Consider the following 57,671-nt stretch of genomic DNA (forward strand, 5'->3'; position numbering starts at 1 on the left):
TCATTGCCGTTGCCGGATACGTAATACGTAGTACCCATCTCTTTTGTGCCATACGATACGGAGTTGATTCCGTATATTTCGCATGAAAGAGATGAAGGAATTGTATTTTGCTCAGAAAAATTGCGTAAAGATCATGGGTTTATCGCTACCTCTGCCGTACTTATACTGAAAACGTAGAATCCCGTCCTGAGACTTCATGGTTCCGTTACTCAGTTAGTTTCGTTGGGGGGTACCGGGGGCTACAAACTACTTGCTAATCCAGCGATCGCTCCACCACCCCAAGACCTCGGAGGTTTTGAAAAATCTCCCAGGTCTGAAGCCCGCTCGATCGCCCTTTATTGTCCCAGACGCGATCGCCCCTTAAAGTTCTAGCTTTATCCTTCTGAAGGGTTTTCGGGATGTAGCTGGTCTTGTTGCCACGACAGCGGATTCTGATGGATATATTGGCGAATCCGATGCAAGGATTCCTCGCTGCGGATGATGTGTTCGTAATAGTTGCGCTGCCATATTGAAACCCCTGGCGATCGTTTGATCCGATTGCACGATCGGGTTGTTACCGATTTAAAATTTAGAACAATTGCCCCCACAGATCCCGCAACCAAACGTGGCAGTGGGGGCGCGGCATTCGGCAGACCTTCTGTGATGGAATCCGATCGATCTTGCCCGAATGCCACGCCCGGTTCGGATAATCGATCGGAATGGAACGGTAGGGGCGCGGCATTCGGCAGACCTTCTGTGATGGAATCCGATCGGTTTTGCCCGAATGCCACGCCCGGTTCGGGTTCGGATGAACACAGGGATTCATCCCTGGATGCCACCTCCGGTTCAGACGAACCCAATGATTCGTCCCCAAATGCCACGCCCGGTTCGGATGATCGACCGGGGTTGGGCGTGGCATTGGAATGGGGGTTTCCGGTGGGTTTCTCTGAATCTTGATCCAATGCCGCGCCCCTACCGTCGGGGTTGGGCGTGGCATTGGAATAGGGGTTTCCGGCGGGTTTTTCTGGATCTTGATCCAATGCCGCGCCCCTATCGTCGGGGTTGGGCGTGGCATTGGAATAGGGGTTTCCGGTAGGTTTCTCTGAATCTTGATCCAATGCCGCGCCCCTACCGGGTGGGTCGGTCAACCCCAAAATACCGTGAATATGATTGGGCATTACCACAAACGCATCTAATTGAAGGTTGGGAAAATGAAATAGTAATCGTTGCCAACTGGCATGAACCAGTTGTCCCAATTCACTCAATCGCATTTTACCCTCTACAACATCGCCAAACAGACAGGCTCTCTGGTGTGTACAAATGGTAATGAAATACATCCCTGCCGATGTGTAATCGTATCCTGGTAACCGAATCGTGCGTCTGTGATGTTTTTGAGGGTTGTATTTCATGAAATTCTATCAATGCACCTGATAGGTAGAATTCCCAGACAATAAAGGGCGATCGCTCTTTAATCTCATCAGTGAAAGGAAAGGGCGATCGCATCACAACGCTCCTGTAGAGCATCAACCCTTCGTTAAAATAAGGCAAGACTGGCTTCTCCCTGACAAAATCCTTAGTATCACTCACGATTAACGTAGGCAGAACATATGGCAGCGCCCACCGTTGATATTGGCACTCTTATTACTTGTACGCCAGGACTTCACGGCGGTGCCCCCCATATCTTGGGCAAAGGTGTGACTGTGCGGCGCATTGTCTTTTGGTACAAACGAGGGCTAACACCAGAAGAAATTGGCGATCGGATTGGGCATATTACCCTCGCCGAAGTCTATGCTGCTCTTGCTTACTACCATGCCAATATGGCTGAAGTAGAAGCCGACATTGCCCATCAATCTGCTGAAGCCAAACGTCTTGAAGCGCTGCATCAACCAGTGTCAGGAACGATGGCATGAGCACTATTCGGCTTTACCTTGATGAAGATGCTCAAGATCAAGCATTGCTGAGAGCACTTCGTGCGCGAAATGTCGATGTCATCACCGTGAAAGAAACTCAAACTGAAGGGTTGATCGATACCGATCAACTATAGTTAGCCACTGCACAGAAAAGAGTTCTTTACAGCCATAATATTGGTGATTTCTGCCAACTTCATGCTGAATGGGTTGCCAAGGGAGATATGCACTCAGGAATTGCTCTCCTTGCTCAAGACTATTCAGTGGGCGAACAAACGCGAGCTATTTTAGAATTCATTGCCAGCAAAACTGCTGAAGAGATGGAGGGTCAATTGGATTTTCTTAGCAAGTACCCGCGAACGAACCAATAAAACGAACCAATAAGAAGAGGGCGAGATCGCTCGCCCTCATAGAGTGGTAGATGCAAAATTTAAAATCTTTTACTGAGCCGGTGTGAGTACCTTCTCTTCTACCCCATCCAGGCTGGCTTCGGGGCTATCTGCCTCCGATGGTGGCACCAATTGCCAGAACTTGGGCAGAAATTCTGACCAGTTCTCTAAAATTTGCTGGGCTTTTGGGCTACCTGTGCGATCGCCATGGGCTTTAATCAACGCCTGAAGTTGTTGCTCTCCGGCAGGGGTGATTACCCGTTGCATTTTGACAATTTCGGGATTGACCTTGGTTGGGAATGTGCCATCTTCATCCAGGAAGTAAGCCAGTCCGCCTGTCATGCCAGCGGCAACGTTGCGACCTGCTTTACCCAACACCACCACAATACCACCTGTCATATATTCACAACAGTGGTCTCCAGCACCTTCGATCACCGCCTGGGCTTTAGAGTTACGCACAGCAAAGCGTTCACCAGCTTGACCATTAGCAAATAAAGTGCCGCCGGTGGCTCCATAGAGGCAGGTGTTGCCAACAATTACATTGTCAGCAGGATTGTACGTTGCATCGGCAGGGGGCTGGATAATGATTTCACCACCGCACATGCCTTTTCCGACATAGTCGTTGGCTTCGCCTTCCAGCTTCAACCGCATTCCAGCCAGATTAAATGCCCCAAAGCTCTGACCAGCGCTCCCGGTGAAATTGAGGGTAATCTGTCCGACAAAGCCTGTGTCCCCATATTGTTTGGCGATCGCCCCTGCTAAGCGAGCGCCAACGGTGCGATCGGTGTTGACCAATGCCACGGCATGAGTCGCATGAGTCTGGGTTTGCAGAGCCGCTTGAATGGCTGGATCATTGAGCAATTCATCATCCAAAACTGGCCCGTTGCTATGAACGGGGGCATGGTTGAGCCAGCTACGGTTCTCTCGGGTATCGGGCAGATTGAGTAAGCAATCGAGATTCAAGGTTTGGGTTTTGTGCAGGCTGAGGTTATTACGTCGGGTGAGCAAATCTGCCCGCCCAATCACCTCATGCAACGACCGATAGCCCAGTTTGGCTAAGAGCGATCGCACTTCTTCGGCAACAAAGTAAAAGAAATTAACCACGTGGGCTGGGGTGCCGGTAAATCGCTGACGCAGCTTTTCTTGCTGGGTTGCCACCCCTACCGGGCAGTTATTGGTATGGCAGATGCGTGCCATGATGCAACCTTCGGCAATCATCGAGACGGAACCAAAGCCATATTCTTCGGCTCCCATCAATGCCGCAATCATCACATCCCACCCTGTCTTAAAGCCACCGTCGGCTCTCAGCAAGACGCGATCGCGCAGTTGGTTTTCGATTAGCACCCGATGCACTTCGGTTAATCCCAGTTCCCAGGGGACGCCTGCGTGTTTGATCGAACTCAGGGGCGAAGCACCTGTGCCGCCATCATGTCCCGAAATTTGGATAATGTCGGCGTTGGCTTTAGCCACGCCAGCGGCGATCGTACCGATGCCGACTTCCGCTACCAGTTTCACCGAGACTTGCGCCAGCGGATTGATCTGATGCAGATCAAAGATCAGTTGCGCCAAATCTTCAATTGAGTAAATGTCGTGGTGAGGCGGCGGCGAAATCAGTGATACGCCGGGTTTAGAGCGGCGCAGCATGGCAATGTAGGGACTGACCTTTTTACCGGGCAGTTGTCCGCCTTCACCGGGCTTGGCACCCTGCGCCATTTTGATTTCGATCTGTCTGCCACTCATCAAATACTCAGGGGTGACGCCAAACCGACCCGACGCTACTTGTTTAATGGCAGAACTGGCAGTGTCGCCATTGCGTAAGCCTTTGAGATGAGGGAAGAGGGGGGAATGTCCGGTTTCATCGACGTCATCCAAAATCTGGAAGCGAGTTGGATCTTCGCCACCTTCGCCACAGTTAGATTTGCCGCCCAACCGATTCATGGCGATCGCCAATGTTTCATGGGCTTCTCGGGATAACGACCCTAAGGACATTGCCCCGGTGCAGAAGCGTTTGACAATATCTTCCACAGGTTCAACGTCGTCCAGAGGAATAGCAGGGCGATCGCTGTTGAAGTCGAGTAAATCGCGCAATGCCGTTGCCGTCCGCCCCTCCAGATAGCTCATGTAGGTCTGGTAGTGGTCGTAATTTTTATCCGCAACCGCTTTATGCAGTGCTTTCGCCATTTCGGGGCTGTTCATGTGATATTCGCCCCCCGGCTTGTAGTTAAACAACCCGTAGTTCTCTAGCTTTTTGCCTGAGAGTTCAGGGAATGCCCGCTGATGGAATGCCAGCACTTCTTGCGCCAGGTCAGCCACACTTAAGCCGCCAACCCGTGATGCCGTTCCTCGAAATCCCAGGTCTAGCAGTTCGCCGCCAATCCCGATCGCTTCAAAAATCTGCGCCCCGTGATAGCTCGACAGTAGCGAAATTCCCATTTTCGAGAGAATTTTTAGTAGACCTGCTTCTAAGGCTTTGCGGTAGTTGTGTTGGGCTCCGGTAATCGTGGTAGTCGGCAGTTTGCCCCGTTCCATAAAGCTTTGAGTTTTAGAACTCGACCACCAATGGCGTACGGTTTCCCAGGTAAGATACGGACAAATCGCACTGGCACCATAACCAATCAAACATGCCGCATGGTGAGTACTCCAGCATTGCGCTGTGTCAATTACGATCGAGGTCTTCATCCGCAATCCCTGACGGATCAGGTGATGATGCACGGCACCGACAGCCAGTAGAGGGGGAATATAGCTGGTGGTCGCATTCAAACCCGCTGGCTGACTGGCAGCATTGGGGCGATCGCTTAAGACTAAAATTTCTGATCCGGCTCGAACGGCAGCGGTGGCCTGATCGCACAGGTTGCTAACCGCTTGCCGCAGAGCATCGTTCCCAGTGGTGATATCAAACAGCGTAGACAGTGCCGTGGTCGAAAAATTGGACTGCTGGATCGCGTCCAGATCCGCATCACTGAGAATTGGGGATTCTAGCTTGATCAACCGGGCATACTCGGGCTTCTCTTCTAGCAAGTTGCCGCGTGCGCCCAACTGGATTTTTAAAGACATCACCAGACTTTCCCGCAGTGGATCGATCGGCGGGTTGGTCACCTGGGCAAACCGTTGCTTGAAGTAGTCGTAGAGCAATCGGGGTTTGTTAGACAGCACCGCTAATGGGATGTCATCGCCCATGCAAAAGGTCGGCTCTTTGCCCTGCGCTGCCATCTCTTCGATGATCATCTCCATGTCTTCGGAGGTGTAACCAAAGGCAACCTGATGTCTGAGTAACGTCTCACCCTCTAACCAGGTGATTTCACCAAACGGTTGCGGATCGAGATCAACGCGATTGCTCTGTAACCACTGACCATAAGGCTGAGCATGGGCAACCCGTTGCTTGATCTCCCAGTTTTTGAGAATTTCATGGTTTTCCAGGTCAACGGCAATCATCTGTCCGGGTCCCAGCCGACCTTTTTCGACAATCTCCGATTCGGGTAAATCTACCACCCCCGCTTCAGACGAAACGACGATATGACCGTTGCGGGTAATGCTGTAGCGAGCCGGACGCAGTCCGTTGCGGTCTAGGGCAGCTCCGACCCGTTTGCCATCGCTAAACACCAGCAAGGCAGGACCATCCCAGGGTTCTTGGATGCCACTGTAATAGTCGTAGAACTCCACAATTTCGGGATGGCTATCTAAATCGGGCTGATTTTGGTATGCCTCTGGCACCATGATCATCAGCGCTTCCATCGGACTGCGTCCCGATCGCACCAATAATTCAAACACGTTGTCGAGGTTGGCAGAGTCGCTATTGTTTGCATTGACGGTCGGCAGCAATTGAGCCAGGCGATCGCCCCATTCTGAATGCACTAGATCGGCTTCTCGCGCCATCATCCAGTTGATATTGCCTAACAGGGTATTAATTTCGCCATTGTGCCCCAACAGTCGCATTGGTTGCGCCAAATGCCAGCGGGGCATCGTGTTGGTGCTAAAGCGACGATGGTAGACCGCAAACGCACTGGTATAAGCCTCGTGTTTGAGATCGGCATAAAACTCACCCAACACTGCCGATCGCACCATGCCCTTGTAAACCAGGGTACGGGACGAAAACGAGCACATGTATAACTCTTGCAGCTGAGCGGCTTCGTCTGGGGATAGCGTTTGCGATGCCGTGGCGATCGCCTGAATCGCTTGCTTGCGAATGAGATAGAGCTGTTGGTCTAGCTCATCCCCATGTGTATCAGCGGAGTAGACAAAGAGCTGTTCAATTTGGGGCTGGTTTTCTCTGGCTTGAATGCCTAACAATTCAGGATGGACAGGCACCTGCCGCCAGCCCAAAATTCGCAATCCGGCAGTGGTTAAAAGCTGGTCTAAAATCTGTCGTGCTGTTGCGGCGATCGCTGGAGATTGGGGCAAAAACACCATGCCAACCCCCATCTGCGATCGCGATAAATCGCCTGCGCCCTGCTCTGCCAACCAGGGTGAAAATAAGTCCCAGGGAATCGCCGTCATCAACCCAGCACCATCACCAGAGTCTTGATCAGCACTGCATCCTCCCCGATGCTCCAGACAGGTCAACGCGGCGATCGCCTCTGCGACTAATGTGTGGCTGGCTCGCCCATATTGATCAGCAATAAAACCGACACCACACGCATCTCGCTCTTCGACCAACCATCGTTGCCCTGCGTATCCTGACTCTGAACTCTGACTCTCTGGCCTGTGTTGATTCACGCTTATACCACCCATATAAATAACTGCGTTGGGAACTTATTGAAACGGTTGCTAAGTACTGCTTTTGCTGAAGTGGAGATGACAAAATTAAATAAAACTCGAACGTTAATGGATGCGATCGCAGCGACGCTGCGATCACATCCACTAACCAGATTGGAGGTCGAGTTTTTTGCCTCCGTCAACACTCTTTAGGTTTGGCAAGCCTGTACTGAGCTTTTTAATCATCAATTCACACAGAAGAAACTTAACTAATCGCTATGAAATCACGATCGCTTGACCGATTTCAGTAGTCACTATGCCTGTAACGATCTGTTCCGAAATATCAGTTGCTGTCTTCAATCCGATAGGTCGGCAGCTTTATTTCAATTGCACCTAACAGCCAGTGGTCTGATGACTCCCGACTTACCCAAACGGTCAACATCGGGCAAGGCTCATACAAGTGGGAAACCCTGCGGCAGTTAATCAACCGCAGAGGCAACACCGATAAGACGCCACATAGATTGTGCAAGCCCTGCATAGACGGACAGATTAAGAAGCTATTAAGAGTACTGGCGTCATCTCATCAAAGGAAGAGATTAAGGATCTTATAAAAAGTTAACGCGCTTTGCAATCCCTAATGACGAACCCAGGGTTTGACTGGCAAGAAGAAGGCTATACCCCCATTATGAAATGGGCATACGCGAGTTGTGGGCAGCACCCACTACAAACTTAAATTTTGTGAACCAAAAGACGGAAACAAAAGAGATCTGATGAATTCTTAAAAACAGATACAGATATATAGCAATCCTGAATGGGTTATGAGCGGCGCACCCCTGCGGGGTGCGCCGCTCATAACCCGCTTACCTTACAACTCAAAAAGAATTACAGATTAATTAACCTGTAATTCTTTTTGAGAGAGCGGCGGCTTCGCCGCCGCTCTCTCAAAAAGAATCGGGTTTTAATTAATTTGTAATCCTTAGGACTGCTATAGCCTAATTGCCAATGCTCTTTAAGGTCGAGGAGCGTAGATTGGATACAGCCCAATTCTCTAAAAGCGCGACGGCAATGCTGTCGCGCTCTGACAAAGAGTTACAGGTTTATCCATCTATGATCCTGAACGAATGGAGAGATTCTGTCAGACCCCTCTCCACCTGCCCAGCATAAGAGGTGGCTTATTTCCAGGCTTATGTCATTCGAGGCACATGGTTAAAAAGCGTCGTCTCCCCACACCGTCTCAGACTCATCTATCTAAATCTGCGTTCTGGCAGGGATGGAACTCCCTGTTTGGCATACAGCCCCCCAACCCTCGAGGTCTAAAATCTAGGGCTGATAAAACGCGTCCTGTTGGTTTCTTCCCATCGTTGCGAGTTCGTCGCTCTCTGTTTTGGGTGCTGGCGATCGCTATATCGTTTTACTTGGGTATTTCGAAAGTCAGCCAGGCGATTTCGATTACCCGTCCTGCGACTCCATTACAGTTAAATTTATCCTGGCAACCAACTCTGGCACAGGCTCCGGCAGTGCAAGTGATTCGCCAAGGCAATCAGGTGATTTTAAATGGCAAAGCGCTGAACGTACTCTGGAGTCAACGACAACAGGCGATCGGCATTGTCGATTCAAGTTTATTGCAGAGCTTTGGAGTTGAACTGTTAGATTCCAGAAATGCAGCTCAGCAACCTGTGCAATGGTTCTCGCAACCCACGGTCGAACCCATCGTGTTGCCCACCTGGTACACCAGTCAATATCGCTATCTTGATATCACTCCACTGGCACAACAGGCTGGCTGGCGAGTTCAAGTAGATGGTTCGGTTTTAAGAATTTCTACGCCCGCTTCACGCGTCCTGGGCTTACGGCAGGGCAGACAAGACTGGGGCGATCGCATTGTGGTCGATTTAGATCAACCGGCTCGTTGGCAAGTTTCAGAGCAAGATCGCGAGGTTATCGTAACGCTTGATGCTCAGATTGACCCTGCCACTGTGCAATCGTTTAGATTTAGCCCCGCCAACCGCATCACCTCTGTGAGAGTGGCATCCAGTAACGGTCAAACGAATGTTCACATTGGCATTCCCAGTGGGTTACGGCCTCGATTGTGGACATTACCAGATCCCAACCGAGTGGTAATCGATATTCGTTCAGACTCTCTGGTGGCGCGAGACATTCTGTGGGCACCCGGCATCCGCTGGCAACAACGCTACGTGGCATTAGGCTCTGCCCAGTTCCCGGTGATTTCATTGGAGGTCAATCCACGTCAACCGGGGGTCAGCCTTAAACCCATTACCAGTAGTCCTTCTACGACCATTGGGACGACACCTCTGGTCACTATGGCTCAGCTTTGGCAAACTGCGGCTGCTATCAATGGTGGTTTTTTTAATCGCGATACTCAAATGCCACTCGGAGCCATCCGCCAGGATGGACGCTGGGTTTCGGGTCCCATTCTCGGTCGAGGGGCGATCGCCTGGGATAACGCCGGGGGCGTTTATATCAACCGCCTGAGTTTGCAAGACTCCATCACAACCTCGACCGGACAACGATTCCCTATCCTCTCTCTCAACAGCGGTCTTGTCGGAGCCGGAGTCTCTCTCTACAGTCCAGACTGGGGATCAACTTACACGTCCATAACGGACAGTGAAGTATTAGTCACCATCCGCAATAACCAGGTGGTCAGCCAACAATCTGCTTCAACGGCTGGACAAGTTTCTGTCCCGGTTCCCAGAGATGGCTATCTTTTGGTGATGCGCTCTTACGATGAGGCTGCCCGAGCTATGCCTGTTGGCACAACGCTTCAGCGAGAAACCCAAACTTTACCCGTTGAATTCGGGCAATTCTCTCAAATTATGGGAGGGGGTCCTCTTCTTTTAAAGAATCGTCAAGTGGCTTTAAATGCCGGAGCTGAGAACTTTTCAGATGCCTTTAGTCGCCAAGCTGCCCCCCGCAGTGTCATTGGGCTAAATGCGGAGGGTAATCTAGTAGTAGCTGCCATTCACAATCGCCCCAATGGCTTTGGTCCAACGTTGTCAGAAACCGCACAGCTGATGCAACGTCTGGGGTTGGTTGATGCAGTCAACTTAGATGGGGGCAGTTCAACAAGTCTCTATTTAAGCGGACAACTGATCAACCGTTCACCTCGAACGGCAGCTAGAGTCCATAACGGCATCGGCATATTCTTGCAACCCAATTTTTAATAGTCCCTTCTAATAGTCTCTTCTTCCCATCCCATCACGGTTTGGATCTACTTAAACAAGTCTTGCTGGTTTTATCGCAGCCGCAGGGCTGGGTAGGACAGGGGTTCTACCGCTGCACTCCGTCCTAAATTAACCCTTCAGTTGCTATAGGAACGACTTTGAATGTGAAACCTTCAGTTTCACATTCAAAGTCATTCCAGAATTCAGCAATACCACTCAAAAAACTTTGAGAGTCTACGCAAACCGTTTATGTTTTGTGCCCAAAGGGCACAAAACATAAACGGTAGAGCGATAAGGATGAAGACTCTGTATAGATCGGTTGATTGGGGCTTGGTTTGAGTGCGGTACCCCAGCATATTTTGCTATCTTTAATGACGGTTCGGGTAGAAACTCCGTCTTTCATCCTTGGCAATTCTCCTACCCAATTGAAAGAGCAAAGGTTAAAACTGGGGAATGTTAGGATACTGACCTCGGTCTGAGGTGTACCTCCACATCGGCTCTAGATGACTTAAGTTCTATTTAATTCGGTAGTCATTATGCATCAGGTCAGTTTTCTGTTAACGGACTCTGTAAAAAATCAATTGTGAGTGTTTTCTGTTCAGCTGGTTAGGGTCAGCCATGTAAGTGTTTGGAATCTGTACCCTATGCAGAGCCTCTAGCTCTGCCCCCCTTGAATCACAATCTATTTCCGATGACGTGTACTCAGACGTTAGAGAACAGAAACCTAAATCAACTTAGGAGAAGATATCATGGCTCAACCTCAAGAAGTCGCTCAATCCAATGTTTCATCCTTACCTGTGGTGACAACACCAAAGGGCGTTGCTGCAACCGAACTGAGACCATGGGGCTCGTTTACTATTCTGGAAGAAGGACGAGGCTACAAGATCAAGCGAATTGAAGTAAAATCTGGGCACCGCCTCAGTCTCCAGATGCATCATCATCGCAGTGAACACTGGATCGTGGTATCGGGTACGGCAAGGGTGATTTGCGGCGACAACGAGATTTTGCTATCCAGCAACCAATCCACTTACGTTCCTTCTTGTACAAATCATCGTTTAGAAAATCCTGGGGTCATTCCCTTGGTGTTGATCGAGGTTCAAAACGGTGAGTATTTAGGGGAAGATGACATTATTCGGTTTCAAGATGACTACTCTCGCAGCGATCGCTAGTTTGACGGTGAGCTGAGACGTAAATATCTAATACACCAAATTAAAAGGGTGGAGGAGATTGGGGGCGTCGCCCCCAATCTCCTCCACCCTTTAGTGTTTACGCGACTAGACTCACCCGCTTGCATATAGATAGCTGGACGTAACCCTGTGTCATACTAGATCTGCGCTCTACTCAAAATTTTTGTAGTCCGTATCTTGCATGATTCATCTCACTCCGTCAGCGATCGCTGAAATTAAACGCCTCATGGCAACACATCCCAACTCAGCGCAAGCCGTTTGCCGTTTGCGTATCCAATCAGGGGGCTGTGCCGATTTTTATTATTCACTGGGGTTGGATCTGGCGATCGCCACAGATGAAATCGTTGTAGAACGAAATAATATTCAAATTGTCTTGGATTCTCAAACTCAGAGTTACATCAACGATTTAACAATTGACTACTCAGAAGACTTGATGGGGGGTGGATTTCGCTTTCATAACCCCGATGCAATCAAAACGTGCGGGTGTGGCAATTCCTTTTCCTTAGCCTAAGCTCGTTAAGAAGTCTCCACAAAATCCTAAAGATAAAAAGATAAATTGACAGCAATTCGCTAAAGTTGATAAAGTAAGAGACTGTTGAAAGTCAAGATCCCACTCAAAAAAGCATTCCTACTTATAGACCATGCCCACTATCCAGCAACTCATTCGTGATGAACGCCAGAAAATGCAGAGACGGACAAAGTCTCCTGCTCTCAAAAGCTGTCCTCAGCGTCGAGGTGTCTGCACGAGAGTTTATACAGCGACTCCTAAGAAACCAAACTCAGCACTTCGTAAAGTAGCCAGGGTTCGCCTCACATCTGGCTTCGAAGTCACAGCATATATTCCTGGTATCGGTCATAACCTGCAAGAGCACTCAGTGGTCATGATCAGAGGTGGGCGGGTTAAAGATCTTCCTGGTGTTCGATATCACATCATTCGTGGCACACTGGATGCTGCTGGAGTTAAAGATCGCAAGCAAGGGCGCTCCAAATATGGTGCAAAGCGTCCAAAAGCAAAGTAAATTAGCCTTTTTAGACTGAATAGAGACGAATTCCAATAGGATGAGTCTTTATCTCCTCTAATTTTCTGAGCGCGCACGATTTGTTCGTCGGTAGCGTATCATGGTCGCCCGGTTTCAATCTTTTCAGCAGTCCACCAGCTATTGAAGTTTAGATAATTTATGTCTCGTCGCACAGTTATTCAAAAGCGTTCCGTTCCGCCAGATCCGGTTCACAATAGTCGGCTTGTCAGTATGATGGCTCGGCGCTTGATGAGATCTGGCAAAAAATCGCTTGCTCATGGCATTATCTACGATGCCTTTCAAATCATTCAAGAGCGGACTGGCTCAGATCCATTAGAAACATTCGAAAAGGCAGTGCGGAACGTCACTCCTTTAGTCGAAGTCAAGGCTCGTCGAGTCGGCGGTGCGACTTACCAAGTTCCCATGGAAGTCCGTTCCGATCGGGGTATTGCTCTTGCACTCCGTTGGTTGACCCAATTTTCTCGGCAACGATCAGGTCGAACAATGGCAAGTCGTTTAGCCAACGAACTGATGGATGCAGCAAACGAAACAGGTAGTGCTATCCGGAAAAGAGAAGAAACCCATCGTATGGCGGAAGCAAACAAAGCCTTCGCACACTATCGTTATTAATTCTTCTGAGCCTTAATACTCGTCACGGTTTGTTTCAGCAAGATGTTTAGGCATTTTTATGTCTCTTTTTGATGCACATCTCGTTGCAATTCCGAGCGAGTTATGGGTTTGCGGCGAAAAGTATAAAATCTTAATAAAGTCGCTAGTATAAGTATCGACGGTAGATACTTGAGGAGATAGCTGTGGCACGCACCGTCCCACTTGAGAAAGTAAGAAATATCGGCATTGCCGCGCATATTGATGCGGGCAAGACGACGACGACTGAGCGAATTCTATTTTACTCTGGTGTCGTCCATAAGATTGGGGAAGTTCATGATGGGAACACCGTAACTGATTGGATGGATCAGGAACGGGAGCGTGGAATCACGATCACGGCTGCTGCCATAACCTCTAGCTGGAAAGATCATCAGATCAACATTATCGATACGCCGGGGCACGTTGATTTTACAATCGAGGTCGAGCGTTCTATGCGCGTCCTGGATGGTGTAATCGCAGTTTTTTGTTCCGTAGGTGGAGTTCAGCCGCAATCCGAAACCGTTTGGCGTCAGGCAGATCGCTATAAAGTTCCTCGAATTGCTTTCATCAATAAGATGGATCGAACCGGGGCAAACTTTTACAAGGTCTATAATCAGATTCGCGATCGCCTTCGAGCAAACGCAGTCCCTATCCAATTGCCGATTGGTAGTGAAGATGTGTTTGAGGGCATTGTTGATCTCGTTGAGATGAAAGCCTTCATCTATACAAACGATCTCGGTACAGATATTAAGGAAATAGAAATTCCTGACGATATTCGAGGGTTGGCTGACGAGTATCACAATAAACTGATCGAGTCGATTGCAGATACAGATGACAGCTTGACAGAAAAATATCTGGAGGGGTTAGAGTTTACCTCAGAAGAGATTAAGATTGGTATTCGCAAGGCAACCGTTGCAGGAACCGTTGTTCCTTTGCTATGTGGGTCTGCCTTTAAAAATAAAGGAGTTCAGCTCCTCTTAGATGCCGTCGTTGACTATCTTCCCTCACCTCTTGAAGTTGCAGCCGTACAGGGAACTCTGCCCGATGGTTCAGCCGTTGAACGGGTCGCAAGTGACTCAGAACCTTTATCGGCATTAGCGTTCAAGGTGATGTCTGATAAATTTGTGGGTCGTTTAACCTTTATCCGGGTTTATTCGGGCGTCTTAAAGAAAGGGAGTTATGTTCTCAATTCTTCTAAAGATAAAAAAGAGCGAATCTCGCGGCTGATTGTTTTAAAAGCTGACGAACGAATTGACGTGGATGAATTACGCGCAGGAGATTTGGGTGCTGTTCCGGGTCTATCATATACTTTGACTGGGGACACACTCTGTGATGAATCTTCTCCCGTTATTCTTGAGTCTCTCTATGTCCCCGAACCTGTGATTTCGGTTGCGGTCGAGCCGAAGACTAAGCAGGATATGGAGAAAATGTCTAAGGCTCTAAAGGCGCTTTCTGAAGAAGATCCTACGTTCCGGGTGAGTATCGATCCTGAAACGAACCAGACCGTCATCGCTGGTATGGGTGAGCTTCACCTTGAAATTCTAGTTGACCGAATGCTACGTGAATTTAAGGTTGAGGCAAATGTGGGAGCTCCTCAGGTAGCGTATAGAGAGACTATCCGTAAATCTGTAAGACAAGAAGGTAAATTTGTTCGTCAGAGTGGCGGGAAAGGTCAATATGGTCATGTCGTGATAGAGGTGGAGCCAGGTGAACCGGGGAGCGGCTTCGAGTTTGTCTCGAAGATTGTGGGCGGCATTGTTCCTAAAGAATATGTGCCTCCCGCAGAGCAGGGTATGAAAGAAGCCTGTGAATCTGGTATCTTGGCTGGTTATCCAGTCATCGATATCAGAGCCATTCTGGTAGATGGTTCTTATCACGATGTGGACTCTTCTGAAATGGCTTTTAAGATCGCTGGTTCAATGGCGATTAAGGAAGCTGTAATGAAGGCTTCTCCTGTTCTTCTTGAGCCTATGATGAAAGTTGAAGTAGAGGTTCCAGAAGATTTCCTAGGAGATGTGATGGGTGATCTGAACTCGCGTAGAGGACAGATCGAAGGTATGGGTTCCACAGACGGCATCGCTAAGGTATCTGCAAAAGTACCGTTAGCAGAAATGTTTGGATATGCCACCGATATTCGGTCTAAGACTCAAGGTCGGGGTATATTCTCAATGGAGTTCAGTCACTATGAAGAGGTGCCTCGGAATGTGGCTGAGACAATTATTGCTAAAAGCAAAGGGAACGCATAGTCAGTAAAGAAGGACAGATAGATTCATGGCACGCCAAAAATTTGAACGAACTAAGCCTCACGTCAATATCGGTACTATTGGTCACGTCGATCATGGTAAAACAACGCTGACAGCAGCGATCACAACGACTCTGGCTGCTATGGGGCAAGCCCAAGCGAAGAAGTACGACGAGATTGATGCTGCTCCTGAGGAAAAGGCTAGAGGAATCACCATCAACACAGCTCACGTTGAGTATGAGACGGGTGAACGCCACTACGCGCATGTAGACTGCCCCGGTCACGCTGACTATGTTAAAAACATGATCACCGGAGCAGCTCAAATGGATGGTGCCATTTTAGTTGTAGCGGCAACAGATGGTGCGATGCCTCAAACCAAAGAACATATTCTTTTGGCTAGACAGGTCGGCGTTCCTAGCATTGTTGTCTTCATGAACAAGGTCGATCAAGTCGATGATGAGGAATTGTTGGAACTGGTTGAACTAGAGCTGCGTGAGTTGCTCAGTTCGTATGAATTCCCCGGTGACGATATTCCTATCATCAAAGGTTCTGGCTTGATGGCTCTGGAAGCAATGCAAGCTAATCCAAAGACGTCTCGCGGAGACAATGATTGGGTAGACAAGATCTACGAATTGATGGATGCCGTAGATGCTTACATTCCTACTCCTCAGCGGGATATTGACAAGCCCTTCTTGATGGCAGTTGAAGACGTGTTCTCAATCACGGGACGTGGTACCGTTGCTACGGGTCGGATTGAACGGGGTAAGGTCAAAGTCGGTGAGACGGTTGAGCTTGTGGGTATCAGAGATACTCGAACCACTACTGTGACGGGGATTGAAATGTTCCGTCGTAGCCTCGAAGAAGGTATGGCTGGTGATAACGCCGGTATTCTGCTTCGGGGTATTCAGAAAGCTGACATTGAGCGGGGAATGGTTATCGCTAAACCCGGTTCAATCACACCTCATACTGAGTTTGAAGGTGAGGTTTACGTTCTAACTGAGAAAGAGGGTGGTCGTAAAACGCCGTTCTTCTCCGGTTATCGTCCTCAGTTTTACGTTCGGACTACGGATGTGACGGGTACTATCAAGGCATTTACTGCGGATGACGGTACGAATTCTGAGATGGTGATGCCCGGCGATCGCATCAAAATGAACGTTGAGCTGATCAACGCGATTGCTATTGAGCAGGGTATGCGATTTGCAATTCGTGAAGGTGGTCGCACCATTGGAGCAGGCGTCGTCTCCAAGATCCTGAAGTAACGCAACTCTCTAGATCTTATTAACCAGCAGCCAATAAAATTGACTGCTGGCTTATAGGTCTGTTTCGGATCAAAAAATTAAGTAAAGCCTAAATGTTATTTTTGGAAGCGCGGCGTCGCCACGCTTCCAAAAATAAGTCCTTGGTTTTATTAAATCTATGATTCCCAGAGAAGCACCGGGTGGGATACCTCTGTGGTTTTCTGACTGATTTCAGACTATCGAATCCGATTTTGGCGAGATTTGAGATACAGGTACTAGGTTAGAGCTTTTGCATTCTCAGACAATCGCTAGGTTGATCAACTGAGTGTCCCGACAAAAGCGTTGTCATCTCCTGTACTCGCTTTAAATTTGGTATGAGTTTTAGAGTTTGATTGAGCAATTCGATCGATTGTTTACACACCTTGATAATTCAAGAGTAACGTTTTTGACCTATGGCAACTATTCAACAGCAAAAGATTCGTATTCGCCTCAAAGCTTTTGATCGACGTCTTTTGGACACTTCATGCGAAAAGATTGTTGATACTGCAAATCGGACGAATGCAACTGCAATTGGACCTATTCCTTTGCCCACTAAGCGTCGTATTTATTGTGTTTTGCGTTCGCCTCACGTAGATAAAGACTCCCGCGAACATTTTGAAACTCGTACTCACCGTCGGATTATCGATATTTATCAACCGTCTTCTAAGACGATTGATGCACTGATGAAGCTTGATTTGCCTGCTGGTGTAGATATTGAAGTTAAACTGTAATTATTAGACTGGTTGTCTTAGCCGTTAGCGCTTGGGCACATGCGATACACTAAGTGCAGTGGTTGTACAGAAGACCTAAAGCTGATTTGCTGAAGAAGTTTAACACCCTGGGTCTTCAGTCTAGTGAGTTTTACACGGGAATGAGCCTATAATGACACCCTCTTCATCGGTTGCTGTTCGAGAGCTTCCTCTTTTTCCCCTTCCTGAAGTTGTTTTGTTCCCCGGTAGAAAGCTGCCACTGCACGTCTTTGAATTTCGCTATCGCATTATGATGAACACAATTCTCCAAAGCGATCGCCGCTTTGGGGTCTTGATGGTTAATCCATTGGATGGCAAGGTTGCTAATGTTGGGTGTTGTGCCGAAATTATTCATCATCAACGATTGCCAGATGATCGGATGAAGGTGATGACGCTAGGGCAACAACGTTTCCGAGTGCTAGATTACGTTCGTGAGCGTCCCTATTATGTTGGCTTAGTCGAGTGGATCGAAGATCATCCGAGCGATCGCGATTTACATCCTCTTGCGATCGAGGTTGATCAATTGCTTCGGGATGTGGTGCGGTTGTCTGCTAAGCTTACGGGTCAAGGGATTGAGTTGCCAGATGATATCCCCGATCTACCCACTGAGTTATCGTATTGGGTTGCGGGGAATTTGTATGGTGTGTCTCAAGAACAACAATCCTTATTAGAGATGCAAAATACGGAAGATCGGTTGACCCGAGAGTCGGAAATTTTGACATCAACTCGGAATCATTTAGCAGCTCGAACGGCTCTTAAAGACGCATTTCAACCGTAACCTGCGTCAGTTGGTTATAGGAAAAAACTGTGGAGAGCATCGCTTCGCGATGCTCTCCACTAGTGCTTTGTCAAGTATTTTCTGACGGGTGATGTGCCGCGCTTCGTACGGCACATCACCCGTTTTAAGCGTCAATTTTTAATGGACAGATCACTAGTAGTACACCAACTTAAAAGTTTTAGAGGGGGTGGAGGGGGTAAAACCCCCTCTTGGGGGCGCAGCCCCCAAACCCCCATGTTGCAAAATTCGTGTTTGCAACACTAGTTTGTCTTTAAATCGATAGTGGAACCCTATGCTGCTTGCTGCGCGAATGGCATAGGGTTTTGTAGCATGATTCCCAACAGATTGTGGTTATCTAGAGGCTGGTTCAACCGTTTAAAATGCTGTAGCTGCCCAGTATTTTAAGCGTTTCTGTAAACGTTTCTAATTCTCTAATGGCAAGTTGAACAGATTCATCAAAAATATTGGCTTCGATATCAATAAAGAAGAGATAGTCTCCTAGCGATCGTTTCGTCGGACGGGATTCGACCCGGCTAAGATTAATGTTCCGTTCTGCAAAAATCTGTAGGGCTTTTGCCAGAGAACCGGGGCGATTGGCTGGGAAACTGAAGGCTAAGGATGCATGACTGCCAACCGATGAAGGTTCCTGGCTCACTGCCCAAAATCGGGTGCAATTGTCGGCATAATCGTTAATTGGGTATGCCATCACAGGAGCGTCATACAGCTTGGCTGCTCGTTGTGAGGCGATCGCTGCAAAATCGGGTGTCTCTTTAAGCCGTTGAACGGCTTCACTCGTAGAACTAATAGCAACAACCTGAGCATTGGGCAAATAGGTTTCAAGCCATATCTGACATTGCGCCAGCGCTTGAGGATGAGAATAAACCGTCTGAATCAGATCGAGTGTTGTTGAATATGACAGTAATGCATGGGCGATAGGGAGGACAACCGCTTGCTGCACTTGTAAGTGATCCAGTTGCCAGAGCGTATCCAGGGTAACGGTGACACTCCCTTCAATTGAGTTTTCAACGGGAACTACACCAAAATCAGCTTGCCCATTAGCAACTGCTCGAAGCGTTTGAGCAATCGTGGGATACGGGTGTAACTCATAATGTTTATCTGGATTTACAGTGCGTAGAGTATCAGCGTAGGTGAGGGCTGCAACCTCTGTGTACGTTCCAGAGGGACCTAAGTGAGCAATAGAATAAATCTTCATAAGGAATGATAGGCTGGCAGCCATGAAAAACGGGGAATTTGCAACATTCAGTTAAGTTATCTCAGTAATTGACTGCTTTGATCGATATACTTCATGAAGTCAACCTAGATTTCTTGGAAAAATTGTAAAATTTAGTTACGGCTATTCATTTTGAGATAGACGTACTGTCTCTATCTTCACCATCATGCAAGTTTTATTCACCGCTTCTCAATCCGTCGAGTTAGTTGTTGCAGATCAGCCCATTCCAATTCACCACTATCTACGGCAGCCACAACGATTGATCAGGGCGTTGGTTGACCCTAGCCGTGTCGAGCAGATTGGTTCAGATTGTTTTCGACTCAAGATGCGTCCCTTGAGTTTTATGATGCTCAGCATCCAACCTACCGTCGATATTGAAGTGGTTGCAGAATCAAACGGCAGGATTGATTTGAAATCTGTAGCATGCGAAATTCGTGGGGTTGAATATATCAACCGTCGGTTTCATCTCGATTTAGTGGGCTGTTTGATACCCGTTAAGCAGGGAGAATTAACCTTTTTGGTAGGGAAAGCAGATTTAAATGTGCAGGTAGAGCTACCTCCGGCGTTGTGGATGACACCCAAGCCTATTTTAGAAGCGACTGGCAATGGGTTGTTGCGCAGTGTTTTGTTAACCATTAAGCAACGACTGATGCACCAATTATTGTCTGATTATCGGCAGTGGGCGATCGCCCAGACCGAGGTTGCAGGTGATTTGGGCATCGATCAGTGTTCTTCCGTATTGTCATCAACATTATCGGCAAACAGCTCGATCGGATAGCTGTATTGAATGATGGGTATCTGACATGGTTTAAAGGATTTTCGGTGGTGTCGGGAAGCTCCTAAGGTCAACAGACCCGATTGATGTTTGGCAGTGCCGTACCCTTTATTCGTTGCCAGGTCGTATCCAGGATATTTAATAGCCAAACGCTCAATTAACTGATCTCGCCACACCTTAGCAATAATGCTAGCTGACGCGATCGCAATAGAATGTTGATCGCCTTTAATCATCGTTTCCTGAGCCATTGGCAAGTCGGGCACCTTTTGATTGCCATCGATTAAGCATAGCTGTGGTTGCGGCTGCAAACGTAAAATTGCTCGCCTCATGGCTATGAGAGACGCCCGTAAGATATTCAGCCGATCAATTTCTTGGGCGGACGCCAGACCGATTTGACAGGCGATCGCTCGGGTACGAATGTCACAATATAGCTGTTTCCGTTTTGCTGGAGACAGTTTTTTGCTATCTGTGACCCCTAGATCCGCTAGCTCACTCAGTTCTTTCTCCGATACGATGACGGCGGCAGCAACAACGGGACCAAATAGAGCGCCTCGACCGACTTCATCAACCCCAGCAATCCATAGGAAACGGTCTGTCATTGGTAAGCAACAGAGATTAATTTAACAAGAGCCATGAAGGGCTTGCTTCTCAAGGCTCTCATCGGTCAGTCATGGTCTATATCTATACTTTATGGCGGTGTGCCAATGGTTAAGGATCACCAACTAATTAACCTGTAAATCTGTTTGAGAAAGCGACGGCTCCGCCGTTGCTCTCTCAAACAGATTTACGTTTTATTCAATCCACGATCCTACAGCGATTTTCAATCGCTTAAAACCAGGTTATTTTTGTGAGAGCCGCGCTCCGCGCGGCTCTCACAAAAATAACTATGGCTTACTCAAGCGCAAAGCGCTGTAAGTACAGAAGCGGTGTTGTGGGGCGCTCTGCGCCCCACAACACTGTACTGAATCAACCTGCACAGCGCCATATAGAAAGCCCGCTAGATGCGATTTTAACTGTCACTATCAGATGGGGAGTCTGCATTAACAGATGAGCGGCGGCGACGGCGGCGACGCACGGATGAGCTATTGTCGTCCCCATAACCCTCTGGCTCTGGTGTTGCAGGTGTTTCAAGCACAGCCGGTTCTACCTCATCAAACTGGGTTTGGATGGGTTCGGGTTCGATGTCAATTGGCTCAAAGCGTTCTGGGATGACGGGTTCTGCGATCGCAATTGCCGGTGGACGCTCAGGCATCTGGAACGTCGCAGGCGTAGCTCCGTTGGGAGGGCTTTGGCGTTGACCCGGTAGTGCGACCGAAATAATCACTGACTTCGGATCTTTGATCGGTTCGGATGCCAAAACCAGAGGAGAAATTCCCATCAATGCATAGATATCTTGCTCCTCGGGCGTCATTTCTACAGAGATGAATTGAGGCGGCTCAGGTGGCTGCTTTTCTCGACGATTTGGCGATCGCCCAGCCCGCTCTTGTTTTTCGGGTCGTCCTTCTTTGACGGGCAATGCCAATGACGGTTCTCTCGAAAACGGAACATCAGCAATGCCGTTTGTTTCTGTCTCATCGTCTAACTCAAGTCGATTAGACGATCCCTTGACAACCGTTTCGCCCACTCGTAAGCGGCTCCGACGACGACGGCGATCGCCTTTGCCCCGTTCTTGATAACTGGGATGGTTGAGTAAATCTAAATCTTGCGTATCCGCCAGGGCATCCAGATCGGACTCCTCACCCACTTCATCCCACATCGGCTGGGGAGGTGCAACCCGCGTTTGGGGAACGGATGATGCCGCCCGCAACATATCAATCGGTTCGGCGATCGATTTTTCAGCTTCTCCAGGTAAATGCACAAGATGCCCTAACCCACCGCAGGTTGGACAGGTCTGTCCAAACAATTCGTAAATGTTTTGCCCCTGACGTTTACGAGTCAGTTCCACCAGTCCTAATTCAGTCAGCTGGGCAATTTGAGGTCTGGACTTATCGGAGCGGATCGCTTTATTAAAGTTCTCTAAAACTTGGAGCTGATCGCGGCGAGAGTCCATGTCAATAAAGTCAACAACAATCACTCCTGCAATATTGCGCAGGCGTAACTGTCGAGCAATTTCGGTAGCCGCTTCACAATTGGTCCATAGTACGGTTTCACGCGCCGTTGCCGAGCGGGTAAAGGAACCCGAGTTGACATCAATCACCGTCAACGCTTCAGTACGCTCGATGATGATATATCCACCTGAAGGCAGATCTACTCGTGGTTTCAGGGCTTCGCGGATGGCTGCATTGACCCGGAAATATTCCAGGATGGAAATGCGATCGTTATGATGATCGATCAAAACACCTTGCGGCGATCGCCCCCCACTCCAGTTCATCAAGTGTTGTTTGACCCGTTTGACCCCGGTATGAGAATCCACCACAATGCGATTAACATCGGCACTGTAAACATCTCTTAAGACTCTTTGAATGAAGTCATCATCGCGGTTTAGTAAGCGGGGCGGACGGGTAGAAAGCGCCTGTTGTTGGATACTTTCCCACTGTTTTTGCAGCAATTCTAAATCTTCTAAAATCGCTTCTTCAGCAACCCCTTCGGCTTCCGTGCGCACCAACAAACCCATACCCGCCGGTTTGATTAAAATCGCTAATGCCCGGAGACGGTTGCGCTCATTTTCATTTCGAATTCGACGGGATAGGTTGACCCCACGTCCGAACGGCATGAGGACAAGGTAACGACCTGGCAAACTGACATTCCCGGTCAGTCGAGGTCCTTTATTGCCCGTGGGCTCCTTCATAATCTGGACTAACACCTTTTGTTGAGGTGCCAGTAGCTCTGTGATAGAGCCAGCCGTACGTCTCAACCGCAGAGGTCCCAAATCACTGACATGGATAAACCCATTTCGTTCGGTGTCGCCGATGTTAACAAAGGCAGCGTCAATCCCTGGAAGAACATTTTCAACGACCCCTAGATAGATATCGCCAACTTGATGGCTACCCGTAGCGACGATAATCTCTTGGATTTGGTCTTCCGAAAATACAGCAGCAATTCGATGCTGCTCAGCAATAATTATTTGCTTCGGCATTCAATTTCCTCAAAAACTTGCAATGTGGCTGCATCAATCTCATAAATGCCAGCCTGCGATTTCTAAAGCTTGTTGGAACCCAAAATTCTTGCACCATAAAGCGGCGACGAAGCTCTCTTGGAAAAACTAAGAGCTATCCAACCTTTTGAAATTGGTTTGGATAGGGTGACGAGAAATTTAATCAACGCTCAACAGAGGACTCTTTGAGGAATACCTTACCCCTGAGGAATGAGGTACCCGAATTGATTAAAAATAAATCAAAGCCTCTTAGAAGCGATGTGTGCTCGGTAACCGCTGTCGATTAAACCACTGACAACCTACGAGTCACTAACCCACAACAACTTCTTTTAGAGAAGCATTATAGCGTGGAGCAACAATTGTGCTATGCAGAATGACTTAATTTGTGAGAAATTCCGAATGGAAAGCTTTGACAAGGCTAAAAATGAGGCGATGCGACCTTATTAAGCACCCGGTTCATCAGTTATTCCAACTGTAAATTTTACCGAGTAAGCCTTGTTTTCGACAATCCACTCTAATTATCTATTATTCTGTTCTGCTTGCCCAGTCCTGAAAGCATAGTACTGGGCAAATGAGAACGATTTGGATGCCATTTTGATCGTTTAAATGTTTGAGGCTTCTGCTGATTTAATTAAACTTCAGTTGAATTCCAACCAATAGTTCTTAAATTGAAGTGCAAATTTCTATTCATCAAGTGCGAGCTTTGCTCAAAACCTGATCAGGACGCTGACTTTTTGTACTCAAGGAACCTAAAAAATCAGCTCCTCTCATCACTTTTGGAAGAGGTTCTTAATACGGAAGTGTGTTTGAAACCTGGAAAGAAAGAACTATTTGGGGCAACATCTTGCAACTCAAATTAATCATTGACACGGTTTTGGGTTTGCAGGTGAATCCTGCGGATTCACCTGCAAACCTATTTTGAAATGGCATAGTACGCCATGCTCAGACAGCTAACAGGAGTTTTTGCCGATGCACATGCAAGAGTTGGAGTGGTTGTTGAGCAACCTGTTCAAGCATGGTTAGCACCTGGGTTGGACGCAAAAGATTGCCATCGTTTTGGCAACTACCAATGTAGTGAATGATGAAGGCATCGGGGGTCAATTTTGTCGTAGGAATGTAGGTCTTCAGGTCAACGAGGTGAGGGTCGAGTAATGCCAGGTGGAATAAGCGATCGCGAAGATTGACCTGCCGAGCTTTGCCTGATTTACTAATGTGCTCTGCGTAGATTTCTGAGGCAGCATTGATAGTTTCAATCCAGGTTTGCCAGTGTTCTACGGTTGGTAGTGTTTCGGGCAAGGTAGAGGAATCACTCTCAGTTTCAGCCAGACCCATCACCAGATAATATTCTGCTTTTTCCAACAGCCGAGTGGCAGCGGGTGTATCCAGTGCGATCGCTTCTACTTGATAAATCGGAATATTTTCAGGTAACTGGGCTGCTAGACGCTGACGAAAATCATCTAAATCCACCACTTCGGTTAGCTCGAAGTCTACAATTTCACTGGCACTGGTGGCACCTAGCGGCAGTGCATTCGCCGGTGAGATACGAGGTCCTGGATGAAATCCACCTGTGAAGGTAATGGGGATAGATGCCCGTCGAATGGCGCGATCGAAGAGACGGATTAAGTCTAAATGGCTTAACAATGCCATGTCTGCCTGTTTACCAAACCAGACTCGGATGCGTTGGGCACGATGCTGATTGGGCACAAAATGCCCTTTAAATTCTGGAATAGCAGGGGCTGCAACGACAACGTTATGCCCGAAATCAGTGCCACAGATCCCACAATGAGAACAGCCATCAAAGGAACAGTCTGGCACTGTTGCCGCCGCCAGTGCTCGTTGCAAGTCAGCTTGTAACCAGGCTTTGTCAATTCCTGTGTCGATATGATCCCATGGTAAAGGGGCATCTAGAGATGGTTGCAACTCGGTGGCTAACGGTTCAGAGGATGCGGAGATAGCTGTCGGCTCTGTGTCATCAGGCTTGAAAACGTTCCATTCGCCGCTTTCCACTTGGCGATATTTCCAGGTCAAACCGGATTCGTCAATCGCTTGTGTCCAGGCTGCAAACGCTCGTTCGAGACTTTCCCACCAGGCATCCATCCCTGCCCCCAGTTGCCATGCTCGATGGATGACAGAACAGAGACGGCGATCGCCCCGACCAACAAAATCCTCCATGGCAGAAATGCGGATATCCGTAAAGTTAGCCTTTAGCCCTCGAATTGACCGAAACGCTTGACGCAACAATTGTTGTTTCCGCTCAAACTCAGCCGTCGAGACAGAATGCCATTGAAAGGGCGTATGGGGCTTGGGTGTGAAGTTAGAAATGGTGACATTGAAGCTCAACGGTTTACGTTTTTGCAACCGGCATTCTTGTTGGAGCCAGTGCATGGTTTCGGCAATTCCCAACACATCGGCATCCGTTTCACCCGGCAACCCAATCATAAAATACAGCTTGACTCTATCCCAACCCTGTTCGTAGGCAGTTTTGACGCCTCGAAGCAATTCTTCGTTAGTCAATCCTTTATTAACAATGTCGCGCATGCGTTGCGTTCCGGCTTCCGGCGCAAAGGTCAACCCACTCTGTCGCGTGCCGCCAATAATATGCGCAATATTTTCATCAAACCGATCAACCCGTTGGCTGGGCAACGAAAGGGAGATATTTTCGTTATGCAGTCGATTTTTAATTTCGACCCCAACGGCTGGAAGTGCCAAATAATCAGAACAACTTAAAGAAAGTAACGAAAATTCGTTATATCCGGTTGCTTGCATTCCTTTTTCGACGGCATTGACTACCTGGACGGGGTCAACATCGCGTGCCGGACGGGTCAGCATACCAGGTTGGCAAAACCGGCAGCCACGGGTGCAGCCTCGACGAATTTCAATCGTCAAGCGATCGTGAACTGTTTCGATATAGGGAACCAGACCGATAGAGTAGGCTGGAATTGGCGTAGCAACTCGTCGGAGGATGCGATGGGGCACGTCTGGACGATTGGGCGTAACCGAACCATCGGCTGCCATATCGTAAAACTGAGGGACGTAAACTCCCGGTACCTGAGCCAGGTCTAGTAAAATCTCCGTTCGACTCAGTCCGGCAGCTTTGCCTTCTTCTAGAACTAAGCCAATTTCAGGCAATAATTCTTCTCCATCCCCTAGCGCCATGAAATCAAAAAAATCGGCATAGGGTTCCGGGTTAGACGTTGCCGTTTGTCCACCGGCAAAGATGAGAGGATAGCTGCCTTGTTCTACATTCCAGACGCCTGCCTCGGTTCTCTCTCGCCAGGTGAGGGGGATATTGGCTAGATCTAACATTTCTAAAATGTTAGTGGCACCAAGTTCATAACTCAGGCTGAAGCCTAAAATATCAAATTCATGCAGCGATCGCTTAGATTCCACTGCAAATAGAGGCGTTTGACTTGCCCGCAGTTTTGCCGACAAATCAGCAGCAGGCAGATAAGTGCGATCGCAGAGTTGTCGAGGCTGCGCATTTAAAATGCTGTACAGAATGATATGACCGAGATTAGAAGCACCTACCTCGTAGACCTCTGGATATGTCAATACCCATCGGATTGCTGCCGAATTCCAAGGTTTATGAACCGCTCCTAACTCATTGCCTAAATAACGAGCAGGTCGAGTTATTTCCGGACTGAGAAGTGCTTCAACAGCTAAAGTCACTATTACTTGCCTTTGTAAATGAAACAATACGGGATTGATCTCAATATTACAGACAGGCTTCGTCTTGTGTCGCAAGCTTTTCTTAAAGGAATCAGGCTAGGGTAAAACGTTAGACCTCCGAGGTTTTAAAAACCTCGGAGGTCTTGGAGAGTGCAACCACAGACGGGTACGCTAGAGTTTAATGCTGGCATAGCCCTAGAGTCGTCTGCTGAATGCTATACCCGTAGAAGCCTGACGCTGTTGGTTTTATAGCACTTCACCCTCAGCTGTAACCAAGTTATTTGTTTGAAAGTCATACTTTGCGTTGCTTTCAAACAATAATCTGTACCCTGCGTAAGTTTCTTGGATAAAATGTTGATAGCTCTGGACGATAGGCTTTTGGTGCAGCCTGCCCCCAGAGCTATGGTCAAGATTTATTAAGATCCATCGAAGCACTAAGGTGATCCAGGTCTGTTAATCCATCCCTCTAAGGATCATAAGTCGTGCGCGAAACTGCCTTTTTTTGCTCTATTTATGCCCTAACTCAAGCAATAGATGCTTCAAATGCAGAGCTATCTTCGTGAATTTCAAATACTCGGTCTAGTTGGGTCAGTTCAAAGATAATTCGGATAGACGGTGAAATATGACATAATCCAAACGGTCTATCTAACTGTTGTGCCAGGCTCAACGTCGAGACTAGTGCCATCAAACCAGCGCTATCAAGAGACTCAACCTGGCTTAAATCAACTAACAAAGCTACGCAGTCTTGAGCAGAAACAGCCGAAACCAAGTCTTCTTGAAAACGGGCTGCGGTAGCAGCATTAATGTGCCCAGAAGGTTGAGCAACGGAGATACGAGGCTGAACGAGAACGCTTTGCATTATTTCAGTCCTGTTTCCAACAATTTCAACGTCTGTTACGATGTCCCGAAGATAACTGTAGATCTCTGGGTAAACCAGTAAATTAACTAGGTTTGTTGAACCCTTAACAGTTAAACCCTGTTATTTAAAGTTTTAGGTAAGTGTTTCTACGGAAAGGTGCTCAGGAATACGAATTCGCAACTTTTTGTGAACCATCTTTACAGAAAATCGATTGGGCTTCTTAAAGATTAATATTAGCGATCGCAGAAATTCAGTTCACCTATCCTGAGGCTGAGTTTTCCAGAGGCTGCTTCGCTAGTCTGCGCAAGCTTTTTGAGGTGTGATGAAAATCACACTATTGCACCTTATAGATCACTTTCATCCCTAAGAATGCGTTAGAAAATCTGGGTTGAGTATGTTAAGCCCCCTAGATTGTTCTTTAGCGCTATTACCCATGAATACTACCTGCGCTGTCCGGAGACTTGTAGAAAAGGCTCTTTATATTAAGCAACTGACCCCTGATATTGAAAACGAAATCAATTACGAGCTGACTCGTTTGGGGTACATTTCTGATGCAGATTATGAAGCACTTGAATTGTTGATGTCTGAAATGGATGCGGGTCGAATTCGGTTAGTACCCAGTCCCTGAAGCCTTATAGATTAAGCATTGGGCAATATTTAAGCAGATCAGGAGATAGCACTCTTACGCGGCGATAAAACGTCTGCACCTGTCGAGTTGCCAATATGCTGGAAACACGAGTCAAAAAGTGAAGTTGTTTGGGTGCAAAACATTTGTCAAGAATTCTATTTACCGTCCTTCAGCTATTGAGTCTCACAATTAAGGTTATTAACGCAATATGGCGCAGGCTGAGTCTGCGCCATATTTTGCATTTGAGCAGAATTGAGAAACGCGAAGGGGCTGTAGCAGTTTTTAATTGCGTGAAGTATAAGTTGTTGTACGAGAGCGTTATACGAGAGTGACGGTGAAGCATCGCTCTTTCAAACAGACTAGTATTCAGGCTCATTTCCCAGGGGCTAAGCATTTTGTTGTACTGCTCTATGCCTGAATCTCACAGCCCAGCGCTTCATCACCCCGGAGACCAATACTAGGATCGTAAAGAGAGTGTTATAAATATTAAACAATTGATAGACTTTAAGAGGCGTAACGCGTAAGAAATTCAAGGCTTGTTTTATACGCCATCGATGATGTAACAGTCAAGAGAGGGTAGATCCGTGTCAGTTGAGACTATTGAACAGCGTTCGACGACGATTAAACACGCACCACGCTATCGGGTTCTGCTTCATAATGATGACTTCAACTCGATGGAATATGTCGTCGAAGTGCTTCTTAAAACGGTTACCAGTCTCACGATGCCCCAAGCCGTTAGCATTATGATGGAAGCCCATACCAATGGGATTGCACTGGTCATTACTTGCGCTCAAGAACATGCAGAGTTTTATAGCGAAACCCTGAAAGCACACGGGTTAATTAGTACGATCGAGCCTGAAGAATAATGATTCTTAAGGGCGTTAATCAAATTCATCATCTTTAACTGCTGTTTAGATTCTAAAGTTTGCAGAATGTTAGGCTTTTTCCAAACCAGTCATCTACGAATTGAGATTGATGCATCGGAAATAAAAATCCGAGACACGTTACTGCGGACAGAACTCCTTCGTACATGGCTCCTGTCGCAAACTAGCCCTGCCGGATTGCCAGAATATTTAGTGCCGGGTACGGTCTTTACCAGCTGGGTCGGGGCTATTCCTATCCGCCATGAGGTGCAGTCAGTGACATCAAACGCGTTGTGCTTATTGCTAAGCCAGGGAATTGATGGATGTCATCAATGGTATTGGGGTACGGGATGGGTACAATCTTGCCTGGAAGGGGTTTCAATCTTGCCGTTAAATCTAGGGCAAACGGCTGGCTTAGTAAGATTGCGCCAGGCGCTGACCCATGGAGTTGCGTAAAAGCAAAATACTCGTGGTGCGTTGCGGCTAGTGCCTAACACACCCTACACGTAGGGATATGCCCTTCCTGGAAATCTCTAACGCTTAATTACTAAAACTGAACAGGGCGCATCAGCAACAACCTGGCTGCTTACAGAGCCTTGAAGGATACGATTGACTCCCTTCAGCCCTCGGCTACCCATAATAATCAGGTTGGCTTGGTGAATATGAGCGAGACGGATAATCTCCTCGGCAGGGTCACCTGTAACTACTTCTAGTTCACTGTCGTAGGGCAATTGGCTTTGATAATACCTGAGCTTGTCTAGGTATAGATCCGGCAAATCTTCGATGTCGGTAGAGGGGCGACCGCTGGCAATATCGGGGCTAGCGGTCGAACTATCTACCACATGAGCCAAGCAAATTTTGGTTTGCTCATGGAGGTGAAGGTCTTGCAAGGCATCAATGACTCTTTCTGTAGGGTCTGATCCATCGATGGCTATCAAAATATTTTTTAGCATCCTACACCCCCACCTCTATCTTATGAAACCTTAGCTCGATGCCTAAAGATTAGCCGTCTTCAGGTTCAGTTTGCGATTGCACCCGCAAGCGGATGGACTCAGCATGGGAGAACAATCCTTCCGCTTTTGCTAATACATCGATAGCTCCAGCAACCTGATGTAAAGCATTCGCAGAATACTCAATCAAACTTGAATGCTTCATAAATGTGTCTACACTCAACGCCGAGGCATACCGAGCTGACCCAGACGTGGGCAAGGTGTGGTTAGGTCCCGCAATGTAATCGCCTACAGCTTCAGGGGTGGAATTTCCTAAGAAGATCGCTCCCGCATGACGGATCTTTTGCAGCAAATCCCATGGGTCGGTGACCTGCAATTCTAAATGCTCGGGTGCAAATTCATTGGAGAGTTCGGCAGCAATGTCTAGCGACTCTACCACAACGACTAGTCCGTAGTGGGCGATCGCCTTTTCTGTTAATAAACGACGAGGATGATTTTTTAGCTGCAAATCTACCTCTGCCACGACTTTTCGAGCCAAGCCCATATCTGTCGTTAACAAAATTGCCGCTGCCATCGAGTCGTGCTCTGCTTGTGCCAGCAGATCAGCTGCCAGATGGACAGGGTTAGCTATTTCGTCCGCAATAATTAAGACTTCTGAGGGACCCGCCAGAGAATCAATGCCAACGGTGCCATACGCGAGTTTTTTTGCCAGTGTTACGTAAATGTTACCGGGACCTGTGATCACATCCACTTTGGGGATGGTTTCAGTCCCATACGCCAGAGCGGCGATCGCTTGCGCTCCCCCAACGCGATAAATTTCATGCACACCTGCTTCTTGCGCGGCAACCAATACCGCAGGATTAATGCTCTTATCGCGCCCTGGAGGCGTTGTGATTACGATGCGAGGCACCTTTGCCACTTTTGCCGGAATCGCATTCATAATGACCGTGCTGGGATAAGCTGCCTGTCCACCTGGTATGTACAGCCCGGCGCGGTCAACAGGTGTATATCGCTTACCCAAAACCACGTCTTGCTCACCAAATTGAACCCAGCTCTTAGGAATGCGCTGAGCATGGAACGTCTCTACTTTTTGGCACGCTAATCGGATAGCATCCAACAGTTCTTTGGACACCTGTTGATAAGCAGCTTCTAGCTCAGACCCCTTCACCCTGAGTTCTTCAGGCTCAAGGATGACTTGGTCAAATTCTTCGGTGTAATGTAAAAGCGCTCGATCTCCCTTGCGCTTTACTTCTTGGAGGACCTGTTGAACAGTTGCCTCTTTATGAACAATCTGGTCGTCATGAGTGCGATCGCAGATTCGACGCAGTTCGGTAAGCGCATCAGACCGCTGAGTAATAATTCGCAGCATTGCCACAGTGGGTTAAAAATGCTAAATGGGAAATGTCCCAGTAGAACGACGACAGGCTTAACCTAAAGAGTCAGCGATTACAGCCGCCAGACTGACCTGTTATGTATCTAGCTTAACCTGGATTTTCCGAGGATTTTGTATTGTAGACGCAGAAGCTATTGTAATTTTTCTGGTATTTATTACAGATCATTCGCTAGAATGGTTGATTGCTAGAAGTTTTCCCCTCGAAGAGTAACAGTGGCAAATATTAAGTCAGCAATTAAACGTGTCCAAATCGCAGAGCGCAACCGCCTGCGTAATAAATCCTATAAATCTGCGGTCAGAACCTTGACTAAACGGTATCTTGCTGCGGTTGATTCTTTCGCATCGAACCCCACTGCTGAATCCATGCAGGAGGTGCAACAGCGCATGAGTTCGGTTTACAGCAAGATCGATAAAGCCGTCAAGCGTGGCGTTATCCATGTCAATACGGGGTCTCGTAAAAAGGCTCGTATTGCTAAAGCTCTCAAAAAACACGAGACCCCAGCCCAAACTGCTTAGAATTTCAGCATTCAGGTTGCAGTTTCTTTCCTTAGTAGTGCCAATGTCACTACTTTTACCTGACGAGTAGATTCTTGTAGCAGGGTTCTGAGTATGCAACTCGTTGATACCCACGTTCATCTTAACTTCGACGTTTTTCAAGCTGACTTAGACCAGATCGCTCAAAGTTGGCAGGATGCGGGTGTCGTTAAGCTCGTTCATTCATGTGTGGAGCCTGAAGAATTTCCAGGTATCCAGGCATTGTCGAGGCGATTTCCAGAACTGTTTTTTGCAGTTGGGTTGCATCCTCTGGATGTAGAGGAAAAATGGGCTGATGACTCTGCCCACACTATTTTGACCCTGGCTAGCTCAGATGGCAAAGTTGTTGCCATCGGCGAGACAGGGTTGGACTTTTATAAAGCAACCAATCATGATCAACAGAAATCTGCGTTTGAAGCGCAACTGGCGATCGCTCAACAACTCAATTTACCCGTCATTATTCACTGTCGGGATGCAGCCGACGCCATGCTAGATCTGTTGCGCTCTTTCTGGGAGCGCAATGGTTCTGTGAACGGTGTAATGCACTGCTGGAGTGGCACCCCCGAAGAAACGCTTAGCTTTCTAGAATTAGGGTTCTACATCAGTTTCAGTGGCATCGTGACCTTTAAAAATGCAATCCAAGTTCAAGAGTCCGCAAAAATCGTACCGAGCGATCGCCTGTTGATTGAAACAGATTGTCCTTTCCTGGCACCTGTGCCAAAACGAGGCGATCGCCGCAACCAACCCGCATATGTTCGCTACGTTGCTGAGCAAATTGCCAACCTTCGACAACTACCCGTTGAAACGATTGCTGATCAAACGACAGCTAATGCTCATCAACTCTTTCGTCTCCCGCCCACGCAAGCTTTAATATCGTCTGAAAAAATTCTTCCCTATCCTCCCCTCCTCTCTGAGGCAATGACTTAGTGGTCAAAGGAGGTGAGCGAAGAATCACAAAAATGCTGATGAACTGTTTCTAGCGAAGTACTACCCTCCAAAGATGGGGTCTGGCACAAAACAATGTTGGGGAGTTGCACCGATCGACTATAGTATTCGCGCTAAAGATCCCTGAGCAGGGGTTTTATCCTCTGCACCCGGACTCCCATCCTTATATTTAAGGTGGTCTGTACTAAGTCTAGAGAATGAAAACGATGCTTACCACAGATTAGCCTTGCTGAGGCATAATGTTGAGAAGTATTAGTAATTTTGAGCTAACATGGTTAGCCTGTCCTGTCAGCACGGTTTTAATATATTTCTCTGACTTCATGATCGCAGCAATTCTTAGGTACTCTGATTAGCAGCCATTTTCTAGCTTTTGCATAGCACACCCCAACAGCCAGTTATCAACTAAGTCTAGCCAGCTATTGCAGTATTCAAATTTGTCTAAGTTTACGTATGCATTTAACCGGATTTTTTCTGGACTGCTCAGTCCTCTTGCGAGAGGTCTGTTTTCCCCATTGACCTTTTCCGTCGATGCCCTGTGGTACGAAGACACTACGCCAGGCTTAACTTGTTCCGAGGACACGCATGACTAATTTAACCCAATCCGCCATCAACTTCACTCTCCCCGATCTTGTAGAAATTCAGAGGGCTAGTTTTCGTTGGTTTCTTGAAGAAGGTTTGATCGAAGAACTCGATAGTTTCTCCCCTATTACAGATTACACTGGCAAGCTTGAACTTCATTTTATTGGCAAAGATTACAAGCTCAAACGACCTAAGTACGACGTTGATGAAGCGAAGCGTCGAGACAGCACCTACGCCGTTCAAATGTACGTGCCGACTCGGTTAATCAACAAAGAAACGGGTGAAATTAAGGAACAAGAAGTATTTATTGGCGATCTACCCTTGATGACGGATCGCGGTACCTTCATCATCAATGGTGCTGAACGGGTCATCGTTAATCAAATCGTTCGGAGTCCCGGCGTTTACTACAAGTCTGAAACTGATAAAAACGGACGCCGTAGTTACAATGCCAGCTTGATCCCCAACCGAGGCGCTTGGCTGAAATTTGAAACGGACAAAAATGATCTCGTCTGGGTTCGCATTGACAAAACCCGTAAGCTATCTTCCCAGGTGCTCCTGAAAGCATTGGGTTTGAGCGATGGCGAAATTTTTGATGCTCTACGCCACCCGGAATATTTTCAAAAGACGATCGAAAAAGAAGGGCAGTTCAGCGAAGAAGAAGCTTTGATGGAGCTGTATAGGAAGTTGCGTCCCGGCGAACCTCCTACTGTTTCGGGTGGACAACAACTGCTAGATTCTCGCTTCTTTGACCCCAAACGTTACGATTTAGGTCGAGTTGGACGCTACAAACTCAACAAGAAATTGAGGCTCAACGTTCCTGAAGCAACCAGAGTGTTGACCCCTCAAGATATCTTGGCGGCGATCGACTATTTGATCAACTTAGAATTTGACATCGGTAACGTAGATGACATCGACCATCTAGGCAATCGCCGAGTTCGCTCTGTTGGGGAATTGTTACAAAACCAGGTTCGAGTTGGATTAAACCGTTTAGAGCGCATCATTCGTGAACGTATGACCGTTTCCGATGCTGACTCTCTAACGCCTGCTTCACTTGTTAACCCCAAACCTCTGGTTGCGGCGATCAAAGAGTTCTTTGGTTCGTCTCAGCTGTCTCAGTTTATGGATCAAACGAATCCACTCGCTGAGCTAACCCATAAGCGACGCTTAAGCGCTTTAGGTCCAGGTGGTTTAACTCGAGAACGGGCGGGTTTTGCCGTTCGAGACATTCATCCCTCTCACTACGGTCGAATTTGTCCCATCGAAACGCCTGAAGGTCCTAACGCAGGTCTGATTGGTTCGCTAGCCACTCACGCCCGTGTGAACGCCTATGGCTTCATCGAGACACCCTATTATCCGGTTGATAGTGGTCATGTGCTAAAAGATCGTCCTCCTATCTATATGACCGCCGACGAGGAGGACGATTTTAGGGTTGCTCCTGGAGATATTCCCGTAGACGAAAGTGGCTATATCCAGGGTGAACAGGTTCCCGTTCGCTATCGTCAAGACTTCACCACTACTAGCCCACCGGAAGTGGATTACGTTGCGATATCCCCAGTTCAAATCATTTCGGTGGCGACTTCTCTCATTCCTTTCCTAGAGCATGACGATGCTAACCGGGCACTGATGGGCTCGAACATGCAACGTCAAGCTGTGCCCTTGTTGCGACCTGAACGCCCTCTAGTCGGTACAGGTCTAGAAGCACAAGCAGCACGTGACTCTGGGATGGTAGCGGTGAGTCGGGTTGATGGGGAAGTCGTTCATGTCGATGCGAACCGTATCCGTGTTAGAGATGACCAGGGCAAAGAGTATGAACATATTCTGCAAAAGTATCAGCGGTCTAACCAAGATACCTGTCTTAATCAACGCCCGATCGTTTTTGCCGGAAATCGAGTGGTCGCTGGACAGATATTAGCGGACGGCTCGGCAACAGAAGGCGGCGAATTGGCTTTAGGTCAAAATGTCACCGTCGTCTATATGCCTTGGGAAGGCTATAACTACGAAGATGCCATTCTCATCAGTGAGCGTCTAGTGTTTGACGATGTTTACACCTCCATCCATATTGAAAAATATGAGATTGAGGCGAGACAAACGAAACTGGGTCCCGAGGAAATTACTCGTGAAATTCCTAACGTCGGGGAAGATGCTCTCCGGCAACTTGATGAGACAGGGATCATTCGAATTGGTGCTTGGGTAGAGGCAAGCGATATCTTGGTGGGCAAGGTCACACCGAAGGGTGAATCAGATCAACCACCTGAAGAAAAATTGCTCCGGGCTATTTTTGGTGAGAAAGCCAGGGATGTCCGTGATAATTCGTTACGTGTACCCAACGGTGAAAAAGGGCGCGTTGTAGATGTGCGGGTTTTCACCCGTGAGCAAGGGGATGAACTACCTCCTGGAGCGAACATGGTCGTTCGGGTCTATGTTGCCCAGAAGAGGAAGATTCAGGTAGGCGATAAGATGGCGGGACGCCACGGCAATAAGGGAATCATTTCCCGAATTTTGCCAGTCGAAGATATGCCTTACTTACCGGATGGTTCGCCTGTTGATATTGTCCTCAATCCTTTGGGTGTACCGTCTCGGATGAACGTTGGTCAGGTGTTTGAGTGTCTATTGGGTTGGGCAGGGGAGAATCTAGGGGTTCGTTTTAAGATGATTCCCTTTGATGAAATGTATGGCGAGGAAGCATCTCGTACATCTACCCACTCGAAATTGATGGAGGCTCGCGAGACCACGGGTAAGGATTGGATCTTTAATCCGCACAATGCTGGAAAGATTCAGGTGTTTGACGGTCGTACCGGCGAACCTTTTGATCGTCCCGTTACGGTTGGCAAAGCCTATATGCTTAAGCTTGTGCATCTGGTAGACGATAAGATTCATGCTCGTTCGACGGGTCCTTATTCGCTTGTGACGCAGCAACCACTTGGGGGTAAAGCACAGCAAGGGGGTCAGAGATTTGGAGAAATGGAAGTTTGGGCATTAGAAGCCTTTGGCTCTGCCTACATTCTTCAAGAATTGCTAACCGTCAAATCAGACGATATGCAAGGTCGTAACGAAGCACTGAATGCGATCGTTAAGGGCAAAGCAATTCCGCGACCAGGAACACCCGAATCCTTTAAAGTGCTGATGCGCGAGTTGCAATCGCTTTGCCTTGATATCGCTGCACATAAGCTAGAAACCCGAGACGATGGTACTAGCCGTGACATTGAAGTAGATCTGATGGCAGATGTTGGCAACCGTCGCACTCCTTCTCGACCAACCTATGAGTCCATTTCTGCCGAAGAGATGGAAGAGATAGAAGACTAACAAGACTCATCATTTGAAACTCAGCGGTCAGAACTCATTGATGGTTAATTGAGTCCTCTTGACCGCTGAATCCTCTATCAAGCTTGTCAAACTCAATAAGGGAGAGTTACTGATGCCAAAACTAGAGCAGCGATTTGACTATGTCAAGATTGGTCTGGCATCTCCAGAAAGGATTCGTCAGTGGGGTGAAAGGACTCTGCCGAACGGTATGGTTGTGGGTGAGGTGACAAAACCTGAGACCATTAACTATCGAACACTTAAGCCGGAAATGGATGGGCTTTTTTGTGAACGTATTTTTGGTCCGGCTAAAGACTGGGAATGCCACTGCGGTAAATATAAGAGAGTCCGGCATCGGGGCATTGTTTGTGAGCGTTGTGGTGTAGAAGTAACCGAGTCACGGGTGCGACGCCACCGAATGGGCTACATCAAACTGGCTGCACCTGTCGCTCATGTTTGGTATCTCAAAGGAATTCCCAGTTATATGGCAATTCTGCTGGATATGCCGCTCAGGGATGTAGAGCAGATCGTTTACTTTAACGCTTATGTGGTTTTGAACGCTGGTAACCATGAGGGGTTGACCTATAAACAACTGCTTACAGAAGACCAATGGATTGAAATCGAAGACCAACTTTACAGTGAGGATACTCACCTTCGAGATGTAGAAGTTGGCATTGGTGCAGAAGCTTTGCAACGTCTACTGCAAGACCTCAATCTGGAAGCTGAAGCTGAACAACTTCGAGAAGATGTCACAACAGCGAAGGGGCAGAAGCGAGCAAAGCTAATTAAGCGGTTGCGGGTCATCGATAACTTTATCGCAACGCAATCTAAGCCCGAGTGGATGGTGTTATCGGTAATTCCGGTGATTCCGCCAGATTTGCGCCCAATGGTGCAATTGGATGGTGGACGTTTTGCCACATCCGACTTAAACGATCTCTATCGCCGAGTGATTAATCGCAACAATCGCTTGGCACGGTTACAGGAGATTTTGGCTCCGGAAATCATTGTTCGCAATGAAAAACGGATGTTGCAAGAGGCTGTGGATGCTCTGATCGATAATGGACGTCGAGGACGCACGGTTGTCGGTGCCAATAACCGACCTCTGAAATCGCTCTCTGACATCATTGAAGGAAAGCAAGGACGTTTCCGACAAAACCTGCTCGGAAAACGAGTCGATTATTCCGGACGTTCTGTCATTGTGGTGGGACCCAAGTTAAAGATCCACCAGTGTGGGTTGCCTCGGGAAATGGCGATCGAGCTTTTCCAACCTTTCGTCATCCATCGATTAATCCGCCAGGGTTTGGTTAACAACATCAAGGCAGCGAAAAAGTTAATTCAACGAAATGATCCCAGTGTTTGGGATGTGTTGGAAGAAGTAATTGATGGTCACCCGGTTATGTTGAACCGGGCACCCACGCTTCACCGACTAGGGATCCAAGCATTTGAGCCAATTTTGGTAGAAGGGCGAGCAATTCAGATTCATCCACTGGTTTGCCCTGCTTTTAACGCTGACTTTGACGGTGACCAAATGGCTGTCCATGTGCCGCTTTCGTTAGAGGCGCAGGCTGAGGCGCGGTTGTTGATGTTGGCATCAAATAATATTTTGTCGCCGGCAACCGGAAAACCTATCATCACCCCCAGCCAGGACATGGTTTTAGGGTGTTACTATTTGACCGCCGAGAATCCTTCAGCCCAGAAAGGTGTAGGGCGCTACTTTTCGAGTATGGAAGATGTCATTGTTGCGTACGAACAGCAACAGGTCGATCTTCACGCCTACATTTGGGTTCGGTTCGATGGTGATATCGAAGACGATGGCACGGATCTGTTGGAAGAGGAACAGAGATTGCCAGATGGGACAGTAACGCAAATCTCTAAGTTCAGGCGGATTCGGCGAGATCCAGAAGGACTTTTGATTTCTCAGTATCTTCGAACTACTCCGGGGCGAATTATTTACAACAAAACTATCCAAGATGCTTTGCTCTAATTAGGGCTTGAGCGATTTGTATGGAAAGATCTCACATTACGTGGATCTTGTGCTGGACAAGGGCAGATCATCGATTTTTTGAGGGCAGAGATTGACGATGGAAGCGGAAAATTCAATTCAGAAACCTCAGCAGTCGGCTGTGTTCCGGAACCGAGTTATTAACAAGGGGCAACTGCGCGACTTGATCGCGTGGGCATTTACTCACTACGGCACAGCCAGAACTGCGCAGATGGCTGATGACCTAAAGGACTTGGGTTTCCGGTTTGCGACAAAGGCAGGCGTTTCTATTAGTGTGGATGATCTTCAAGTTCCACCGAGTAAGCGGAGTTTGTTGGAAGCTGCTGAAGAAGAAATTCGGGTGACGGAAACTCGTTATACCCGGGGTGAGATTACTGAAGTAGAGCGTTTCCAAAAGGTGATTGATACCTGGAACGGAACGAGCGAAGAGTTGAAAGATGAGGTGGTTCGCCACTTTAAATCTAGCGATCCTCTGAACTCTGTTTACATGATGGCTTTCTCGGGAGCACGGGGAAATATCTCTCAGGTGCGGCAGTTGGTAGGTATGCGGGGTCTAATGGCTGATCCTCAGGGAGAAATCATTGACTTACCGATTAAGACCAATTTCCGTGAGGGTCTGACCGTTACTGAGTACATTATTTCTTCGTATGGTGCCCGTAAAGGGTTGGTAGATACGGCTCTACGTACGGCAGACTCTGGCTATTTAACCCGTCGATTGGTAGATGTTTCTCAGGATGTCATTATCCGTGAGATTGATTGTGGTACTCAGCGAGGTGTTCCTGTCCGGAGTATGACGGATGGTGAGCGCGTTCTCATCCCTTTAAAAGATCGTTTATTGGGGCGTGTTGCTGCGGTTGATGTGGTTCATCCGGAGACGGGAGAGATCATTGTTGCGCGCAATGAAGCGATTTCAGGGGATACAGCTAAATTAGTCGGTAAAACAAAAATTGAGGAGATCGTTGTGCGATCGCCTCTAACCTGTGAAGCAACACGCTCTGTGTGTCAGTTGTGTTACGGGTGGAGTTTGGCTCATGCGTATTTAGTTGATTTGGGAGAGGCTGTCGGAATTATTGCCGCGCAGTCTATTGGTGAGCCTGGAACCCAGCTAACCATGAGAACCTTCCACACGGGAGGAACGTTTACAGGGGAATTGGTGCCGCAAGTGCGTGCGCCGTTCGATGGGGTTGTTCACCTTAAACCTAAACAGTTCCGTTCTCGCCCCTACCGCACCCGTCACGGTGAAGATGCGCTGATTGTCGAAACAAATATTGATCTGAGCGTGGAAGCGGGCGGCAAACAGGAGAGATTTTCTGTACCCCCTGGTTCTATTTTGTTTGCCCATGAGGGTGAACACGCAAAACTGGGTCAGATGCTGGCTGAAATGCCGGCGACGGGTAGAGTTCGCAAAGTCACAGAAAAAGCGGCAAAAGACGTCGCGTCCGACCTAGCAGGAGAAGTTAAGTTTGCTGACCTGGTTCCTGAAGAGAAGAAGGATCGACAAGGCAACACGACTCGGATTGCCCAACGGGGTGGCTTGATCTGGATTTTGTCGGGTGAGGTTTACAACCTACCTCCGGGTGCTGAACCGATCGTTAAAAATGGCGATCGCGTTCATGCCGATAGTATTCTCGCTGAAACCAAGTTAGTCACCGAGCACGGTGGCATGGTGCGTCTTCCTCAAAGTGGTGAAACGAAGGGAGCGCGCGAAGTTGAAATCATTACGGCGTCTGTTTTGCTAAATCAGGCACAAGTTTTGGTTGAGAGTCGTCAGGGTCGAGAGCATTATTTAATCGAGACTCAAAATAACCAGCGCTTTTCCTTAATTGCTACCCCAGGAACTAAAGTTGCCAACAACCAGGTTGTGGCAGAACTGATTGATGATCGCTATCGCACGCAAACGGGTGGAATCATCAAATATTCCGGGGTAGATGTTGCGAAACGCGGCAAAGCTAAGGAAGGCTACGAGGTGGTTCAGGGTGGAACCCTACTCTGGATTCCTGAAGAATCTCATGAAGTTAACAAAGATATTTCTCTGCTGCTCGTAGAGGATGGTCAGTATGTCGAAGCCGGAACAGAAGTAGTCAAAGACATCTTCTGTCAGAGCAATGGTGTGGTTGAAGTCACGCAAAAGAACGATATTCTTCGGGAAATCGTGATTAAACCGGGCGATCTACATATGGTAGATAACCCCGATGCCGTTATGGGTAAAGATGGCACTATTGCAAATCCGGGGCAAGAGATCATGCCAGGATTAGTGGTTTCAGACTTGCGCTATGTTGAATACGTAGAAACGCCAGAAGGACCTGCGCTTTTACTGCGCCCTGTGACCGAATTCCAAGTGCCTGATGTGCCTCCTGTACCAAGCCAATCCTCTAGCAAGGAAGATTCTGGTCGCTCTATTCAGTTGCGAGCTGTCCAACGGATCCGGCACAAAGATGGGGAAAGAGTCAAGTCTGTCGAAGGTCTTGAGCTGTTACGGACTCAACTTGTCCTCGAAATTGATGATGATGCGCCTCAGTTGGCAGCCGATATTGAACTGATTGCCGATGAGACCAACCCGGATGTTTTACGTCTTCAACTGGTTATCCTAGAGTCTCTGGTGATTCGAAGAGATGTAGCCGCTGACCAAACTCAGGGGAGTACTTGCACACGCTTGCTCGTGCAAGACGGCGATCAAATTGTTCCAGGATCTGTCGTCGCTAGAACGGAGATTTTGTGTAAGGAAGCAGGTGAAGTTCGCGGGATTCGTGAAGGAGCTGAAGCGATTCGTCGGATTTTGGTGGTTCGTGATGCCGATCGCACGATTGTCAATACGAATGGTGAAACTCCGGTGGTCAAAGTTGGCGATCTGTTGGTTGCCGGATCTCCGATTACCCCAAATGTTGTAGCTGAGGACTCAGGACAGGTCGTCCGCATAGAAGATTCTCAGGTTGTGCTGCGAATTGCTCGTCCCTACCGAGTGTCTGCGGGTGCCGTGTTACATATTGATGATGGAGATCTGGTACAACGGGGTGACAACCTGGTACTACTCGTCTTTGAACGTGCTAAAACAGGAGACATCATTCAGGGTCTACCTAGAATTGAGGAGCTGTTAGAAGCACGGAAACCCAAAGAAGCATGTGTGTTAGCGGCCAGACCTGGTGTCGCTCAGGTTGTCTACAGTGATGACGAGTCGGTCGAAGTCAAGATTATCGAAGAAGATGGCGTTGTGACGGACTATCCGATTGGTCCCGGACAAAACGTGATGGTTTTGGATGGACAGGAAGTCGAAACTGCCGAATCTTTAACTGATGGTCCTGCTAACCCTCATGAAATCCTGGAAGTCTTCTACAAATTCCATCGAGAGAGCTTAGGTGAGCATGAAGCTGCCTTGATTAGTTTGCAACGAGTCCAAAGCTTCCTTGTGAACGAAGTCCAGTCGGTTTATCAGTCTCAAGGGATTGAGATTTCTGACAAGCACATCGAAGTGATCGTGCGTCAGATGACCTCTAAGGTGAGAGTTGATGACGGGGGTGATACCACGATGTTGCCCGGTGAGTTGGTAGAACTACATCAGATTCAGCAGGTTAACGAGGCGATGTCAATTACAGGGGGTGCGCCTGCACAATATACTCCTGTACTCTTGGGAATCACTAAAGCGTCTCTGAATACGGATAGTTTCATCTCAGCGGCAAGCTTCCAGGAAACGACTCGGGTTCTGACGGAAGCGGCGATCGAAGGTAAATCCGATTGGCTGCGAGGGTTGAAGGAAAACGTTATTATTGGTCGTCTCATTCCGGCAGGAACGGGTTTCAATGCCTATGAAGAGTCGATCATTAATGATGTCGATCTGAGCTACGAAGCGGGTGTCTACGATGATGATGTGGACTTGAAGGATGTTGTTTTAGATGATCGAACCGCTCGAACCTATGAGCTAGAAGGGGGGTTAGATGTTTTCTCTCCTGAAGCCCGACGAGATTGGAGCCGCGATAATCTAGGGTTTAATCGTCCTACCTATGGGCTTGAACCCACGACTCCTGAACCATTCTCTGCCATTATTGAGGACGACGATGACCTCGTCGAAGACTTCAGTGACGACGATGACGATGATGACGACGATGACGATTAAGTAGCGGTGTAGGGCTGATCCGGAGATGTGATGGTTCGCGCCCTGCGGGCGCGAACCATCCTCTAAGAGAAGATGGCTCAATCTGCTTTAATCTGGTTTCACTATTTTGGTGTCGGGCGTGAGAGCTTTGCTTTCACGCCCGAAAATTTTGAGCCAAGTATAGAGCAGTGCTACGCGCTCGGAAGCCTAGTGCAGAGAATCAGTAGGGAGCATAATTAAACATAAACCCCTGAACTATAGCGATCCTATTTGATTTGTGAATCTGATCAGTTGTGAAAGCGCCCGCCCTTCGGGCGGGCGCTTTCACAACTGATTTAGGATTGCTATATGTAACCATCTGTATTACAGGAGGTGCAGGGCGTGAAATCAGTTTGTTAGTTTGTGCAGAATTTAGTATCCACAGTGGGTTGAAATTGTCTGAAAAATCTTCCGCCCCTCGCAATCGCACCCTGCGATTAACCCCTGAAGAGCGATCGCACTATGCGTCTCGTTTACTACGGCTCAGTGCCCCTGCTAGCTGTGGTGATATTGCCGATCGCACGATTTGTCAAAATCTATTTGAAGTCCTTGATTATTTGCCGGACGCATTTATCGATTTACTGTTTATCGATCCGCCCTACAACTTAACCAAACGGTTTAATCAACAATGGGTCAAGCGGCGATCGCTTTCGGACTATACCGATTGGGTGGAAAGCTGGCTATCTGGCTTGGTGCGGTTACTTAAACCAACGGCTTCAATTTACATCTGTGGCGACTGGCAATCATCGTTAGCGATTTATGAGGTAGCCTCTCGCTATTTTCACGTTCGTAACCGCATTACCTGGGAACGGGAAAAAGGACGAGGTGCCAAGGCAAATTGGAAAAATTGTTCCGAAGATATTTGGTTTTGTACCGTTTCTCAAGATTATTATTTCGATGCCAACGCAGTACAGCTCAAACGCCGTGTTATGGCTCCCTACACGGCTAACGGACAGCCTAAGGACTGGAACCGCTCAGCCGACGGAAATTTTCGTCTGACCGCTGCTTCCAACCTGTGGACTGATTTAACCATTCCGTTTTGGTCAATGCCCGAAAATACGGATCATCCGACCCAAAAGCCAGAAAAACTACTGGCAAAAATTATTTTGGCAAGCTCTATGCCCGGAGCAGTGGTGTTTGACCCATTTTTAGGGTCTGGAACGACCTCCGTCGTTGCCAAAAAACTCGATCGCCAGTTCGTCGGCATCGAGTTAGATGAAGACTATGCATGTCTTGCAGAAAAACGTTTGGAACGAGTAGACCACGATCGCCAGATTCAAGGCTATTGCGATCGCGTCTTTTGGGAGCGGAATACGTTTCCCTGGCAAAAACCGACTAAAACCTAAAAAGCAGCCTCAAACTAAGAATGAAGATACATTCTCAGCCCAAAGCTGCCGCCAGTTTATGATTAAACCGTTATGAGCTTTTGCCACCTTCGCGGCTAGCAGTTTGAATATACAAAATCAACAAGAAAACAGTAGGAACCAGCACAAATAAAATGCTGGCAACAAATCCTAGATCATTAACTTCCATGAGACCCAGCCTCAAAAAACTTGGACAGACCTGTTAATAAGGATATCACTACGGCGACTCTCTCTAAATGCTCATCATCTCCTTATCTTGTCTTTACCGTTCCTTTCAGCTCTAACGGGTACTCTAGAGATAAGGGTAGCAAATGCTACACTTACCCAGATAAAACAGAAGGCAGGCAGCATTGGGGGCTTTTTGCTGTCTGCCTCTGTCTGGGGGCTTTCCCAGTTGTCTGGGGGCTATTATTGACATCAATAAAGGACTGCAAGATTTCGGTAAATTTTGCATGAAGTTTATCGCGCATCAGCATATTTTCTAAAAAATCGCAGATGGAATAACCCCGGAGGTTGATTTTTGGAAGCGCGGCGACGCCGCGCTTCCAAAAATCAACCTCCGGGGTTTGTTTAATGGGAACTTACAGGCGGGATGCGTCCTTTTGCCCACGTTCATCCTGTCGATATAGTGCGGTGCAGGTTGATTTAGTCCGGTGTTGTGGGGCGCGGAGCGCCCCACAACACCGTTTCTGAACTTAACGAACTTGAACTTGCACACCGTCATATGACTATCGTCCAGTAAATGCGTCAGTCATCGGGTTTTACCTGACAGACTAACCGGAGCAACCCCCCTTGGGGGTGAATTAAGTGCCATGCGAACATCACAAAATTCACGACCTACTCTATACTCATGGGATATATGTAAAAATTCCTGATGCGCTCGACGCTAATAGGGTAAGGGGTATCTACTCGGTATGTTGCGCTCCCGCTGAGAGCATTTTTTAGCAACCTTAAATACCATAAGAGAAGATGTTTGAGCTATCCACAGCTTCCTCGGAGGTAGGATCTTCGTCGCCTATGAGCGATCGCGAAAAAACTAAAGCCGAGCTTTTAGATGAAGTTACTTTACTACGTCAGCGAGTCGCCGAGTTAGAGCAATCTCTTGGCGATCGCGATTTGTCTGACGTAGCTCTGCGCAATAATGGTGCCGATCTTCAACGCATTATTGAAGAACGTACTATTGCTTTAAAGGAAGCCAATGATCAACTGCTTGCAGAGGTCTCAGAACGCCATCAAGCAGAAAAAGCATTGCGGGTTGCTAAAGATCAATTACAAGCCGTTTTGGATGCAGTTCCTGGAAACGTCTCGTGGATTAGTTCAGATCTGCGCTATCTAGGGGTTAATCGCCATCTCGCTGAAACCTTTGGCTTACCCCCCGAATCATTCTGTGGAGAAGATATTGGTTTCCTCCACAGTAGCCTGGAGTTTAAGGACTTTGTCAGACGCTTTTTTGCCAGTCCTGCTCAAGATGCTTCTAATGAAGTAGAAACATTGGTTAATGGCATCACGCGTCATTTTTTAGTAGCTGTACAGAAATATGACCAGGGGCGAGCAGCCTTTGCGATTGGTATCGATGTTAGCGATCGCCATCAAGCTCTGGAAGCGCATCGACAGGCCGAAGCAAAATATCGCAGTATTTTTGAAAATGCTGTTGAAGGTATTTTTCAAACAACCCCGGATGGCTATTACCTCAGTGCCAATCCAGCTTTAGCCCGGATTTACGGTTACGAATCGCCAGACGAGTTAGTGGCAAATCTGACGAGCATTCAGCAACAACTCTACGTCAACCCCAACCGTCGCAGCGAATTTGTCCAACAGTTGCAAGACGAAGGAGAAGTGCGGGGCTTTGAATCTCAAATCTATCGGAAAGATGGCAGCTTAATTTGGATTTCCGAAAATGCTCGTACCGTTCGCGATGCCCACGACAACGTGCTGTACTACGAAGGCACGGTCGAAGATATTACTGAACGAAAACAAGCCGAAGAAGCATTACAACGCATCAATGAGCAGCTTGAAACTCGCGTAGAAGAACGAACTGCTGCTCTCAAAGAACTAAATAGACGGCTGGTAATTGAAATAGCCGAGCGTCAACGAGCAGAGTCAGCCTTACGGACCTCTGAAGCAGAGTTGCGCGCCCTCTTTGCTGCCATGACGGATGTCATCACCGTTTTCGATGCCCAGGGACGCTACCTCAAAATGGTGGCAACCAACTCTGAAATTCTTTATAAACCCCATGTAGAACGGGTCGGCAAAACGGTTTACGAAGTTTTGCCTCTAAAACAAGCCAATCTATTTCTCAACCATATTCAGCAAGCCCTGAAAGTTGGCAAAACAGTTAGTCTGGAATATAGCCTCCCTGTGAGCCAACCCACGTCTCAGGAATCGGCTAACTTGCTTGTTGACGAAGACGATCTCCCGAGTCGCTGGTTTTCTGCAAATATCTCTCCCCTGCCTGACAATTCTGTAATTTGGGTGGCTAGAGATATTACCCATCGCAAAGAAGCCGAAGAAGCATTGCGTCGTGCCGAAGAAAAATATCGCAGCATTTTTGAAAATGCGGCTGAAGGAATTTTTCAAACGACTCCCAATGGTCGCCATATCAGTGCAAATCCGGCTCTTGTGAGAATGTATGGCTATTCGTCGGCAGAAGACTTGACCACCCATCTAACGAATATAGAACAGCAGTTGTATGTAGACCCCAAGCGACGCTCTGAATTTATTGCCGCATTAGAGCGCAAAGACGCTGTCACAAATTTTGAGTCTCAAGTGTATAAAAAAGATGGCAGCATCATTTGGACGTCTGAAAATGCCCGTGCAGTGCGAGATGACCGGGGAAATTTGCTGTATTACGAAGGAACCGTAGAAGATATTACAAAGCGTAAATTAGCAGAAGAAGCCCTCAGGCAATCTGAAGCCAAAGAGCGGGAACGATCTCAAGAACTGGCTCAGACGTTAGAAGAACTCCAGCAGACCCAGGCTCACCTGGTTCAAAGCGAAAAAATGTCGAGCTTAGGACAATTGGTTGCAGGTGTCGCCCATGAAATCAACAACCCAGTTAATTTTATTTATGGCAATCTTGCTTATGCCAATCGCTATACTCAAGATCTGCTCCAGGCACTGAAGGTTTATCAGCAAGCCCTTCCTACTCTAGAACCTAGCTTCCACGATAAAATTGGCGGCATTGATCTGGACTTCATTACAACAGATCTGCCCAAGCTAATGGCATCTATGCGAGTTGGGGCAGAACGGATACGAGGCATTGTTCGCTCGTTGCAAAATTTTTCGCGACTTGACGAAGCGGAATTAAAATTGGTCGATGTTCATGAAGGCATCGATAGTACGCTAATGATTTTGCAACATCGCCTCAAAGCGGAAGGCAAGCGTCCTATGGTGGAAATTATCAAACACTATAGTGAATTGCCTCTAGTCAAATGCTATGCAGGGCAACTCAACCAGGTGTTTATGAACATTTTGAGTAATGCGATTGATGCATTAGAGACAAAGTGTTTAGAGCAGAGTCAGCAGCTAAAGAATAGTCCCGCGACCCATCAGGCTCCGTTTACGCCTCAAATTACTATCCAAACCGAAGCGATCGCACCCAGCCGAGTTTTAGTCTCAATCGCCGATAATGGTCCTGGAATGCCTGAGCATATTCGCCAACGTGTATTCGATCCTTTTTTCACCACAAAAGAAGTCGGCAAAGGAACCGGACTGGGCATGTCCATCAGTCATCAAATTGTTGTAGAACGCCACAATGGTCGCATTCAATGCCTTTCTGACCCAGAACAGGGCACTAAATTCTTAATAGAACTCCCTGTTCAAAAGCAAGGCATTTAAGTAATTTTTCTATGTATTCTGAAACTTTAAATATGAAGTTCAATGCTTTCAAGGATGTGGGAATAGCCGATTAAACAGCATCATGAAATTGTCACAACCTCAACACAGCAACAACAAAGCCGGTTGGTAGTCTTTAACTATGACAAAGGCTCATTCAGGTTATGTTGGCGGGAGTACCCAATCATGTCTTCAGGACAAATCACCGATAATCTTCTTACCAGCTGCTCTACCGCTTTTCATAATTACCTGCGGCGTACCGGGCTAGCGTTTGGGGTATCTGCCTCAGCCACTACCCCTACGATGCAACAGGTTCAACCGTCGTCTCAACAAAGAGTACGGAAGCCCAAAGTGCACGACTATTCTCATTATGAAGAAGGGATCGATTTCGCCTTTGAAGTGGCGAACGAGACATCTCGGTGTGATCAATATTACATGACGAGCGATCGCCGTAAAGCTGTTCAGAAGGGCGACTACGTTACTCTGCGGAAAGGCTCGCAGCCCAGATACTATAAGGTCGAACAAGTAGACTTCTACCAAGATGCTTCAGATATGTGGATTGCTCTGCTTTCAGCGGCTCCACAACTCGCCTAAATTCCTGATTTCAATTTATCCAGCCTTCATAACCATCAAAATCTGATTAAACCTCCTGCTCAACCAGGGGGATTTTCCAGATTCAGTATTCTTGCGGAGAAGAGTGGTTTAAGGAGTCATGCTCCTTTCCCCTTACCCCTACTTCTCCACTATGGCACTTCAAGAATTGTTGTTGATTCTTTCCCAGGGAGCCAGTACCTGGAACGCATGGTGGCATACTCATCTCCAGACTTCTAACACGCCTATCGATCTACGCCAAGCGGTTCTGCGTGAAACCTGTCTCAGTGGCGTAATTTTAACTAAAGCGAATATGACCGAGGTCAACTTTCAGAAAGCAGACCTCAGTCAAGCCGATCTCAGCCGCTCAGATCTTTCTTATGCAGATCTGAGTCAGGCGAATTTGCAAGGGACTAGTTTTCATTGGGCATTTTTACACACTGCTAATTTCTATGCTGCCGATCTTCAAGGTGCAGATCTGCGACAAGCGGTGTTAATGGAAGCAAATCTGAAGCAGGCAAAGTTAAGCAAAGCCAACCTATCCAGGGCAATCTTTGGAGGTGCAGACCTGAGGTGGGCTGATTTGCGTGGAGCCGATCTAACGGGCGCAAACTTGTGTCAGGCAGATCTACAAGGAGCAGACTTATCGCACGCCAACCTTCAAGATGCTAATCTGGCGGGTGCCAAGCTGAATCTGGCAGATCTGGTGGGTGCAAATTTACGGGGTGCCAATCTTCAAGGTGCCAACTTATTTGGGGTAGACCTCAGCCGAGCCAACTTACATCATGCTAATTTGTCTGAGGCAAACCTGATGGAGGCATTTTTGAGTGAGGTAAATTTGCATGAGGCAGATCTGAGAAATGCAGATTTAGAGTGTGCTTATATCCGCGATACCAATTTAAGCAGTGCGCGGTTAGATGGTGCAGCGTTGCAAAGTGCCTCTTTGCTTCCCTACGTTTGTCCGGCTGCGTAATATTACAGCACTGTGCAGATTGATTCAGTCCGGTGCTGTGGGACGCTCCGCGCCTCACAACACCGTTTCTGGACTTAATGAACTTGCACACCGCTATATGTAATTCAATATGGAACTGGCGTTTTCCTAATAGGAAAACGCCAGTTCCATACATGTTTTTTGTTGAGCGTTTCACTTTGTCGAGGGTTTAACACGCTGTTGAGTGGTTCACCAAGTGCGCAGCACCATAGAATCGGTTTAGGCTCTTTTCAGGCTCTTGATTAAACAGATTCAATTCGTATTAAACAGGTTTGACCCGCATTAAGACTTGCCCATATTCAACAGGTTGACCGTTTTCTAGCAAAATTTCAACAATTTCACCAGACACCTCAGCCTCTAACTCATTCATTAGCTTCATCGCTTCGATAATGCAAACGGTTTGTCCTGAACGAATGCGATCGCCAACCTCTACAAAAGGCGACTCATCCGGAGCAGGTGCCCGATAAAACGTGCCGACCATGGGTGACGTGATATCCATCAACCGCTCGTTGGCGAGTGGTGCTGGGACTGGAGACGGGCTGGGAGTCTCACTGATGCTGGGTGTTCCGGTAGCCAATGGTGGAGATGCCGCTGGCACAGAGGGTGCGACGCTGGTTAAACTCACGCCTGCATCTAAAACAACAGGACTCGCGATCGCCCCTGTTCCTTTTCGCAGCGTTAGTTCAAAAGTATCATTTTTGAGAATCAACTCCGTTACATCAGTCTGATTGAGGACATTCAATAATTCACGGAGTTCATTAAAATCAAATTCCACAATTCTTATAGTCCAATTTAAACTTAAGTTTATGCTCAGTTGTCAGCTCCAGGCTGACGACTGCTCGCTACTCTCTCCCTAAATAGGAGTCATTGCGTGTATCGACTTTGATCCGCTCACCAATTGAGATAAATAGGGGCACCATCACCTGAGCACCTGTTTCTACAATGGCGGGTTTGGTTCCACCTGTGGCAGTGTCACCTTTGACACCGGGATCTGTCTGAATCACTTCTAAAACAACAGAATTGGGTAACTCTACTTCCAATACCTGCTCACCCCACCGCACGACGCTGACTTCCATCCCTTCTTTGATGTATTTCACGCCATCGCCAATTTGGGCGGCGGTCAGACGACCTTCCTCATACGTTGCCATATCCATAAATACGAACTCTTCACCTTCTCGATAGGTGTGTTGCATCACACTTTTTTCGAGAATGGCTTGAGGAACTGTTTCACCAGCCCGAAAAGTTCGTTCTACAACGTTACCGGACTGAACGCTTTTTAGCTTTGTTCGCACAAACGCAGATCCCTTCCCTGGTTTAACGTGAAGGAACTCTACAACTCGCCATACGGAACCATCTAAAACAATGCTGACACCAGGGCGAAAGTCATTACTGGAAATCATGGATCTTGCTTCTTGAGGAGTACAATCGGCATCTTATTGTACCGCTCAATGGACGAGTGCGGGATAGCTTCCAGACGTTCTATGACGATACCTATCCAACACCCACCTGGCACCGACTGTTTAAAGGCAACCCACTTGAGTAATATCTTCCTTAACACTGGCGAGGGAATCAAAATTTTAGGCTATGGTGTTAGCTGTCTAGCCAAACCCTTGCCGTCTAGATCAGGATCGTGGATTTAATCAAGCTTAAGGGACTAGCAATACCATAAAATCCCAGTTTTGCTGTGGCGCGGCGGAGCTGCGCCACAGCAAAACTGGGATTTTACTAAACATTTCCCGGCGTGGGTGACTACACGGCTGTAGTGAACAGCTCCACTGTTTATATTTTTCAGGAGATTAAAATGTTTTCCACGAGTTGGCGAAGATTGCTCGCTCCTCTATTCCTGAGTTGTTTTCTATTATTGTCCGCTTGCACTACGACAGCTCCTTCGCCTTACGAGCAAGTTCAAGAAGATACGACGGGTAGAAATGCCCCTGCGGCTGTCTCTAGCGATGCTCAGCCAGGGGGCGCGTTCAATAAATTCTTCCCGTCATCGCAAGATGGACTGGACGTGGTTCCCAGTCAAGAAAAAACAGGCTTTGCCGAATATAAGCTAAATCGGGGTAATACGACGGTTGCCATGTTGTCGATTAGCGATACCAGCAGCCTGCCAGATGCCGCACAAAAATTTGCCAGCAGCACCCGCCAGGTCGGGGGCTACCCAGCCGTTGATGTGGGTAGTACGCAAACTGCCATTTTGGTGGCAGGGCGGTATCAGGTAAAAGTGCAATCGCGAGATCAATCGTTTCAGGTGGGCGATCGCGAAACGTGGCTCACCAAATTTGACTTATCTGGGCTATCTCAGTTGAAGTAGCCCCAACCTACCTGCATCAATCCTGTTTTTGATCCTAGTGTTGCAAGCACGAAATTTTACAACATGGGGATTTGGGGGCTGCGCCCCCAAGAGGGGGTTTTACCCCCTCCACCCCCTCCAAAACTTTTAAGTTGGTGTACTAGTGTTGCAAACACTAAATCTTACAACATGGGGGTTTGGGGGCTGCGCCCCCAAGAGGGGGTTTTACCCCCTCCAAAACTTTTAAGTTGGTGTACTAGTGTTGCAAACACTAAATTTTACAACATGGGGGTTTGGGGGCTGCGCCCCCAAGAGGGGGTTTTACCCCCTCCACCCCCTCTAAAACTTTTAAGTTGGTGTACTAGATTGATCAAAGGAGACTATTTTGAGTAAGCCGATTTATGAATTAGTCGATAGTTTGCCCACTGGCGGCGTTACAGTCATGTCTCTGCGGGCTCTCGACTTTGTGATTCCTGGTCAGTGGCAAAATTTGGTGGGGTTTGACAACACCATTCGTGCCGTGACGGGTGAAAGTGACCCTGAGTTGGTCAAGCAAATTGGCAATCGTGCAGTTGCCTTGTTTAACGACAAATCCCAAGGCTATCAACGAGCGCTCTGGCTCTACCAAACCGTTGATTCTGCTTCCGGTGCGCTGGGGATGGCAGCTCTGGCAAATAAAATTGGTCAGGATGTTTCGTTTTTGGGCGTTTTGAGTAATCTCACCCCCAAACCAGAAAAAGCCCAAACGATTGATCTGTGCGTCAAGTTAGTCGTGGAATTGGTTGCGTTTTGCCAAATCAACGGTATTCCTGGAGATAGCATTGGCGATTTTCTGCGGGCATTGGCAGACTATGGGGGTGAGTCATTGACGCGGATGGCAGCGCTGGTTTGTTTTGACGGTTTAATTCCTCTGGGCCCTGGATTTGCCGAAAAAGCCCTGACGTCCTTTAAAGCCATGAGTCCGTCTGAGTTAGACCACAATCAGACCTTCAAAGGGGTTAAAGAATTGATCCCCGGCGGTAATACCAATGCTCAAAAGGGATTTATCACAGAAAGCTTTGAATCGACTAAAGGCTGGATGGATAAATTTGTTGCTTCCAACAACCTGACACCCGACAAAGTTGTCGATAATTTGGTCAAGTTTGTGGATGTTTCCAAGGATAAATTGGAATATCTCGGTGCGTTTCTCGATATCTACGCCAAATACTACGAGCATACGGGTGTTCAGACTCTAGCGCGACGGTTGATTGAACGAGCATCGGCTGAAATTTAGTCGTCTCCAATTTTGTAACAGTTGGCATTAACCCCCAGGCAATGTTTAAAGTGGAATCAAGATCTTTACAGATACTTGGATTCAAATTGGATCTTTAAACTAGCCTGGGTTTTGCTTGCATAGCCCAGCCAACATGTTATTGCGACGAGAAGAAATTGGGCTATGCAGTGTCCTGTTGTCCGTTCTCAGCGGTTATCCCGCAAGCTGATTCCTGTTGTTATAGGGATGAGTTTTTTGCTCACTAATCTGAGCATTCGCCAAGTTAGTCTGGCTACCCCTGCACTTGAAACGGGGACTGCCGTGCCGGAGCTATCTCCTATCGCTACAAATAGTGAGACGTCTATGGTTTGGGTTGGCGCGGCAGCCTTGCCACAACCGTTAGTGACCGGGGTGCTACGGGATCTGGCGGAGAGATTGAATATGCCTATGGATGGGTTAAGAGTTGCTCAAGCCAGTCGGACAACCTGGACTGATAGTTGCCTGGATGTGGCAACTCCGGATGAAGTCTGTACACCGGAATCGATTGATGGATGGCAACTTGAGGTATTGGGCGATCGCCAGAGTTGGTTTTATCACACCAATCAAGTAGGCGATCAGATTCGCCTCTTTGCCCGAACCACTAATTTACCCCCATCGGTAGGCGATCGCTTACGTTTAGTTGCGGCTCAAGAGTTGCAAATTCCCATGACCCAGTTAAGTGTACTGGAAGCAGAACCCTGGATTTGGAAAGACTGTTTACGCCACAATTTAGCAGACAATGACACCTGTCTGGATGCTGGCATCTCAGGTTGGCGAGCTATTCTGACCAGTGGACAGCAGCAATGGATCTACCATGCTAACCAGGATGGCTCTGAAGTCTGGCTCAATGCAGTCGCCAGTCAGACAAGTGATGCTATCGAACCTGCTTTTATTTCAGCTCAAGCCTCGATTGAAGAAGGTGAGTCTGTTCTATTTCGAGAAATTGGCAGCAGTGGCGTTGCCGGACAAGCCTATCAAACCATTCTGCTGACCGATGGACGGTTGATGCAGTTGCTCTTGAAACCTGATGGTACGTCGGCTCCGGTCTCGATCGAACGGGTATCTCCCCGTAAATTGGAGAAATTCGTCACGTTGCTGCAACACCAAGAGTTTAGCGATTTCAATGGGTTAGACTACCGCCCTACCCAAGCTGCCACGGATGAGATTATTGTCATGTTGATCGCACCGGATGGGACGACCCAATATGCCGACAGCGTGCAAACAGAGTTACCCATCCAGCTGCGGCGGGTAATTCGTGCCTGGAAACGACTGTCTCGCGGTTAGGAATGGTCTGATGGTGAGGGAGCCGCACCATTTTTTGAAACGCTTACCAAGTGAGCGTTTCAAAAAAAATACCCCCACATTTGAAACACAACCCTATAGATTAGAGGTAGAGGATATGAATTGATACAGTTATTCGGCATGTTCTCGTCTATTTTCAGATTAATTATTGGTTAGCCAGGAAAGCATTCATTGTGAAGCAAGGTTTGTTCCCTCGATTTTTGAAAAGAGCCTACCGCAACGAACCGATTTCTAGTTTTATTTTGACGGTTGGGGCGGTTGATGCGGTCATGGGTGGGGTCGGCGATCGCTGGGCATTGCTAACGCTAGGACTGGGAACAGTGGGAGTGGCGATCGCCCTACGCTGGTGGAAGCTGCAACAGCGACCGATCGAAATGCCACCCCAGAAACCGATTCATTATTTACCCAGCCAGTCGTCTCGACCGTTGCCTCCGTTGCAACTGCCTGCGCGGAAACAGCCTCCTAGATAACGTTTGGAGACTGGTGTGGATGCAACAACTTGCCGGTTGAATTCAGGCTAATTTTAGTGGCAATTTTTTCATCATCTTGTATATTGAGCTGATGATTGCTTTTGAACCCTATAGATATCGCAACCGTCGAGACGGTTAAATCAGGAGGTTGTGTGAGACCCGCGCTCCGCGCGGGTTCTCACACAACCTTTGTCCTAATCAACCCCTTGCCTGCTATCGATAGGGCGATCGCCATCCTATCTGTTGTTGCACTTTCCGCTATGCATGTTTTTGCCCGAGCATCTGGCACTGCTGCCATACTTTCTCTGACAGGCTTGATGCTGCAATCGGTTGCGATCGCCCAGACGGCTTCCGGCAATGCTGCGTTTTATTACCAGGATTATCAAACGCTGCCGTTACCATCGGCACCAGGATCGTTGCCGTCTACCCTTGCTGATACCAATGGTTCTGAAGCTGCACCCCCAGCCACGCTTTCATCAGACCCCCAGCTTTCCAACTTTCCTCAGCCCAGCCGCGCCCCTCGCCAACTTGATTTTCCTGCCCCTCTGATTATTCCGACTGACCCAACAACTGCACCAGTCTCACCGTCAGGAACTAGTCCTGCACCCGCACCCATGCCTCTGGATGATCTGGCAGTTGTGGTTGCCGATGTGCAGGTTGATGGTGGCACAGCCGAATTGCAGCAAGTGGTTCGAGACATTGTTCAGACGCGGGTGGGTGGGGCAACCAGTGATAGCCAACTGCAACGTGATATCACCACGCTGTTGAATACGGGTTTATTGACGTCTGCCACGGTGCAAACAGAGCGATCGCCCCAAGGGGTTATCGTGGTTTTTGTGATCGAGCCTGTGATTGTGCGATCGGTGCAAGTGAGCGGTTCTCAAGTATTACCAGAGGCGATCGTGAACCAAACTTTTGCACCACAACTGGGGCAACCGATCAGTCCTGCCGCATTGCGCCAGGGTGCAGATACTATCAACCAGTGGTATCTCGACAATGGCTATAAATTGGCACAGGTAACGCAACTGTTGCCCAATTCAACAGGATTAGTCACGATTACTGTTCTAGAAGTGGTGGTGAGACAGGTCAACGTTCAGTTTGTGGATGCCGAAGGTAATGCCGTAGATGAAGACGGCGAGCCGATTCAAGGACGCACTCGGGAAACGTTTCTGCGGCGAGAGCTGCAAATTCAACCTGGTGAAGTATTTAACGAGAATACGGCGCGGGCAGACCTGCAACGGCTGAAAGACTCGCAATTGTTTGATGATGCCAGTGTCGCATTACAGGTAGATGGACAAACGGCTGATGTCACCTACACGCTGCATGAACGGCTGTCGCGTGCCTTCAATCTGGGTGGTGGCTACAATACCGATGTCGGGCTATTTGGCACTATCACTTACAGCGATCGCAACTTTGGTGGCATTGGGCAGCAACTCACAGGCGATGTACAGATTTCAGGACGAGGTTTGCAGTTTGGTGGACGCTTTAGCCATCCCTATCGTGCCAGTCAGCCCAATCGCCTGGGGTATAGCATTTACGGCTTTCGGAGACGCAGCCTTTCTGCCACGTTTACTGATGAGGTGGAGTTGGCAAATGGCAGTCGGATTCGGGAAGGGCGCTTTGGGGGTGGAGCAAGTATTATGCATCCCTTGGGAGATTGGGATGCCGAGCTGGGGTTAAACTACAGCCGTATTAGTATGCGGGACAGTGACGGTGAAATTTTTGCGGAAGATGAACTGGGCAACCCGTTGACGCTCAGTGGTACGGGTGCCGACGATCTATTCACCCTATCCTTTCAAGCCACCCAAGATCGGCGAGATAATCCTCTCAACCCCAGTCGTGGTTCTGTTTTGAGCCTCAGTACCGAGCAGTCTCTTCCCATTGGGGACGGCAACATTCTCATGAACCGTCTGCGAGCGAGTTATGCCTATTATGTTCCGGTGGATGTCATAGGACACGCCTCTGCCAATAATCCAGAAGCTCTGGCGTTTAACCTCCAGCTCGGCACAATTTTAGGCGATGTGCCGCCCTACGAAGCGTTTAATTTAGGTGGAACCAACTCAGTGCGGGGCTATGAATTAAGTGGCGTAGGAACAGGACAAAGCTATGCCCTGGCGTCGATGGAATATCGCTTCCCCATCTTCAATCCGGTGGGTGGAGTCCTGTTTGCTGACTTTGCGACCGATCTGGGCACTGCCGATGAAGTGTTGGGTGAACCGGCGAATGTGCGCGATAAACCTGGTTCTGGCTTGGGGGTTGGGTTGGGAGTGCGGGTTAATTCTCCGTTTGGCTTGCTGCGCCTGGATTTTGGCGTCAATGATCAGGGGGATAACCAAATTCACTTTGGCTTTGGACAACGATTTTAGCTCTACAATACAGTGGATAAATGGATCAATCTGCCATGAGTACTGTGGACGAAAAGCTAGAAATTCTGATTGATCAAGTCGGACGGTTGACCGAAGGCTTGACTGAATTTCGTATGGACATGACTGAAATTAAGGACTTGATTCGTCAACAAGCTGAAACATCAAAACAGCAAGCTGA

General features: G+C 48.0%; 44 protein-coding genes and 1 pseudogene (2 of these 45 only partly in view). 31 read left to right on the top strand and 14 right to left on the bottom strand.

What is annotated here, in order from left to right:
* Both ACR6Z4_RS03895 and ACR6Z4_RS03900 read right to left on the bottom strand, forming a co-directional pair.
* Window positions 1–38: the start of a right-handed parallel beta-helix repeat-containing protein gene (locus ACR6Z4_RS03895; RefSeq protein WP_479715904.1), read on the bottom strand. 1,330 nt of this gene lie to the left of the window's left edge; only the first 38 of its 1,368 coding nucleotides appear in the window; the start codon lies at window positions 36–38; its stop codon lies beyond the left edge, outside the window.
* Between the two features lie 336 nt (window positions 39–374).
* The gene (locus tag ACR6Z4_RS03900; protein ID WP_479715905.1) at window positions 375–1,388 is read right to left on the bottom strand and encodes a hypothetical protein; all 1,014 of its coding nucleotides are present in this window, start codon (window positions 1,386–1,388) and stop codon (window positions 375–377) included.
* A gap of 198 nt (window positions 1,389–1,586) precedes the next feature.
* On the opposite strand from ACR6Z4_RS03900, the gene ACR6Z4_RS03905 reads away from it, so the two are divergent.
* From ACR6Z4_RS03905 to ACR6Z4_RS03915, 3 genes and pseudogenes are all read left to right on the top strand, one after another.
* Window positions 1,587–1,889 (top strand): DUF433 domain-containing protein, encoded by a 303-nt coding sequence (locus ACR6Z4_RS03905; RefSeq protein ID WP_479715906.1) that lies wholly within the window; start codon window positions 1,587–1,589, stop codon window positions 1,887–1,889.
* Complete coding sequence (locus ACR6Z4_RS03910; RefSeq protein ID WP_479715907.1) at window positions 1,886–2,023, top strand: hypothetical protein; 138 nt, start codon at window positions 1,886–1,888, stop codon at window positions 2,021–2,023. The genes ACR6Z4_RS03905 and ACR6Z4_RS03910 overlap by 4 nt, the downstream gene beginning before the upstream one ends.
* Before the next feature lie 12 nt (window positions 2,024–2,035).
* A pseudogene (locus ACR6Z4_RS03915) lies at window positions 2,036–2,257 on the top strand (DUF5615 family PIN-like protein); the annotation flags it as partial.
* Window positions 2,258–2,326: 69 nt separating this feature from the next.
* Here ACR6Z4_RS03915 and ACR6Z4_RS03920 read toward each other — a convergent pair.
* Window positions 2,327–7,003: a glutamate synthase-related protein gene (locus ACR6Z4_RS03920; protein WP_479715908.1), complete on the bottom strand. Its 4,677-nt coding sequence runs from the start codon at window positions 7,001–7,003 to the stop codon at window positions 2,327–2,329.
* A 307-nt stretch (window positions 7,004–7,310) separates the two neighbouring features.
* On the bottom strand, window positions 7,311–7,505 hold the full coding sequence (locus ACR6Z4_RS03925; RefSeq protein ID WP_479715909.1) for a hypothetical protein: 195 nt from the start codon (window positions 7,503–7,505) through the stop codon (window positions 7,311–7,313).
* Window positions 7,506–8,328: 823 nt separating this feature from the next.
* Between ACR6Z4_RS03925 and ACR6Z4_RS03930 the strand changes: the two genes are divergently transcribed.
* The 9 genes from ACR6Z4_RS03930 (at window position 8,329) to ACR6Z4_RS03970 (ending at window position 18,043) form a co-directional block, all read left to right on the top strand.
* Window positions 8,329–10,146: a phosphodiester glycosidase family protein gene (locus tag ACR6Z4_RS03930; RefSeq protein ID WP_479715910.1), complete on the top strand. Its 1,818-nt coding sequence runs from the start codon at window positions 8,329–8,331 to the stop codon at window positions 10,144–10,146.
* Between the two features lie 749 nt (window positions 10,147–10,895).
* Window positions 10,896–11,315, top strand: a complete 420-nt coding sequence (locus ACR6Z4_RS03935) for a cupin domain-containing protein (RefSeq protein WP_479715911.1) — start codon at window positions 10,896–10,898, stop codon at window positions 11,313–11,315.
* 199 nt (window positions 11,316–11,514) lie between these two features.
* Complete coding sequence (locus tag ACR6Z4_RS03940; protein WP_479715912.1) at window positions 11,515–11,844, top strand: HesB/IscA family protein; 330 nt, start codon at window positions 11,515–11,517, stop codon at window positions 11,842–11,844.
* A gap of 130 nt (window positions 11,845–11,974) precedes the next feature.
* Window positions 11,975–12,352, top strand: a complete 378-nt coding sequence (gene rpsL, locus ACR6Z4_RS03945) for a 30S ribosomal protein S12 (RefSeq protein WP_479715913.1) — start codon at window positions 11,975–11,977, stop codon at window positions 12,350–12,352.
* A gap of 159 nt (window positions 12,353–12,511) precedes the next feature.
* Window positions 12,512–12,982 carry a 30S ribosomal protein S7 gene (gene rpsG / locus ACR6Z4_RS03950; RefSeq protein ID WP_479715914.1) on the top strand — a complete coding sequence of 157 codons (471 nt, stop codon included), beginning with the start codon at window positions 12,512–12,514 and terminating at the stop codon, window positions 12,980–12,982.
* A gap of 182 nt (window positions 12,983–13,164) precedes the next feature.
* A complete protein-coding gene (fusA, locus tag ACR6Z4_RS03955) occupies window positions 13,165–15,243 on the top strand; it encodes an elongation factor G (RefSeq protein WP_479715915.1) in 2,079 nt (692 codons plus the stop codon).
* A 25-nt stretch (window positions 15,244–15,268) separates the two neighbouring features.
* Window positions 15,269–16,498, top strand: a complete 1,230-nt coding sequence (gene tuf / locus ACR6Z4_RS03960) for an elongation factor Tu (RefSeq protein ID WP_479715916.1) — start codon at window positions 15,269–15,271, stop codon at window positions 16,496–16,498.
* Between the two features lie 431 nt (window positions 16,499–16,929).
* Window positions 16,930–17,247, top strand: coding sequence for a 30S ribosomal protein S10 (gene rpsJ / locus ACR6Z4_RS03965; RefSeq protein ID WP_018399487.1), 318 nt, complete (start codon window positions 16,930–16,932; stop codon window positions 17,245–17,247).
* Window positions 17,248–17,398: 151 nt separating this feature from the next.
* Window positions 17,399–18,043, top strand: a complete 645-nt coding sequence (locus ACR6Z4_RS03970) for an LON peptidase substrate-binding domain-containing protein (RefSeq protein ID WP_479715917.1) — start codon at window positions 17,399–17,401, stop codon at window positions 18,041–18,043.
* 367 nt (window positions 18,044–18,410) lie between these two features.
* Here the strand turns inward: ACR6Z4_RS03970 and pheA are convergent, their stop codons facing one another.
* The gene (pheA, locus tag ACR6Z4_RS03975) at window positions 18,411–19,256 is read right to left on the bottom strand and encodes a prephenate dehydratase (RefSeq protein WP_479715918.1); all 846 of its coding nucleotides are present in this window, start codon (window positions 19,254–19,256) and stop codon (window positions 18,411–18,413) included.
* Between the two features lie 184 nt (window positions 19,257–19,440).
* On the opposite strand from pheA, the gene ACR6Z4_RS03980 reads away from it, so the two are divergent.
* On the top strand, window positions 19,441–20,052 hold the full coding sequence (locus tag ACR6Z4_RS03980) for a DUF1997 domain-containing protein (protein ID WP_479715919.1): 612 nt from the start codon (window positions 19,441–19,443) through the stop codon (window positions 20,050–20,052).
* On the opposite strand, the gene ACR6Z4_RS03985 is transcribed toward ACR6Z4_RS03980, so the two are convergent.
* From ACR6Z4_RS03985 to ACR6Z4_RS04000, 4 genes are all read right to left on the bottom strand, one after another.
* Window positions 19,998–20,648: a ribonuclease HII gene (locus ACR6Z4_RS03985; RefSeq protein ID WP_479715920.1), complete on the bottom strand. Its 651-nt coding sequence runs from the start codon at window positions 20,646–20,648 to the stop codon at window positions 19,998–20,000. The two genes, ACR6Z4_RS03980 and ACR6Z4_RS03985, sit on opposite strands and share 55 nt — an antisense overlap.
* 410 nt (window positions 20,649–21,058) lie before the next feature.
* Window positions 21,059–23,125, bottom strand: a complete 2,067-nt coding sequence (rne, locus tag ACR6Z4_RS03990) for a ribonuclease E (RefSeq protein WP_479715921.1) — start codon at window positions 23,123–23,125, stop codon at window positions 21,059–21,061.
* Window positions 23,126–24,085: 960 nt separating this feature from the next.
* The gene (locus ACR6Z4_RS03995; RefSeq protein ID WP_479715922.1) at window positions 24,086–26,812 is read right to left on the bottom strand and encodes a TIGR03960 family B12-binding radical SAM protein; all 2,727 of its coding nucleotides are present in this window, start codon (window positions 26,810–26,812) and stop codon (window positions 24,086–24,088) included.
* 523 nt (window positions 26,813–27,335) lie between these two features.
* Complete coding sequence (locus ACR6Z4_RS04000; protein ID WP_479715923.1) at window positions 27,336–27,671, bottom strand: STAS domain-containing protein; 336 nt, start codon at window positions 27,669–27,671, stop codon at window positions 27,336–27,338.
* A gap of 433 nt (window positions 27,672–28,104) precedes the next feature.
* On the opposite strand from ACR6Z4_RS04000, the gene ACR6Z4_RS04005 reads away from it, so the two are divergent.
* The 3 genes from ACR6Z4_RS04005 (at window position 28,105) to ACR6Z4_RS04015 (ending at window position 29,618) form a co-directional block, all read left to right on the top strand.
* Window positions 28,105–28,299: a hypothetical protein gene (locus tag ACR6Z4_RS04005; protein WP_479715924.1), complete on the top strand. Its 195-nt coding sequence runs from the start codon at window positions 28,105–28,107 to the stop codon at window positions 28,297–28,299.
* Between the two features lie 584 nt (window positions 28,300–28,883).
* Window positions 28,884–29,165, top strand: a complete 282-nt coding sequence (clpS, locus tag ACR6Z4_RS04010) for an ATP-dependent Clp protease adapter ClpS (protein WP_479715925.1) — start codon at window positions 28,884–28,886, stop codon at window positions 29,163–29,165.
* A gap of 66 nt (window positions 29,166–29,231) precedes the next feature.
* Entirely contained in the window at window positions 29,232–29,618 is a 387-nt protein-coding gene (locus ACR6Z4_RS04015; RefSeq protein ID WP_479715926.1) for a hypothetical protein, read from the top strand.
* A 77-nt stretch (window positions 29,619–29,695) separates the two neighbouring features.
* Here the strand turns inward: ACR6Z4_RS04015 and ACR6Z4_RS04020 are convergent, their stop codons facing one another.
* Together ACR6Z4_RS04020 and hisD are read right to left on the bottom strand one after the other, a co-directional pair.
* The gene (locus ACR6Z4_RS04020; RefSeq protein ID WP_479715927.1) at window positions 29,696–30,115 is read right to left on the bottom strand and encodes a universal stress protein; all 420 of its coding nucleotides are present in this window, start codon (window positions 30,113–30,115) and stop codon (window positions 29,696–29,698) included.
* A gap of 49 nt (window positions 30,116–30,164) precedes the next feature.
* On the bottom strand, window positions 30,165–31,481 hold the full coding sequence (gene hisD / locus ACR6Z4_RS04025) for a histidinol dehydrogenase (protein WP_479715928.1): 1,317 nt from the start codon (window positions 31,479–31,481) through the stop codon (window positions 30,165–30,167).
* A gap of 237 nt (window positions 31,482–31,718) precedes the next feature.
* On the opposite strand from hisD, the gene rpsT reads away from it, so the two are divergent.
* The 6 genes from rpsT (at window position 31,719) to ACR6Z4_RS04055 (ending at window position 44,337) form a co-directional block, all read left to right on the top strand.
* Complete coding sequence (gene rpsT / locus ACR6Z4_RS04030; protein WP_479715929.1) at window positions 31,719–32,021, top strand: 30S ribosomal protein S20; 303 nt, start codon at window positions 31,719–31,721, stop codon at window positions 32,019–32,021.
* A gap of 93 nt (window positions 32,022–32,114) precedes the next feature.
* The gene (locus ACR6Z4_RS04035; RefSeq protein WP_479715930.1) at window positions 32,115–32,966 is read left to right on the top strand and encodes a TatD family hydrolase; all 852 of its coding nucleotides are present in this window, start codon (window positions 32,115–32,117) and stop codon (window positions 32,964–32,966) included.
* Between the two features lie 600 nt (window positions 32,967–33,566).
* Window positions 33,567–36,866, top strand: coding sequence for a DNA-directed RNA polymerase subunit beta (gene rpoB, locus ACR6Z4_RS04040; RefSeq protein WP_479715931.1), 3,300 nt, complete (start codon window positions 33,567–33,569; stop codon window positions 36,864–36,866).
* Window positions 36,867–36,978: 112 nt separating this feature from the next.
* Entirely contained in the window at window positions 36,979–38,847 is a 1,869-nt protein-coding gene (locus tag ACR6Z4_RS04045) for a DNA-directed RNA polymerase subunit gamma (RefSeq protein WP_479715932.1), read from the top strand.
* A gap of 97 nt (window positions 38,848–38,944) precedes the next feature.
* A complete protein-coding gene (locus ACR6Z4_RS04050; protein ID WP_479715933.1) occupies window positions 38,945–42,973 on the top strand; it encodes a DNA-directed RNA polymerase subunit beta' in 4,029 nt (1,342 codons plus the stop codon).
* A 395-nt stretch (window positions 42,974–43,368) separates the two neighbouring features.
* Window positions 43,369–44,337, top strand: a complete 969-nt coding sequence (locus ACR6Z4_RS04055) for a DNA methyltransferase (RefSeq protein ID WP_479715962.1) — start codon at window positions 43,369–43,371, stop codon at window positions 44,335–44,337.
* 70 nt (window positions 44,338–44,407) lie between these two features.
* Here ACR6Z4_RS04055 and psbM read toward each other — a convergent pair whose 3' ends face one another.
* The gene (gene psbM, locus ACR6Z4_RS04060; protein ID WP_479715934.1) at window positions 44,408–44,524 is read right to left on the bottom strand and encodes a photosystem II reaction center protein PsbM; all 117 of its coding nucleotides are present in this window, start codon (window positions 44,522–44,524) and stop codon (window positions 44,408–44,410) included.
* Window positions 44,525–45,372: 848 nt separating this feature from the next.
* On the opposite strand from psbM, the gene ACR6Z4_RS04065 reads away from it, so the two are divergent.
* The 3 genes from ACR6Z4_RS04065 (at window position 45,373) to ACR6Z4_RS04075 (ending at window position 49,753) form a co-directional block, all read left to right on the top strand.
* Window positions 45,373–48,192, top strand: a complete 2,820-nt coding sequence (locus tag ACR6Z4_RS04065) for a PAS domain S-box protein (RefSeq protein WP_479715935.1) — start codon at window positions 45,373–45,375, stop codon at window positions 48,190–48,192.
* Between the two features lie 183 nt (window positions 48,193–48,375).
* Window positions 48,376–48,783: a hypothetical protein gene (locus tag ACR6Z4_RS04070; RefSeq protein ID WP_479715936.1), complete on the top strand. Its 408-nt coding sequence runs from the start codon at window positions 48,376–48,378 to the stop codon at window positions 48,781–48,783.
* A 151-nt stretch (window positions 48,784–48,934) separates the two neighbouring features.
* Window positions 48,935–49,753, top strand: coding sequence for a pentapeptide repeat-containing protein (locus ACR6Z4_RS04075; RefSeq protein WP_479715937.1), 819 nt, complete (start codon window positions 48,935–48,937; stop codon window positions 49,751–49,753).
* A gap of 280 nt (window positions 49,754–50,033) precedes the next feature.
* Here ACR6Z4_RS04075 and accB read toward each other — a convergent pair whose 3' ends face one another.
* On the bottom strand, window positions 50,034–50,546 hold the full coding sequence (gene accB / locus ACR6Z4_RS04080) for an acetyl-CoA carboxylase biotin carboxyl carrier protein (protein WP_479715938.1): 513 nt from the start codon (window positions 50,544–50,546) through the stop codon (window positions 50,034–50,036).
* A 67-nt stretch (window positions 50,547–50,613) separates the two neighbouring features.
* Window positions 50,614–51,171, bottom strand: coding sequence for an elongation factor P (gene efp, locus ACR6Z4_RS04085; protein ID WP_479715939.1), 558 nt, complete (start codon window positions 51,169–51,171; stop codon window positions 50,614–50,616).
* A 401-nt stretch (window positions 51,172–51,572) separates the two neighbouring features.
* Here efp and ACR6Z4_RS04090 point away from each other — a divergent pair, with 401 nt between their 5' ends.
* The 6 genes from ACR6Z4_RS04090 to ACR6Z4_RS04115 form a co-directional block, all read left to right on the top strand.
* The gene (locus ACR6Z4_RS04090; protein WP_479715940.1) at window positions 51,573–52,085 is read left to right on the top strand and encodes a hypothetical protein; all 513 of its coding nucleotides are present in this window, start codon (window positions 51,573–51,575) and stop codon (window positions 52,083–52,085) included.
* Window positions 52,086–52,449: 364 nt separating this feature from the next.
* Entirely contained in the window at window positions 52,450–53,337 is an 888-nt protein-coding gene (locus tag ACR6Z4_RS04095; protein WP_479715941.1) for a hypothetical protein, read from the top strand.
* Between the two features lie 162 nt (window positions 53,338–53,499).
* Window positions 53,500–54,639, top strand: coding sequence for a hypothetical protein (locus ACR6Z4_RS04100; protein WP_479715942.1), 1,140 nt, complete (start codon window positions 53,500–53,502; stop codon window positions 54,637–54,639).
* Window positions 54,640–54,830: 191 nt separating this feature from the next.
* The gene (locus ACR6Z4_RS04105) at window positions 54,831–55,127 is read left to right on the top strand and encodes a hypothetical protein (RefSeq protein ID WP_479715943.1); all 297 of its coding nucleotides are present in this window, start codon (window positions 54,831–54,833) and stop codon (window positions 55,125–55,127) included.
* A gap of 206 nt (window positions 55,128–55,333) precedes the next feature.
* Window positions 55,334–57,493 carry a BamA/TamA family outer membrane protein gene (locus ACR6Z4_RS04110; RefSeq protein ID WP_479715944.1) on the top strand — a complete coding sequence of 720 codons (2,160 nt, stop codon included), beginning with the start codon at window positions 55,334–55,336 and terminating at the stop codon, window positions 57,491–57,493.
* A gap of 35 nt (window positions 57,494–57,528) precedes the next feature.
* Window positions 57,529–57,671, top strand: the 5' end (the start) of a protein-coding gene (locus ACR6Z4_RS04115) for a hypothetical protein (RefSeq protein ID WP_479715945.1). 172 nt of this gene lie beyond the right edge of the window; the window shows 143 of its 315 coding nt (coding positions 1–143); its start codon is at window positions 57,529–57,531; the stop codon falls past the right edge of the window.

Source organism: Calyptranema fuscum S582, from assembly GCF_055793305.1.

Coding starts and splice junctions, on each gene's coding strand:
- ACR6Z4_RS03905 (WP_479715906.1), top strand. CDS start 1,587: ATGGCAGCGCCCACCGTTGATATTGGCACTCTTATTACTTGTACGCCA.
- ACR6Z4_RS04100 (WP_479715942.1), top strand. CDS start 53,500: ATGCAGTGTCCTGTTGTCCGTTCTCAGCGGTTATCCCGCAAGCTGATT.
- psbM (WP_479715934.1), bottom strand. CDS start 44,524: ATGGAAGTTAATGATCTAGGATTTGTTGCCAGCATTTTATTTGTGCTG.
- efp (WP_479715939.1), bottom strand. CDS start 51,171: ATGATTTCCAGTAATGACTTTCGCCCTGGTGTCAGCATTGTTTTAGAT.
- ACR6Z4_RS03970 (WP_479715917.1), top strand. CDS start 17,399: ATGACACCCTCTTCATCGGTTGCTGTTCGAGAGCTTCCTCTTTTTCCC.
- tuf (WP_479715916.1), top strand. CDS start 15,269: ATGGCACGCCAAAAATTTGAACGAACTAAGCCTCACGTCAATATCGGT.
- ACR6Z4_RS03940 (WP_479715912.1), top strand. CDS start 11,515: ATGATTCATCTCACTCCGTCAGCGATCGCTGAAATTAAACGCCTCATG.
- pheA (WP_479715918.1), bottom strand. CDS start 19,256: ATGAAGATTTATTCTATTGCTCACTTAGGTCCCTCTGGAACGTACACA.
- ACR6Z4_RS03935 (WP_479715911.1), top strand. CDS start 10,896: ATGGCTCAACCTCAAGAAGTCGCTCAATCCAATGTTTCATCCTTACCT.
- ACR6Z4_RS04000 (WP_479715923.1), bottom strand. CDS start 27,671: ATGCAAAGCGTTCTCGTTCAGCCTCGTATCTCCGTTGCTCAACCTTCT.
- ACR6Z4_RS04035 (WP_479715930.1), top strand. CDS start 32,115: ATGCAACTCGTTGATACCCACGTTCATCTTAACTTCGACGTTTTTCAA.
- ACR6Z4_RS03925 (WP_479715909.1), bottom strand. CDS start 7,505: ATGCAGGGCTTGCACAATCTATGTGGCGTCTTATCGGTGTTGCCTCTG.
- ACR6Z4_RS03980 (WP_479715919.1), top strand. CDS start 19,441: ATGCAAGTTTTATTCACCGCTTCTCAATCCGTCGAGTTAGTTGTTGCA.
- ACR6Z4_RS04050 (WP_479715933.1), top strand. CDS start 38,945: ATGGAAGCGGAAAATTCAATTCAGAAACCTCAGCAGTCGGCTGTGTTC.
- ACR6Z4_RS04070 (WP_479715936.1), top strand. CDS start 48,376: ATGTCTTCAGGACAAATCACCGATAATCTTCTTACCAGCTGCTCTACC.
- ACR6Z4_RS04090 (WP_479715940.1), top strand. CDS start 51,573: ATGTTTTCCACGAGTTGGCGAAGATTGCTCGCTCCTCTATTCCTGAGT.
- hisD (WP_479715928.1), bottom strand. CDS start 31,481: ATGCTGCGAATTATTACTCAGCGGTCTGATGCGCTTACCGAACTGCGT.
- ACR6Z4_RS04020 (WP_479715927.1), bottom strand. CDS start 30,115: ATGCTAAAAAATATTTTGATAGCCATCGATGGATCAGACCCTACAGAA.
- rpsL (WP_479715913.1), top strand. CDS start 11,975: ATGCCCACTATCCAGCAACTCATTCGTGATGAACGCCAGAAAATGCAG.
- ACR6Z4_RS03900 (WP_479715905.1), bottom strand. CDS start 1,388: ATGAAATACAACCCTCAAAAACATCACAGACGCACGATTCGGTTACCA.
- rpoB (WP_479715931.1), top strand. CDS start 33,567: ATGACTAATTTAACCCAATCCGCCATCAACTTCACTCTCCCCGATCTT.
- ACR6Z4_RS04065 (WP_479715935.1), top strand. CDS start 45,373: ATGAGCGATCGCGAAAAAACTAAAGCCGAGCTTTTAGATGAAGTTACT.
- ACR6Z4_RS04075 (WP_479715937.1), top strand. CDS start 48,935: ATGGCACTTCAAGAATTGTTGTTGATTCTTTCCCAGGGAGCCAGTACC.
- rne (WP_479715921.1), bottom strand. CDS start 23,125: ATGCCGAAGCAAATAATTATTGCTGAGCAGCATCGAATTGCTGCTGTA.
- rpsG (WP_479715914.1), top strand. CDS start 12,512: ATGTCTCGTCGCACAGTTATTCAAAAGCGTTCCGTTCCGCCAGATCCG.
- ACR6Z4_RS04045 (WP_479715932.1), top strand. CDS start 36,979: ATGCCAAAACTAGAGCAGCGATTTGACTATGTCAAGATTGGTCTGGCA.
- ACR6Z4_RS03920 (WP_479715908.1), bottom strand. CDS start 7,003: ATGGGTGGTATAAGCGTGAATCAACACAGGCCAGAGAGTCAGAGTTCA.
- ACR6Z4_RS03910 (WP_479715907.1), top strand. CDS start 1,886: ATGAGCACTATTCGGCTTTACCTTGATGAAGATGCTCAAGATCAAGCA.
- ACR6Z4_RS04015 (WP_479715926.1), top strand. CDS start 29,232: ATGTTAGGCTTTTTCCAAACCAGTCATCTACGAATTGAGATTGATGCA.
- ACR6Z4_RS03985 (WP_479715920.1), bottom strand. CDS start 20,648: ATGACAGACCGTTTCCTATGGATTGCTGGGGTTGATGAAGTCGGTCGA.
- rpsJ (WP_018399487.1), top strand. CDS start 16,930: ATGGCAACTATTCAACAGCAAAAGATTCGTATTCGCCTCAAAGCTTTT.
- ACR6Z4_RS04005 (WP_479715924.1), top strand. CDS start 28,105: ATGAATACTACCTGCGCTGTCCGGAGACTTGTAGAAAAGGCTCTTTAT.